We start from the raw sequence: 56,582 nt of genomic DNA, 5'->3' as shown, positions 1-56,582 counted from the left end.
GCGAGTCGAGACGCTCGACCTGCGCTACTGCGGCATCGGCAACGAAGGCGCGGCAGCCCTGGCCACCTTCGGGAACTTCGGCAACGTCCGGCGGCTGCACTTCCAGTACAACCGGCTCACCGGCGAGGGCGTGCGCGCGCTGGCACGTCTCGAGCGGCTCCAGGAGCTCGACCTCCGGCACAACCGGATCGGCGCGGACGGCGCACACGCCCTGATCGAGGCGCCGTTCGCCGGTTCCCTCAAGCGTCTCCTGCTCTACCGCCAGGACGTCTCCGACGCCGGTGCGAAGAAGCTGGCGTCCGCCCCTCAGCTCCCGACCGCCCTGCGCAGCTTTTGGAGGAGCGTGTGAGTAGCGAACTCCGCGACCGCTTCTTTGCCCTGTCGACCGGCTCGGCCTCCGAGGAGGAGGTGGCCCGCTACCGCGCCGAGGTCGACGCGACCGACACCGAGGCCGCCGCCGTGATCGACGGGCTGGCGGTCTCCTGGCACCCGACGACACGTTTCAAGGCGGTGCGTTTCGTCGACGCAGAGCGCATCGACGAGGTGGCGCGTGGGCTGTTCGCCCGGCCCAGCGAGGACGCGCCGCACCTGGCTGCCGTGTTCGTGGACCCGCGCGAGATGTCGTTCCGTACCTTCGAGAACATCGTGCCGCTGGACCGGCTCTTCGCGGACATGCCTCTGGAGCTGACGCTCGCCGAGCCCGTGGAGCTCACGAAGGACGCGTACGCGGCACAGCTGCAGCTGCCGGACGCCGGCCGCGCCCGCCTCAAGAGCCTGGACGAGCTGAACCTCTACATCCCGCCGCTCAACGCCGGCTCCCGTGGCGGCGAACGCTTCATCTTCCACTCGGCGCTGCTGGCCGATGCGCTCACCAAGGCAGTGTCCAAGGCCCTGCCCAAGGCGGTGCTCGACGGTTTCTCGCACGTCAACCCGGTGTTTCGCTGCAACCGCTTCGAGCCCGGCGACGCCAACTTCCACCTGCACCGGGACACGCCCTACTACGATGCCGCCCGCGGACACGTTTCCCGTTACACGGTGCTGCTCTACCTCACCGGCGGCTCGGGCGAGCCCGCACTCGACCTCACCGGGGGCACTGCCCTCACCGACATCGAGGCTTTCACCTGCGTCATCTTCGACCAGCGGTACGAACACGAGGGCGCGCCCTACCGCGACGGCCGCAAGGTGTTCCTGCGCACCGAACTCATCTTCCACCAAGCCGAGTCCACGATTGCACACGACCCGGGGATCGGAGCGCTGTTCAGCAAGGCCTGCTACCTGACCGGTGAGAGCGTCTTCGCCCCGGAGCTCGCCGAGCACGCCGACACCTACTACAACCAGGTCGCCGCCGCGCACTGGAACGGCCTGTCCGCCGGTGGTGCCGCGAGCGAGCCGTTCGTCCACAAGCGGTTCCGCGGGGTGGACTTCGTCGCGAACGGCTACGACTTCTGGTTCGCCAAGGGCGAGGGGCTCTCGCTCACCGAGTGCGCGGCGATCACTCTGCTCGACTACTTCAACTGCAAGCTCGGCGAGACGGCATTCCGCGACGTATGCGAGCCGTCCGTGATCGAGGCCGAAGGAACGGACTGGATCCCCCACTTCCTCGCCGAGCAGCGCGGCGAGGGCAGCGAGCGCGCAGCGGACGTCGTCGCGGCCTTCGACAAGTCCCTGTTCTTCCCCGAGTCGGAGGAGACGAACAGCGCCTGCTGCCCGTTCCACTCCTGGGGTGAGTTCGACGCCACGCGCTTCGACGAGATCGTCGAGCTCAACGAGGCCGCACAGACCTTCGCCAAGGCGCACATCATGCCGGCGCCCATCCTCATGCTCGGTCAGGACGTGGTCCTCGACCCGGAGAAATTCGTGGTCCAGGGCAACCAGATCCACATTCTCAGCAATGAATCGCTCGCCCCGGTGAACTTCGCGGCCTGCTGGAACGCCGGTGGCACGCCCTCGAATTACATCGACGTGGCCGCCACCGTCGGGGCAGCACACTTCCTCGTCCCGCCGATAGTCTTCTCCGAGACGGACGACTGCTACCACCTGCAGTTCGACTTCTTCCGCAACACCTGGATGGTGAAGCACGAGCAGTTGCCGGTGCCCATCCCCAGGATCCGCGACGCCCACGAATTGGACTTCGACCCTGACGGCTGGGACACACGCGTTGAAGCGGCCGTGGCCTATCCCTGGATGGATGCGGTCGAAACCTTGGTGATCGAGATGCCCTCCGGGAAGCGTAAGGCTGCCCCCTGGTGGGCTGACGAAAGCCTCCTCGCCGATGAGCTCTTCAGCTACCTCGCGGACATCGCGGAGGATTACGAAGGATACGACGACGAGGACGAAGAGCTCGACGACGAAGAGCTCGACGACGAGGAGCTCGACGACGGCGAAGAGCTCGACCAGGCGGAAGGTGAGGGCGGCACCTGAGCACCACCGCAGGGTCGCGTGGGGCGTGGGGCGAGGCAGTGGGGTTTACTCAGAGCCTGTTGCCGACAACCCCCGCCTGCGCCCCGACGCCCGGCGAAAAGCTCGAATGTGTCCTTCGCGCCCCCGCCCGCGGCAAGGGCGGGCGGGGGCGTGAAGGGCGGCAGGAATCAGGACTGCGTCTCGGCGCTGCAGACCCAGTCGCCGTAGCGGACGCCGTCCTTCGAGCGGACGATGCAGACCCGGACCGGGTCGTTCTCGTTCAGATCGTAGTCGCAGAACGAGTAGCCGTCGGTCGTGTCGCTCTTGGTGGTCGTGTCGTAGCAGCCGGTCCGGTGATCCACCCAGCTCCACGCGTCGATGTTGACCTTCTGCCAGCGCTGGATCTTGGCCTGCACGGAGTAGCCGTCCGCGGACAGGTCCTTCACCCACAGCTCGTCGCCGTAGGTCTTGAAGGTCGCCGTGCCCCAGGTCCGGGAGATGGTCACATTGCTTCCGCTTGCGGAGGCCGAGCCCGCCATGCCCCCGACGATGATGACGCTCGCCGCGAGAGCCATACCGGCCTTTGCTACCGTGCTGCGCTTCATCAAACGTTCCCCCTGCAGGTGTCGGATCGTTACGAGTGCTAGATCAAAGCGTCGTCCCGGATCACCTGTCAACTACTTTGTGGACATAATGTGTTGAGGTGTGCACATGGCGGCTGCGGGCCTGCGCGAGGCCTACGGCCGGGGCATCGCCCTGGTCGGTCACGACATGATCCGCCGCCAGATCCTGTGCGAGCGCGATGTGTTCGGCGGCAACGTGCAGTTACGTCCGCCCCGGACGGCACCCCGTTGTGGGTCTCCGAAGTCGAGCCCGGTTCAACCCCCTGGCTGGCCCGTTCTTCCTAGGTCCTGGCGGACGAGCCGGCTAACGCGCCACGCGGTAGCGGAGGTAGACGACTCTCGAGCTGAAGGTGCGGGTCTCGACGAGTTCGAGATCCACCCGGCGCTCGCGCTGGGGAAAGAACGGAATGCCACCGCCAACCAGCACCGGATAGACCATGGCCCGGTACTCGTCGATCAGACCCGACGCGGCCGCCTCGGCGGCGAGAGTCGCGCCGCCGATCGCGATGTCGCCTTCCCCGGGCTCGGCTCGCAACCGCTCGATCTCCTCCGCCAGGCCGCCGGAGGCCAGGCGGGCATTGCCCTGCACCGCCGACAGCGTGGTCGAGAACACCACCTTCGGGAGCGGCTTCCATAGCGCTGCCCACTCGAGCATGGAATCGTCAAGCGATGGATCCTGGTCGGCGGTCTCCCAGTACAGCATCGTCTCGTACAGCCGTCGTCCCAACAGGTGGACGCCGACCTCTCGAATCTCGTCGATCCAGAAGCGAAAGACATCCTCGTCGGGCGCCGTCCAGTCGAAGTCGCCGTCCGGCCCGACGATGTAGCCGTCAAGTGAGACGCTCATCGAATAGGTCACGCTGCGCATCAGAAGTCCTCCTCGGCAACGGGTTCGACAGTACGACCGCCGGACGCCGTAGGACTCATCGCGACTCGCGGGATCCCCTGGGCCGAGTCACCTCACGAGATCATTTCGTTGAGACAACCTCAGTGGCTCCCTGTGGGTAGGGTCCGGGCTGCCCGAGGTGCCGGCCCTGCCTCGCTCGCATCATTTTGCCGGCCTCATGGGTCCGGCGCGCCGTGCCTCGATTATGTGTTCGATGGCCGGTGGTGACAGGATGCGAGCATGGCGATGGAACGTGATGTCTCCTCGGGGCTCGGCGCCGGTGGTCCTGAGCCTTGGTCGGGCGACGCTGGGATCCCCGGTGACCTGTCGGTGGCGAAGGAGTTGGTGTACGGCCCGAGTGGGTTCGCCTGTTCCCGACCGGTGCCTGAACCGGAGGGTGCCGAGTACGGGGCATGCGAGTTCACGCTGGATGGCTTGTCGGTGAGGTTCCGCGTGGCCAAGACGACCCCGACGAAGGTCGGCCAGTTCGTCACGGTGTGGAAGCGGTCCGCGAGCGGGCCGATCCAGCCGTTCGACGCTGAAGATCCCGTTGATCTGTTCGTCATCAGCACTCGCGAAGGCCGGCAGTTCGGTCAGTTCGTGTTTCCGCGGGATGTGCTGAGTGAACGGGACATCGTTTCGCGGAACGGCTCCGGCGGGAAACGGGCATTCCGCGTCTACCCGCCGTGGGTGACGACCACCAACCGCCAAGCCCGCAACACGCAGACGTGGCAGTCGAACCACTTCCTGCGTCTGTCTGAGACCGAGCCCATCGACACTGCCCGGGCCCGCGCGCTCTATCACGCCTGTGGCCGCCGGTGACATCGCATTCCCAGTCAGCAACCCCACCGTTCTGCTGCCGTACGAGGGCGCGGGACACAGCGTCTGCGGCCGCAGTGACTGCACACGCGACGCCGTGGACGACTACGGTCAGCGGCCGCAGCCCGGTTGAGCGAAACTCTCTCGGCCGTCGGGGGCTGGCGTCGTGCCAGGTCCCGCGGACGGCTGGGAGCCGGACGAGGACTGGCTCAGGGGCCGCCCTCACAGCCCTGCCAGTCCGCGATTGGCCTGGATGCACCGCTGGGCCCACCGGGCACGCCGGCGATTGACGAGCAGATCGCCGAGGCAGGCGATCACCAGCAGAGCCGCGCAGCCGACGACGGCCCATGCCTCTCGCTCCTGGACCAGGATCAGGATTCCCGCCAGTATCAGGGCGGCGGCCGCGCCGAGCAGGGACCAGCTCACGTCGCGCCCGGGCCTGCCGACGTCGAGCAGTGCGCTCAGGCGTTCCGCACGCTGCACGGCGAGGGCCGACAAGCGGGGCTCGGCCACAGCACGGCCGCGCACCGTGGCACGGAAGAGTTCCCATCGGTCCCGCCACGCCAGCCCCGCAGCTGTTCCGAGCCACTCGTCCCATCGGCTCTCCACCCAGTACTGGGCCAGGCGCTGCCGGACGAAGAAGGCCACGACCAGGGCCGCCACCACGGCGAAGAGCACCTCCGGATATATCGACAGTGACCCCTTCCAGGCGGCTGTCATCGCTCCGGAAACGAGCACGAACGCGAAGAAGCGGAGCACGACCGCTCTGGACAGTGCAGACATGGGGTCTCCAGACATCGGTACGAGGCTGTGAGACCCAGGGTGTTCGGCCTGATCAGGAGGGGTAAGTCCCGAAAAATCGTTACTTGACAAGAGGGTGAACAGCGGCTGCCGTCCCGCTGTGGGTCAGGGAGTGTCGCCCTGCCAGTCCCAGCGGCGGGGATCGCCTGCGCGGGGGCCGTAGAGCGCACGACCTCCGGCGCCGAACGACCCGATCTCCGTACTGAGCGCGGCTCCTGCGCGCAGCTGCTCCTCGGACCAGCCGGTCACGTCGAGCAGGAGGCCGTCCAGCGGTCCTGCGACCAGCTCGCGGTAGAGGTGACCTGGCCGTGGCCCCGGGTCGGGGTCGTCGTGGTCGCTGCCGTAGACCCTTCCGCGCATCAGTTCGTCCATGCCGGCCAGCGTCGCATCCGGCACTGACATCGGCGCCGATGTCAGTGCCGGTGTGGCGGCACGGTCAGGGGCGACGCGCCGTCGCCGCCGGTGGCAGACCGGCCCGCCGCGGCAGCATCGTGACGCCGAGGATGAAAGCCAGCGTCAGGAAGATGCCCGCACCGACGAAACCGGCGACGGTGGCCGAGCCGGTGAAGACGCCCGCGTCATTCGCTGCGCGGTCATTGCTGGTCAGCGCGATCGCTCCGACTACCGCGAGGCCGAAGGCTCCGCCGGTCTGCCGCAGCATCTGGCGGAGCACGGAGGCGTCGGCTCTCGCCCCGTCGGGAACGGAGTTCATGATCTCGGCACTGAGCGCGGGGATGGGCATGCCCATCCCCAGGCCCGCGGCGACCATTCCGGGGATCTGCCAGGAAGGACTGTCCGACGCGAGGGCTGCCGTCCATGCGGCCACTCCGGCGGTGGCGCAGGCCAGCCCGAGCAGCGCCGGGACCCGGACCGAGCCGAAGTGGTCCCGCAGCCTGCCGGACAGGTAGGTCCCGACGGCCAGCGGGACGACCAGCGCGAGCAGTGCGGCGCCGGAGTCGAACACCGAGAGGTGCTCGACCTGTTGCAGGTGGACGGCGCCGTGCACCAGCAGGCTGAGCTGTGCCGCTTGCACCAGGAACGTCAGTGTCACGGCGACCGCGAAGGCCCGGATCCTCATGAGCCGCAGGTCAAGGACCGGTCGCCGGGACCCCAGGGTGATCCAGCCCGACAGGGCCAGCAGGAGGAGCCCCGTACCGATGAAGGTGAGCGTCCTTCCGTCCCGCAGCCCCCAGGCACCGCTTTGGAAGAGGCCGAAGACGAAGACCATCAGGGCGAGGACGATGAGCACGGGCTGAACAAAGGTGAGGTCGCCCTCCCGGGTGCGCCGCATCTGCAACCGAGTCTGTCTCAGTATCCAGAGGATCCCCGCGGATACCGGCACGTTGACCAGAAAGATGGAGCGCCATCCGAAGACATGGGTCAGCAGGGCGCCCACAACCGGGCCCAGTACCAGGAAGATCTGGGCGTACGCCGCGTAGGCGGCCAGGGCCCTTCCCCGCTCGTGTTCCGCGTGGGCCTCCGTGATGACGGCCGTGGCCACGGACAGCATCAGCGCAGCGCCCGCGCCCTTCACGGCCCTTGCCGCGAGCATGAACGGTTCCGCTGCCCCGCCCGGCGGAGTGAGACCGCAGCACGCGGACGCGACGGCGAAGAGCACGACCCCGCATTGGACGGTGCGGAGCGAACCGAACCGGCGGGCGATCATTCCGACGACGGCCGCCAGTGATGACAACGACAGGACGTAGACGAGCACCACGAGGTACATGGCTGCGGCATCGAGTCCCAGATCCCGCGCCATGGGAGTCAGGGCGACGGCGACGACGGTCTGGTCGAACAGGACCATTCCACCGGCGCATCCCATCGCCGCGAGCAGATATCGCTTGCGGGACCGAGCCTGGCACTCCATGGCGAGCGCATCCATCGTGCCCTCCTGAGCCACCGCCGACGGCCCCGGCACCTCCGGCGGGCGCCCACCCGTCAGGTCGCGGTTCACGCCGCGGGTCGGCGGGCTGATCAGCCTACGCCGGAGGCCTCCCCACAGCCGGTAGCCGGGAGCGGCACGTCATCCGCCCTGGAGCAGACAGGCCTTGCCCGTACGATGCCGCCCCTGACGGGCCTTCAGGACCCGGTGTCCGCCACGCGCGACCGCCCCCAGGCGGTTCAAGGCCCGTATCCGGGAAGCCCTGGCGAGCCGGCGCGGCGCGTGGGAGGCCGACGACGTGAAGTCGGGGCAGGGCACGACCGCCGTCGCTCGACACTACGCCGCGTACCTCGACGGCGCGCCGGCCGCGCACCTGCGGGTCTGTCTCTGCCGGCTCGACGAGCGTCGCCCGCCGGCGCTGACGGACCGGGGAGACGGCTGGGCCGATCAGGAACTGGGTGGGCGAGGCCGATATCGTCGGCGCGCCGCGACGCGGGCCTGTCAGGCGTCCGCGGGGCGGGCCGTGAAGACGCGGTCCAGTAGGTCGTACAGGGTGGCCCGGTCCTCGTCGTCGAGTATGGACAGGCCTGCCAGTGTGGTGTGCATGTCGGCGCGGATGGCGTCGATGGCGTACTCGCCCTCGGGCGTGATGACGACGTTCTTGACGCGGCGATCGCCGGGGCTGGGCTCGCGGCGGACCAGACCGCGCTTTTCCAGGCGGTCGACGATGCCCGTCATGTTGGAGGCGTCGCAGGCCTGCGTCTCGGCGAGCGCGCGCATCGCGGCGGGGCCGTGGCGCAGCATGCTGAGCGTCCTGCCCTGGCTGGCCGTGAGCTTCTTGCGGGCGGCCGCGGCCGTGAAGTCGACGTAGTAGGCACCGAGCGACACCGAGAGCAGCTCCATGAGCTGGTCCGTGCCGACGCGCGGAGGTCCAGGCATGTGATCCACCTTACGTCCATAAGCTTGACGATCTCAAATGTTAACGTCTACCGTGAAAGTCATTGCTTTACATTCTCAAGCTTCCATGTTCTTAAGTAGTTAGGAAAGGGTTTCCGTGTCTCAGGCACAGCACAGGGCATCCGCACGGCCCGCCGGACAGACCGTCACTGCGTCCTCCACTTCCCGCGCGGCCGAGATCCTGTCCCGGCCTGTCGCGCTGAACGGCCTGACCGTCCCGAATCGCATCGTGATGGCGCCGATGACGCGCATGTTCTCCCCGGGCGGCGTCCCCGGTGAGGACGTGCGGTCGTACTACGCCCGTCGCGCTGCCGCGGGTGTGGGCCTGATCGTCACCGAGGGAACCTATGTCGGCCACGAGTCGGCCGGGGCGAGCGACCGTGTGCCGCGGTTCCACGGTGAGGAGCAGCTGGCGGGGTGGGCGAAGGTCGCCGAGGCCGTTCACGCGGCGGGCGGCAAGATCGTGCCGCAGCTGTGGCACATCGGCATGGTGCGCAAGCAGGGTGATGCGCCCTACGCCGAGGCCCCCGCCGTCGGCCCCTCCGGTATCCGCGTCGACGGTACCGAGGGCACCGGCAAGGCGATGACCCGGAGCGACCTGGACGACGTCATCGGAGCTTTCGCCGCGGCTGCCGCTGCTGCCGAGCGCATCGGCTTCGACGGCGTCGAACTGCACGGAGCCCACGGCTACCTCCTCGACCAGTTCCTGTGGGCGCAGACGAACCGCCGTACCGACGTCTACGGCGGCGACCCCGTGGCCCGTACGAAGTTCGCGGCCGAGATCGTGGCCGCGGTCCGCGAGACCGTCTCGCCCGACTTCCCGGTGATCTTCCGCTACTCGCAGTGGAAGCAGGAAGCCTACGACGCGAGGCTTGCCGAGACACCGGAGGAGCTGGAGGCGATCCTGAGCCCGCTCGCCGCGGCCGGCGTCGACGCCTTCCATGCCTCAACCCGCCGCTACTGGCTCCCGGAGTTCGAAGGCTCGGACCTGAACCTCGCGGGCTGGACCAAGAAGCTCACCGGCAGGCCCACCATCACCGTCGGCTCGGTCGGCCTCGACGGCGACTTCATCCGCGCGTTCGCGGGCGAGGGCGCCCATGTCGGCAGCATCGACAATCTCCTCGATCGCCTGGAGCGCGACGAGTTCGACATGGTCGCCGTCGGCCGTGCGCTGCTCCAGGACCCGGAGTGGGCGGCCAAGGTCCTGGGGGACCGGTTCGAGGAGCTGAAGCCGTACGAGGCGGCGGCGCTGAAGACGCTGAGCTAAGGGTGGGCTACCCGTTGGCCCCGTCTGCTCGCCGCCGCCGCGGGCTGCTGGTGCGGCGGGCGGGAGCGGCGTCGCGGCACCGGCTGGGATGGAGTCCGCGTGACTACTATCGTCCACCGGCTACGTCTCGGTGACGGACCAGCGGCCCCGTATGGCGAAGGGCACCGGTTCTCACCGGTGCCCTTCTGCCGTTGCACCGCGCCCGTTGGCGGGGCGCGGTGTGGCGGTCGCCGAGGGCCGGGGCGGCCCGCTAGGCGGTCCTCGCCCCTTGTTGCGTGCCCTTGGTCGCGGGAAACTCGCCGCGACGAGCAACCCCGGGCGTGCGGCAGCCGTCTTGATCCACAGCAAGGCGGTTCGCCGCACCCGTCGAAGGTGACGGGCGGCTCCTCGGTTCCCCAAGCGTCAGGCCCAGAGCGCCAGGCGACTATACGCTTCGTGTATACATGAAGTGTATAGTTGTGGCCGGCCGGTGCCCTGACCGCGCACGAAAGGCACCCATGCACAGCAAGGCATTCGCGCCCGAATACCAAGGCGCCCTCACCGATCTGTCGGTGAACTCCTCCCTGACCGACGTACTCGCCGAAGGAACCCAGCACTTGAGGGCGGCCGAGGCCGCCGGCTCGCAGCGGGAGGTGGCGCGCTCCGGTCTCGCCGTGGCCGAGGCGCACCGCAGGCTGGGCAACGTCAAGGAAGCGGATCAGGCGTGGAAGGCCAGCTACCGGGCCGCCCGCTCGGCCGGCGACATGGGGGCAATGGCCTGGGCACTGTGGAGCGGCGGCACGCTCGCCCGGCAGCGGGGTGCGCTGGCGCTCGCCTTCCGGCTGCTGGGGCTCGCCGCCGAGATGGGCAGGCGCGGCGGTGACGTCGTGGCCCGGGGCTACTCCCTCGCGGGCCTGGCGGAGACCGGACGCATCCAGGGCGACTACGAGGCGGTCGCCGTCCTGCACGAGCAACTGCTCGCCGAGGCGCGCAAACGCGGCGAAGCCCGCCACACCGTGTGGGCGCTGGAGGGCATCGCACAGATCCACCGCAACACCGGCTCGTACGACACGGCCCTCGTGATGTTCGAGGAAGCCGCCGAGATAGCCGGGAAGGCCGACGACCGGCGTGGCCGGGCATGGGCCCTGCGCGGCATGGCCGACATCGTTTCCCTGCGGGACGACCCGGAGCGCGCCCTTGCCCTGCTTTCCGAGGCCGAACTCACCTGCCGCGAGATGAAGTTGTCCAGCGCCCTCGCCTACAACCACAAGATGCGCGCCAATGTGCTCTTCCGGGCCCGTCGCTACGACGAAGCCCGTGAGGTCTACGAGGGAGCGCTCGCGGAGTTCCGCGCCATGAGCGAGCCGCGGGGCGAGGCACTGGCCCGGCTCGGGCTGGTCAAGGCGCTCGCCCATCTCGGCCGGGACCACGCCGAGACCGCGGCGGACTTGGACGAGTTGCGCCGGACTCTCGACCGGATCGGTCTGCGTCACGCCCGGGACATGGTCGACAAGGCGCATGCCGAACTCGGAGTAGTGCCGCTTGCCACCCCGGCCGGCGAGGACGGCGGCCACCGATGACGTCACCCGTAACAGCCCGGACCACCGCTTCGCAGATCCTCGGCCGCTGTCGCGACCTCGTGCGGCCGTCCCTCGCAGAAGCCGTCCAGCGTCTTCATCCGTGGCCGGCCGAGATGGCCGCCTACTCGCTCGGCTGGAGCGACGTGACCGGCACGCCCACCCCCGGCTCGCAGGGCAAGGGGGTACGTCAGGCGCTCACCGTGCTCTGTGCCGAGGCTGCCGGCGCACCCGGGGAGAACGCCGTCGTCGGCGCGGTCGCCGTCGAGCTGATCCACACCTTCTCGCTCCTGCACGACGACATCATGGACGGCGACGAGACCCGGCGACAGCGCCCGACCGTCTGGACGGCGTACGGCACCGGCCCCGCGGTCCTGGCAGGAGACGCGCTCTTCGCCATGGCCGTGGAGACGCTGGCCAACTCCCGCAACGTACACAGCGCAACAGCCGTGCGACACCTGGCCGGGACGCTGAACGACCTGGTGCGCGGTCAGGCCGAAGACCTCCTCTTCGAATCCCGTCCCTGGACGGGGCCCGACGCCGTGCGGCCACACGAGTACAGGTCCATGGCAGACCACAAGACCGGCGCGCTGCTCGGCTGCGCCGCCGGCCTGGGCGCCGTGCTCGCCGGGGCCCCGGTCCCGACCGTGAATGCCCTCGCCCAGGCCGGACGGCATCTCGGTGTGGCCTTCCAGGCCGTGGACGACCTGCTCGGCATCTGGGGAGACCCACAGGTCACGGGCAAACCGGTGCACAACGATCTACGCCGGCTGAAGAAGACGTACCCGGTCCTCGCGGCCCTGGCCGCCGAAGGTCCGGCCGTACCGCGCCTCGTCGCGCTCCTCACCTCGGACGATCCCCTCGACGACACCGCCGTCCGGCGGGCCGCCGACCTCATCGAGGACGCGGGCGGGCGCTCCGCCACCCTGGCCGAGGCCCACCACCACCTGGACAGCGCCCGCGACTGCCTGACGAGCGTCCCGCTGGTGCCCACGGCGGTTGACGAGATCCTCACGCTCCTGCAGTTCCTCATCGACCGCAGAATGTGACGGCCCGCCACACGTATGCCCTGGCCGCGCCCGGACGCGGGCGTGGCCACAGCGTCGGACCCGCGATCCCGGCGCAATCGATGAAGACGTCGGCAGCCTGCAAGCCGGGCCGTGGTGTGCTCAATGGACCAGCGGTGGCGGCCCAGTTGCTGCGAGGCCCGGGGCCACCGCCACCGTTCCCGGGGTGACAACCGCCGGGGCAACGGACCTACGTTTTCTCAGTGCCAGGCACGCATGCCTCGCCACGGAGCAGCGGCGTCCGGCGCCTCCGCGGCTGGCACTGCCCTCGGCGTCTTCGCGACCGTCAGCGCGTACGGGGGCAACTGGCTCGCCCGGTGGTCAAGCGGCACTACTACGCGGCGGACGGCCGTTCGGCGACGGTACGCCGCCCGAGCCACCGGGTGCCCGGGCCGGCATCCAGGCTCGGGGCCCGTGACCGCTGTACGCGCGCCCGCTGGCCGGACGTCCCTCTGCAGCGGGCATGTCTGAGCAGCTCTGCGTCTGTGCGGCCTGTGTGGGGCCGTAGCCTCGGCTGAATCGGCATCGGAGCGCTCCGGTTCGCGACTCTTCGAAGCGCAACGGTCACGATCCGTGCTTGGATGGCGCGGGGCGTCCTGCCGTCGAGTGTTCTGGTGCGCACGCAGACACCGATGGACATCTGATCCCGGGCCCCGTCCGCAGCGTTCGGCGGCTGCCCCCGGCGACACACGCTCCGGCGCACTGCTCGTCCGGGAGCCCCGAAACGGTGCAACCCAGGCGCCGTGAGTCCGAGGTCGAGGCGGGCTTCGTCGACATGATGGGGCGTATTGTCCGCCTATGTGGGATATGTGGTGTAGGTGTGGTGGTCGACTGCCGGTAGCTGCGGCCCGGCACCGGCGGGGCGCACGTCAGCCGACTACTGAAGCGGGGTGATGGCATGCCTCAGCGCGGCGCATCGACGGCTGACCTCGGCTCCGGCCCGGACGCCCTCGATGCGGTGCTGGCCGAGGTCGTGCGAGGCAGCAGTGCCTCGGTGGGGCTCGCCTATGTCCTCCCGCCGGGGGAGCGAGTGCTGCGGCTTGCGGTGGTGTCGGGAGTGGTGCCCGGGATCGCCGCTCCGTGGGCGCGCATCGCGGTGGACGACCCCATCCCTGTGACGGACGCGATCCGGTACCGGCGGCTGGTGTGGCTGGCCAGCCAGGAGGAGGTGGCACGGCGCTACCCGAGGCTCGGGATGGTGCTGCCCTACGACTTCATGCTGGCCGCCGCCCCGTTCAGCAGCGGCACGCAGGTGTGGGGCGGGCTGGTGCTGCTGTGGCCCACCTGGCACCCACCCACCCTGAGCCCGCAGGAGCGCGAGGCGATCAGCGTGTGCTGCCGTAACGCCGGGCTGCTCCTGCAGCAAGCCGCCGACAGCGGCCATCCGCTGGCCGGTGAAGAGCCACGGGTACTGCTCCCACCACGCCCGCCCGATCCCGATCCGGACGAGGCCCGGGCCGCACTCGACTTCGCCCAGCGCCTCCCCGTCGGCTGCTGCGCCCTGGACATGGACGGCCGGATCGCCTTCATCAACACCACCGGGGCCGACCTGGTCGGCGCGGGAGCCGCAGTCCTGCGCGGCAACCGGCCCTGGGAAGTGCTGCTGTGGATGAACGACCCGCTCTTCGAGGACCGCTACCGGGCGGCTGTGATCAGCCGGCGACCCACGTCCTTCACGGCGTTGCGCCCGCCCGACCGTTGGCTGTCGTTCCACCTCTATCCGGACGACCACGGCATCAGTGTCCAGATCACTCCCCTGACCAGCGGCGCGCCCCAGGCCACCCCGGTGCCGGAGCCCCCGCCTTCTGCCGAACCGGGAGGGGCAAGTGCGCTGTACCACCTCATGCACCTGGCGGCGGCACTCACGAAAACCGCCGGCGTGGACGATGTGGTCGAAGCCGTGGCCGACCAGCTCGTTCCCGCCTTCGGCCCCCGCGGTCTGGCACTGATGACCGTGGAAGGAGGCCGCCTGCGGATCGTGGGACACCGCGGCTACACCACCGAGTTCATGAGCCGCTTCGACGGCACGCCCCTGACCGCCGACACCCCGAACGTGCACACCCTGACCACCGGTGTCGCGCGCTTCTTCGGCAGCTTTGACGACCTCAAACGCGCCTACCCCGCTGCCGTCCGCTACGACGGCAGGGACGCCTGGGCCTTCCTCCCCCTCATCGCTTCCGGCCGTCCCGTCGGCTCGCTCGTCCTCTCCTACGACCAGGCCCGTCCCTTCCCTCCCGCCGAACGGGCCGTTCTGACCTCCCTGGCCGGGCTCATCGCCCAGGCCCTGGACCGCGCCCGTCTCTACGACACCAAGCACCAGCTCGCCCGCACCCTGCAGACGGGCCTGCTGCCCCACTCTCTCCCTCGGATCCCCGGCCTGGACGTATCCGCCTGCTACCTCCCCGCCGGCCACGGAATGGAGATCGGCGGGGACTTCTACGACCTCATCCGATGCGACCCGACCAGCGCCGCGGCAGCGATCGGTGACGTCCAGGGCCACAACATCCAAGCCGCCGCACTCATGGGACAGGTCCGAACCGCCGTCCACACCCACGCGACCGCCGGCACACCTCCCTCGGACGTCCTCGCCCGAACCAACCGCCTCCTCACCGACCTTGAGCCCGGTCTGTTCACCAGCTGCCTCTACGCCCACCTCGACCTCGCCCGGAACCGAGCCTCCGTGGCAACCGCCGGCCATCCCGCACCGCTGGTCCTGCACCCCGACGGCCGCACCGAAGTCGTCGAGCTGTCACCTGGGATCCTGCTCGGCATCGACCCTGACGCGCACTACCCCACCACCGACATCCCTCTGCCGCCCGGCGCCGTGCTCGCCCTGTACACCGACGGACTCGTCGAAACCCCCGGCACCGACATCGACGATGCCGTCGCCGCCCTCGCCGACTGCCTCACGCAGGCCCGGGACCAGACCGTCGGCGAACTCGCCGACACTCTCCTCCAGCACGCCACGAAGGCCACCCCGCGCACCGACGACATTGCCCTCCTCGTCATCCGCCGCGTTCCCCGCTGACCCGTGGGACCCGCATCGACAGGGGCGCGGTCTGCCGCTGGTGGACGCGTACGCGCGGACCAACCTGAACTGCGGCAAGTGGCCCCGTTGTTCGGGGTGTCGAAGTCGGCGACCGGGAGACGCAGGTCACATTCGCGCATGTCACAGGGGGTCGGGCTACACCGTCTCAGGGGGTGTAGCCACTGACGACCACGGAGGAGTGCACCATGGACGCGCGACTGAACTACTTCACCGGCCCGACCGCCCCCAAGGCCTTCAAGCACTTGATGGCGGCGGGCAAGGCGCTCAAGGAATTGCCGGTGCCGGCCGCGACGCAGGAGCTGGTGGCGCTCCGCGTGAGTCAGATCAACGGCTGCGCCGTCTGCATCGACATGCACACCAAGGAGGCCGCCGCTGCCGGTGAGACGTCGGTGCGGCTGAACCTGGTGGCGGCGTGGCGGGAGGCCACGGTCTTCACCGCGGCCGAGCGTGCCGCGCTGGAACTGGCGGAGGAGGGGACCCGGGTCGCGGATGCGGCCGGTGGGGTCGGCGACGAGGTGTGGGCGTACGCCGCCAAGCACTACGACGAGGAGCAGCTCACCGGCCTGGTGGTCCTGGTCTCCTTCATGAACATGGTGAACCGGCTGAACATCATCACCCAGCAGCCGGCCGGCGACTACGAGCCCGGGCAGTTCCACTGAACGGCATCAGCAACGGGCTCGGGGTCCGGCTGCGGGCTTCGGGCCCCCGGCCTCGGGGGCGCTGCTCTGCCTGCCCCGGTGGTCCGGATGATCATCAGGAGATGCCTGCGCGGGCGAGTGCGGCCGGGTGGGATGGCTTCAGGGGGAGGGAAGTCGGCGTGAGCAAGGTCGAGGAGTTCCAGGAGCTGCGGCCGCTGCTGTTTTCGATCGCCTATCGGATTCTGGGCAGTGTGGGTGAGGCCGAGGACGCGGTGCAGGAGACGTGGCTGCGCTTTGACACCTCGGCGACCCGGCCCGTGTCGACCAAGGCCTTTCTGTCGACCGCGGTGACGCGGATCTCCATCGATGTGCTGCGCTCCGCGCGGGTGCGGCGGGAGGAGTACGTGGGCCCGTGGTTTCCCGAGCCGCTGCTCGCCGACCCCTATGAGGATCCGGCCCGGTCGGTGGAGCTGGCCGACTCGGTGTCGATGGCGGCGCTGCTGTTGCTGGAGCGGCTCAGCCCGCTGGAGCGGGCGGTGTTCGTGCTGCGGGAGGTGTTCGCCTTCGGGTTCGACGAGGTCGCCGCGGCGGTGGGACGTTCGCCAGTTCGCCTGTCCGGCGAGGTCGAGGTTGTGCAGGCGGGCGATGCCGCGCATCGCGTGGTGCACGCCGTCGCCGCGGAGGCGGCAGTCGCGCAAGACCTCCCAGGTCTTCCCGCGGTGGCGCGGCCATGGTTGCAAGCCCGGGGAAAGCGCTGAACGCGCCTCGCCGCACCGCGCGGCGAGGCGGGCTGTCGCCCACCGCGTCCGCCCCCGTACAGTCCGTGATGCCCGCGCTCCGTCAGTGACGACGCACAGCAGCCGAACAGGAGCAGACCCGTGGCCACCCACGCCAGCCCCGGCCCCCTCCCGAACCCCGCCCAAGCCGGTCGCCCGGTCCCCGATCTGGATCCCGCTCTCGTCGAGCAGTGGCAGGCCCGGGGAGGCGAGCTGGTCGACCTCCTCGCCCAGGCGCGCGAGCGGCTCGGCGGTGTCGCCGCGTTCCGCCTCGGTCCGCGCCCGACCGTCCTGGTCACCGAGCCCCAGGCCGTCCAGCACGTGCTCGCCCTGCATCCGGACCGGTACGTCAAGCGCTCGCACCGTGCCAGGCTGCTGATCGGCGACGGAGTCCTTGCCGCGACGGGCGAGGCGTGGCAGCGGCAACGGCGGTTGCTGCAGTCCCAGTTCACCGGCAGGGGGATGCGCCGCTACGAACACCGGATCGCCGCGGCCGCGCGGACCACCGCGGCCCGCTGGGCCGGGTACGCCCGCACCGGGCAGATTCTCGACGTCGGCGAGGAGATGCGCCGCTACGCACTGGACACCATCTGGCGGTCCCTGACCGGACACCCCCTCGACGCGGACACCGAGCGCGAACTGGGTGCCGTGAGCGCCGTGGTCGCCGCACTTCCGACCCTGCCCACCGACAGTGCCGCCGCGCAGGAGGCCGTCGCAGCCGAGCTGGCCAGGATCGACACCGTCGCCCGTCATGCCATCGCAGCCGCGCGCCGCGGCGCCGCCGGACCCGACGGCCCGGGCCTGCTGCATGTCCTGCTCGAAGCGGCTGGGGCGCGCCCCGAGTACACCGACCAGCTGGTCCGCGATGAGTTGGTCACCTTGCTCGTCGCCGGCCACGAGACCACCGCCACCACTCTGACCTGGCTCTACCTGCTGCTGGACAGCAACCCCGCGGCCCGTGGGCAGGCTCTCGCCGCCGGCGGCGAGGGCTCACCGCAGCGGCGGCAGGCCATCCAGGCCCTCGTCCACGAAACCCTCCGCTTCTACCCCTCCGCCTGGATGCTGCCCCGCCACGCGGTGGAGGACGACGTCCTTGCCGGCTACGCCGTCGAGGCCGGCACCGACGTCCTGGTCTGCCCCTACCTCACGCACCGGGATCCCGGACTGTGGCCGGACCCCGAGCGTTTCGACCCGTGGCGCTTCACGACCTCGGGCCGACGCCCCACCCACCCGGGGAGCTATCTGCCGTTCGGCATCGGGCCCCGCGCCTGCCTGGGCCTGCAGTTCGCCCTCCGCGAGACGACCGTCCTCCTCGAACACCTGCTGCCGTCCCACACCCCGGTCTTCCAGTTCACGCCGGCCAAGGCCGCGTACAGCATCACCGTCCGCCCGGACGGCCCGACCTCCGCGACGCTCGACCCCGCCTGAGCAGCTGGCACGAAAACCTCTGCAAATGGATGATTGCGGACATAGGGGCCGTCGATCATAATCCGCGTGTCAGGTGCGGGCCCTGCCTTCGGCATCCAGCCGTCGGCACGATCGAACCTGCGAACCCCTCGCCGTCCCGGCTCGCTACGTTCGAGTCCCTCCTCCCGCATCGGGAAGTGGCTCCGGAGACCACGAAGGTGCAACCGCCCGCCCAACGCCGTGACCAAGGAAAAGAGCTGATCAGGGTGCTGAGCAGTGGTGGGTACTCAGCCGTGTTGAGGACTGCTTTCGCGGGCGCGCTGCTCGTCGTCGGCTTCGCAGTCGCCTCGTGTGGCGGCGACGGCGACAAGGCTGCGGCGAACGGCAAGGTCACGGTCGTCTACGAGGACAACGCGATCAAGCCGAAGGACCGGCACGCCGTAGCGGTGATCCGGAAGTCCCGCGTGCTCGAACAGGTCGCCGACTGGGTGAACAAGTCGGTCACCCTTCCCCATGACCTGGTCGTGAAAGTCACCGACAAGGTCCCACCGGGGGTTACGGATGCGGTCGCCCAGCCCGACGGCAGGACGGTCTTTGTGCCCCCGTCGTTCCTGACCCAGATCGAAGGGGTCCTCAGCAACGTGGTCAAGACCGTCAAGCGTCCCGCCCTGTTCCCCGAGGCCAGGTTCAACGCCGACGACCTGACCGCGCTGTCGACCCAGTTCATCTTCGGGCACGAGATGGGCCATGCTCTGCAGCGTCAGCTTCTGCTTGCGAACCTCGGCCTCGAGGAGGACGCCGCCGACGGGTTCGCGTCGTTCTACACCGTCAACGAGGTGGGACCGGGGCCGTCGTTGGCAGCCGCAATCCTGTTCGACGAGCTTGCCCGCGAGGAGGGCAAGCTGACGCTGGAGGGGCTCTCGAGCGATCATCCCGTCACCCAGCAACGGGTCTTCAACTTCCTTTGCTACCTCGAGGGGAGCGACCCGAAGAGGTTCCACGGGCCCCTGGTCGATGCGGGTTACCTGCCCAGAACCCGCGCTCCGTTGTGTCCGCAGGCGTGGGCGATGCTGGACTACGGCTGGTGGACCCAACTCGAGCCACATTTCAGCGGGGCATTCAAGGACCAGGGCGACAAGGCGCAGGAGAACGCACGCGACCAGCTGATCGCGGAGATGAAGGACTTCGCGGAGAAGCTCGACGAGATCCGCAGCGGGCAATGAGCATGCAGAGCCATCGGCCCGCCTCTCCGGCAGCCGCCGGCGAGCACCGGAAAGAGCGCCGGAAAGGAGTACGGCACGGCCCCTGTGACGTGAGCCGGTCTGGTGGGACGATAGCCGGACAGACCGATCGGAGGTCGGTTCCACCTCTTCTGGGGCACCTATGAACATCTCGCTCCCGTTCAGGCTCTTCGCTGCAGCGGCTGTGGCCTGCCTGATGCTCACTGCCTGCACCGGTTCTGGAGAGTCTCCGAAGGCATCGGGGTCGCCGTCCGCCGCGCCAGGAGCGCCTGCGCCGTCGCAGTCGAGCACAACGCTCCGGCCGCCGCTACCGTCGGCGACCGCCACGGCGGCCACGCCTGCCCCGACCACGCCCGCCCCCCACGGCACACCACCGCTCGGCTCCTGGAGCCTGCAGCCGGTGTGGCCGTTCACCACGCTCGCCCAAGCACAGGCGTGGGAGCGGGCCTACCGCTCCAGCGGCCACCAGCCGTGGCATCTTGACCCGGATCAGACGGCACTGTCCTTCACTCGTGGCTACCTGGGCTTCAAGGAGATCGACCGGGTCTCCTCGCACACGGTCAGCGGCCGGCACGCCCGTATCGGCGTCGCGCCGACGGGGCCCGAAGGCGGCACCGCAGCGGTGATTCACCTCGTGCGGTACGGCACCGGCCCGGGTGCCCCGTGGGAGGTCGTGGGCACCGACGACACGACGTTCTCCCTGACCGCGCCCGCGTACGGGTCGCTCGTGCGCTCCCCGGTGGAGACCGGCGGGCGGATCTCCGGAGTGGACGAGAGTATCCGCGTCCAGGTGCGCCAGCCGTCGTCCGCGGCGCCGTTGGGCACCTCCCCGTGCTGCACTCCAGCGGGCGGCAACGGTCAGCCCTGGAACGTGTCGGTGTCCTTCTCCGGTGCCCGCGACCCGGTGCTCACGGTTGTCGCATCCACCGGCGGGCACGTCGCCGAAGTTGAACGCTTCACCATCACCGCGGTACGGACCCGCTGACCGCCCCTGAAAAGCCGTCGCTTTCCGGTGCCGGACACAGTCTTCCCTGGTGGAACGGTGTGCTGAAGCGGCCGCCGCGATCCAGGCCGCGGTGCGGTAAGGGGCGAGTGCGTCGAAGATGTCAGGCTGCCGAGCTCGCCGCGGTTCGGGAGACCGGCTTGATGTGGGCGAAGGCGCTCCGGGCGTTCCAGGTGGGGAAGGCTCGTACGAGCCACGCGGGACCATGGAGTTGGATGCGGCGGTCGCGGGTGGCTTCGACCCAGGTGAGCCAGCCGGCATGCCATTTCACGAAGGCTTCCGCTTCCGCCGTGATGTAGAGGTCCTCGTCAAGACCGGGGTACGTCTTGCAGATCTCGGTGTCTCCGTGCTCGATCAGCAGCCAGTACCGCTCGTGGCGCCGGGGACCGGTGAAGTCGAAGCGGATGACGACGCGTCGGTCCGGGAGCCGGTCTCGGCGCAGCGCGTTGCACATCGACCACAGAGCCACAAAGGGATCGAGGTGCTCGGGGGCGATCTCGAGCCAGCGGGCACCCCACTCGCCGAGCGATCCGCAGACCTTGAAGAGGTCGTGACCCGCGGGCGTGAGCCGGTAGTGGCGCCCGTGCCCGTGGGGCTTGGGTGCCGACTCGACTATGGCGAGCCGTTCGAGCTGCTTGAGCCGTTGCGAGAGCAGGGTGCGGGATAGCCCTGGCGCGCCCTCCAGGATCTCGCTGAAGCTTCCGCAGCCCAGGTACAGGTTGCGGATGATCAGTGGCGTCCAGCGCTCGGCGAAGATCTCGGCGCCACGGGCAATGGGGCAGTACTGGCCGTACGTCCGCACGACACCAGTGTCGCGCGCCTGACCTCGGCTGTGAAGTCCAGATTGTTGACTTCACGGCCGCGGTCCACGGTGGTGCGATGGGACCGTCGAGAGCGGAGGACCGAGGACGCCACCGGCCGGCGATCGAGTCGGCCACCTGAGCGAGGAGGCAACCGCGATGGAGATCGACGGGTTCCGGGGCCGGCTGATCACCGCTGACCACGCCGACTACGACAGTGCCCGAGCCGTGTGGAACGGCGCCGTCGACCGGCGCCCTGGGCTGATCGCCCGATGCAGCGGGACCGCCGACGTGGGCGCGGCCGTGCGCTTCGCCCGCGACCACGACCTGGAGATCGCCGTACGGGGCGGGGGCCACAACGTGGCCGGCACCGCGGTGTGCGACGACGGGATCGTCATCGACCTGTCGGCGATGCGGGCCGTGCGGGTCGACCCCGACGGCCGCACCGCCCGGGTGCAGGGTGGTGCACTCTGGGGCGACGTCGACCACGAGACGCAGGCCCACGGTCTGGCCACCACAGGCGGCATCGTGGGCCACACCGGTGTCGCCGGACTCACCCTCGGCGGTGGCATCGGCTTCCTCATGCGCAAACACGGGCTCGCCGTCGACAACCTCCTGGCCGCCGAGGTGGTCACCGCCGAGGGCAGCATCATCCGCGCGTCCGCCGACGAACACCCCGATCTGTTCTGGGCGCTGCGCGGCGGCGGCGGCAACTTCGGTGTCGTCAGCTCCTTCCGGTTCGCTCTGCATCCGATCGGCCCGACCGTGATGGCCGGACCCGTCTTCTGGGCTGCCGACGACACCATCGACGTGCTGCGCTGCTACCGGGACTTCGCCGCCGAAGCTCCCGACGAACTCGGCAGTGTCGTCAGACTCGGCACCGTCCCCCCACTGCCCGTCATCCGCGAGGACCTGCACTGGCGGCCGGCCATCGCCGTCGCCTGCTGCTACGCCGGCGCCGTCGAAGACGGCGAGCGTGCCGTGCGGGCCCTGCGCCGGCTCGGGGCGCCGCTCGTGGACCTGATCGCACCCACGCCGTACGTCGCCCACCAGTGCGCCCTCGACGACACCGTCCTCCACGGGTGGCACTACTACTGGAAGTCCACGAACCTCGCCGGTCTCTCCGACGATGCCATCGCCGTCATCGCCGATCACGCCTACACTGCCCGCTCGCCCCGGTCGTACGCGGCGATGTTCCACATGGGCGGCGCCGTCGCCCGCGTCCCCCACGACGCCACCGCCTACGCCGGTCGCGACGTGGCCCACAACATCATCATCGACGGCGTATGGCTCCCTGACCAGTCCGGTGAGCACGCCGCTACCGAGACCGCTTGGGCGCGGCAGTTCCTCCGAGCTCTCCAACCGCACCGTGCCGGCGTCTACGTCAACTTCCTTGATTCCGACGACGACACCAGCCGCGTTCGAGAGGCCTACGGCGATCGCAACTACCGGCGACTCGCGGAGGTCAAGGCCAAGTACGACCCCGACAACGCCTTCCACCACAACAAGAACATCCGCCCCGGTTGAGGGCGCCCTCGATCCCGCCCTCGGCGTCCACACCACGGAGACCGGCGCCGAGCGCGCGGACAAGCGGAGTTGGACGTGAGCGGCGATGATCAGCCCAGTCCAGCGGTCACCGGCCTCCGGGGCGCGGGCACCTGGCGTAAGAGCAACACATATTCGCGCTAGTGTGCGTGCGTGAGCCTTTACGTCGTTGTGGGATTCGGGCCCGCCGGAGCGGCCACTGCTCGGCTGCTGGCCGAGAAGGGGCACTCGGTCCGGGTCGTCACCAAGTCAGGCCGCAGCCCCGAGCCCGGCATCGAGCACGTCGCGTTGGACGCGACGGACAGCCGGCGCCTGATCGAAGCGTCGCAGGGCGCGGCCGCGATCTACAGCTGTGCCGCACCGCCCTACCACCGCTGGGCGAGTGAATGGCCACCGCTGGCCGCGTCGGTCTGCGCGGCGGCCGAGGCGACCGGGGCCGTCCTGGTCATGCTGGGCAACCTCTACGGCTACGGTCCGGTGGATGGCCCCCTCACCGAGAAGCTGCCGCTCGTGGCGACCGGCCCCAAGGGGAAGGTGCGCGCCGCCGTTTGGGAGCAGGCGCAGAACCTGCATGAGCAGGGTCGTATCAAAGCGGTCGAGCTGCGGGCCTCGGACTTCTTCGGGCCCGGGGTGACCGATGGCGGCCACCTGGCCGCGCGGGTCGTGCCACGACTGCTGCGCGGCAAGCCGGTCTCCACGCTCGGGGATCCGGACGCCCCGCACAGCTGGAGCTATCTCCCTGATGTGGCCAGGGCCCTGGTCGAGGTCGCGGGGGAGGAGCGGGCCTGGGGACGGGCCTGGCACGTTCCGACGGAGCCCGCGCTGTCCACCCGGGAGATGGTCGACCGCCTCGCCGCTCAGTCGGAAACGGGGCCGGTCGCGGTGCGCAGGCTCTCCCCGGCCGTGCTGGGTGTCCTGTCGGTCTTCTCGCCCCTGATCCGTGAACTGAAGGAGATCCGTTATCAGTTCGACCGCCCGTTCGTAGCTGATTCAAGCGCCTACGAAGCTGAATTCGCGGTACGAGCCACCCCCGTCGATGAGCAGGTCAAGGCAACGGTGGACTGGTGGCGTGAGCGACTGGCCACCACGGGATGACATCTGCGACGACGAGGGATTCCATGGTGGGTTCAGCGGGAGCACGGCCATGAGGACGTCGCGATCGCGGGGATGGCACGGCGGGCGGCCGCCAGGTCCGCACGCACCTGCTCCAGCTGCCCGATGTCCCCTCGGATCGTGCCGTCCGGCAGCCCGGCCGGGGCCTGCTCCACCTCGAAGCCGGCCAGTACATCGCTCTCGAACCGCTGGGCGGCCGGGAATCGGCCCCCGCCGGGGCGGCTGTACGACCCCGTCCACCTGAAGCAGTCCGGGCCTGCATGGCTGCGGCAGAGTGACGGGAAACTGCGCGGGCATCACCGGTTTTCGGCGGTGTGGACATAGAGGACTGGAACTGACCTGTATGCGAGGCAGGCTGTTCCCATGACGACATTCCGTGGCCTCGCAACCATCCGCTACCACGCCGACGACCTGGCCTCCGCCCGCGCCTGGTATACCGAAGTCCTGGGCGTGGAGCCGTACTTCGAACGCGATGAGTACATCGAGTTCCGGATCGGCGACCACCTGCAGGAGTTCGGTATCTCGCGAACCCCCTCCGCTCCGGCCGGCGTGGTTGCGTACTGGCACGTGGACTGCGTCGACACGGAGATCGCGCGGCTGCTGAAGCTCGGCGCGAAGGAGCACGAACCGCTGCGGAACTACGGCGACTTCCGGGCCGGAGCCGTGCTCGACCCGTTCGGCAACATCCTCGGTGTGATGCACAACCCGCACTACCTGGAGGTATTGAGTGAACGCGGCTGAACCGACTCCGGCTGGTGGTGACGCCCGCGTTCGGGTGCAGGCACCGAAGGTTGGGTCAACGACAGCACCGGCATGCGGCACGCTGCCCGCTCGGTGCACGCCCAAGGAGCGGCCGTGAGCCGAGCCTGTGGCTGCCGCAGATCAGCCCCACTGCGCTGCGCCGGGCCGCGCCAAGGACCCCGACTTCCCAGCCGTCGCAGGCAAGCGGGGTACCGAACTGCAGATGAACCGTCGGCCGACGCACGGGTTCTCGGTGGTCTCATTCAGAGCGCGGTGACCGGAAGCCGGTGAGGAGCAGGGCGATGTCGTCGGCCCGGTAGGAGGATCCGCGGGCGTTGTGCAGGAGCCGGTCGGCGAGTTCGTCCAGGGAGTCCGCGCGGGCGTGGGCGAGGGTCGTCCGCAGTCGGTCGATCCCCACGTCGATGTCGGTTCCACGTTCCTCGACCAAGCCGTCTGTGTAGAGGGCGAGGACGGACCCGGGCGGGAGGGCGATCCGGGTTGGGGGATAGGTGCTTGCGCGCTCCACGCCGAGGACCGGGCCGACGTCCAGGTCAAGGGTGTGGGTCGTGCCGTCGGGGCGCCGGAGCAGGGGTGGGGGGTGGCCGGCGGTGACGGCGTGGGCGTGGTGGCTGTGGTGTTCGAGGTGGATGTAGCAGCAGCTGGCCAGCAGCCCGGGGTCGAGGTCGAGGAGGGTTCGGTTGACGCCCGCCATCACATCGCCCGGCGTATGGCTCACGGCCGCAAAGGCCCGTACGGCACTGCGCAGCTGGGCCATGGTGGCCGCGGCGGCGATGCTGTGCCCCTGCACGTCCCCGATGACGAGACACACTCCCCGGTCGGTGGGGATGACGTCGTACCAGTCGCCGCCGATGTCCATTCCGCTGGTGCCGGGCAGATAGCGGGCGACGGTCTGAATGCCCGGGACTGCCGGCAGCCGGTGCGGCAGGAGTGCCTGCTGCAAGCCGCGTGCGACGGCGTACTCCGAGTCATAGAGTCGCGCTCGTTCCAGCGCCTGAGCGATCAGCCCGGCGAGTGCGGTGAGAACGCTGCGGTCCTTCTCCGTGAACCGATGGACCTCGTCGAAGCCGAGTACGCAGGTGCCGACGGGGCGGCTGGAGGCGATCAGCGGCAGGTACGCCCAGGAACTCACCTTGCCGGTGGGGATGCCCGGATAGCCCCGGGAAAGATCCTGCTGCGACTCGATGAAGAGCGGAGCGCCGGAGGTCAGGGTCTCCGTACCGGGGAGGCGGGCGTGCAGCGATACGCCCTCCAGCCAGTCGAGGAAGTCTTCGTGGTGGCCGGTGTGAAAGAGCCGGTGCATCGCTCTGTCGCGGACGACGTAGATCGCCAGCTGCTGGCCTCCGAAGGCCGGCAGCAGCTGCTCGGCGACGACTTCGCAGACTTGCCGTGTGGTAACTGCCTCGGTCAGTGCGCTGCCCAGCTGCAGGACGCGGTACACGACGCCCATGCGAGCCGTTCTGGGCGCGATTGATGTCCCGGCCGGGGAGGGGGACGGCGTGGAGTCCGGGGGTGGCTGAACGATGGGCACCACCCGGCCGGTCACTCCGTCCGCCTCCGGATGGAGGGAGAAGGAGAGCCACTGCTCGGGCGGGCGGCGGGCCAGGAAGGAGGCCGGCATCTGCGAGATCATTGCGGACCGGTGCCGGTACTCGATGTCGGGATCGGACAGCCACGGCACGTCCCACAGGAACCGGCCCAGCAACTCCTCACGGGGAACGTCCAGCAGTTGCAGGGCGCTGTGGTTGGCGTACGTGACGCGCCCGTCAGGCGCGAGGGAGAACAAACCGTCCCGCAGCCGTTCGACCGCGGCGAGGGCCGCGTGGCCGGCTCGGGCGTCCACGACCGCGCCGACCAGGTGGACGGGCGCCCTGGCATCGTCGGCCTCCGGTACGCGGCGCCCCCACAACTCGACCGTGCGGTACCCCTCGCCGCCGCCCGTGAGGTCCCGTACGCGCAGGCGCCGCGCGGTGACCCTGCCCACGCCGGCCGCCTCCCGACCGGCGGCCCGGAACGAGGCGAGATCGCCGGGATGCAGGCAGGAAGCGAGCGTTTCGGCTCGTCCGTCGAAAGCACGGGGGTCGACACCGAGGATCGCACAGAGCTCGTCGTCCGCGGTGACCGTGCCCGAGACGAGGTTCCAGTCGAACAGGCCCACCCGCACGGGCTCTGCCGACGGAGCCGGGATCTCGACGGGAACCGTCTGCGGGTCGCATTCCACAGGATCGCCGGTACGGGCGCGGAGATCGGCGAGGGACTCGCCCAGCCGGCCGGCGATGCTCCGCACGCGGCGGCGCTGGGACCTGGAAAGCCCTTCGCTGCCGGGCGGGGCCGCCCAGACGATCGCCAGCGCCCCGAAGGCCTCCCCGCCTGCGCCCACCGGCACGGAGCAGGAGCCGAAGGCGTACGGCAGGGCCACCGCGAGCTGGGGGAACCGGCGCATCGTCTCCTCGGCGTCGGCCAAGTGCACGGTGCGCCCCGAGCCGTACGCCACGGCGACCGGGAGGGGGCTGCTCATCGGGATGAGACGCCACCCACCGAGCAGCGAGGGTGGCACCCCGTACGTCGCGGCGAGCACGATCGACCGGCGGTCGCGGGAACGGAGAAAGACACTGCCCGCGTACGCGCCGGTTGCCTCGACCGCTTCGACGACTGCCGCGCCGAGCAGATCCTCACGCCCCGCCGTCCCGCCGACGATCATCCTGCGCATATTTCCAGTCTGCGCAGGTCAGCCCACCGGCGCCCAACGAGACACACCGCTCGCAGATGGGCGCGTCCGGTCACCGTCGCCACGATGCGGCTTTGGCCCGGAGCCGGGGATCCCGCGCATCGCCCCGGACCCCCCGGGCAGCTGTTCATCGGGACAGCGGCCCATGGCTGGGGGCGGTCTGTCCTGGCAGGAAGTTGAAGAGGGGACAACCGTCAGGGTCGAGCTCCCTGCGGCGACGTGTCCCTCGGCGTGATTGACGCAGGCGTGGTGTGCGCGTGCCGTCCGCGCCCGGCGTACCCGACCGGACCGGGCACAGGATGTCGGGTACGGCAGGCTGGGTCCTTCCTAACGTGAGTGATCGAAAGGGAAGGAGGCCGGGGTGCTGGAGCGGCTGAACCAGGCCATGGAGCACATCGAGTGCCATCTTGATCAGCGGATCGAGGTGTCCGACCTGGCGCGGATCGCGATGACGTCGGAGTACCACTTCCGGCGGCTGTTCTCCGCGCTGGCGGGGATTCCCCTGTCGGAGTACATACGGCGCAGGCGTCTGACGGTCGCGGGTGCCGAGGTGCTGGCCGGTGAGCGGACGCTGCTGGAGGTCGCGGTGCGCTACGGCTACACCTCGGGGGAGGCGTTCGCACGTGCGTTCCGCGCGATGCACGGCGTCGGTCCCGGCGAGGCCAGGCGGGCCGGTGCGAGTCTGCAGTCCCAGCCACGGATGTCCTTCCGTCTCATCGTCGAAGGGGGCAGCAGCATCCGGTACAGGATCGTGGAGAAGGAGGAATTCCGTGTGGTCGGCAGGAAAGCACGCGTCCCCCTCGTGCACGAGGGGGTGAACCCGGCCATCGCCGCCTTCATCCGGGGCATCGGCCAGGAGGCACTGCAGCGCATTCAGAGCCTGTCCGATCAGGAGCCGGAGGGGATCGTCTCGGTGAGTGACAATCTGGACGACAGCCGCGCCGAGGGAACCGAACTGGACTACTACCACGGCGTGGTGACCAACGCCTCCGTTCCCGAGGGCATGGACGCGCTCACCGTCCCGGCCGGGACGTGGGCCGTCTTCGAGAACTCCGGGCCGTTTCCGCAGGCGCTCCAGTACCTGTGGCGGGACGTGTTCACGCAGTGGTTCCCGTCCAATCCGTACCGGAGCCGGCCGGGCCCCGAGATCCTGCGGACCCGGCTGTCGCAGGACGCGGCAGAGGCGGACGCGGAGCTGTGGATCCCCGTGGAGCGGACTGCGGTCTGAGCGGCAGCGCGCGGCGGCCCTGGGCCTCCGCGCGCTGGAGACGGGCCCCACCAGCATCGCGATCGCTCGGTCGGCGCGCTGTGGCTGACCGCGCGCAGGAGATCACAGCCGCCGCCCGGGAACTGCTCGACGCTGAAGGGCCGGACGCGTTGTCGATGCGGCGCATCGCCGAGCGTGTCGGCATCCGGGCGCCGTCCCTGTACAAACACTTTCCTGACAAGGCCGCTGTCGAGGCCGCGCTCCAGGCGCAGGGCATGGCCCAGCTGGCGCAGGAACTGGAGGCCGCCGAAGCCGAGATCGGCGACGAACCGCCCCTGCCTGCGCTCGCCCGCGCGCTCGCCGTCGCTGCCTGCGTGGCCTCGCGGCACGGCACACTGCTGCGGAGTTGGGAGGTCGTCATCGGCTGGGCCCTCGCCGCCACGATCACCGGGTCCGGCACCGGCTACCTGCTCCTGTCCACGGCTCTGACCCCGATGGCGTTCATATCCCTGCCCCTACTGCTGATCTGGATCGCTGCGCTCGGCGCAGCCCTCGGCCGCCGGTCCTGAGCCCGGGGGCTCCAGAACCAGACCGCTGGGCATCGACGCCTCGTCAACGAGAAAGGCAACCGCTGGGGGACGTCCCAGCACCGCCGCAGCTTGAGCGGCCTACGACTGTCGGCCGCGCAGCCGGGAGCCGATCCGGCGGTCAGCTGACGTGGGCGGCGATGGTTCGCGCACACACCAGGGACTCGGCATGCGTCGTGTCGACCTCCAGGTCATAGAACACCCCTCGGTGAACAACATCCGCCTGTGATGCGGCCATCCCCTGGATACGATTTCCTCGTGCGACTTCACGGCCTGCGGCGACCGCACTCTCACACCTGACGCCGACCCACAACACGGCCAGTTCGCCCAGAGCCTTCTGCCACCGTTGCTGGGACGCCGCTCCGCCGAGGAAGACGTCATCGATGATGACCCTGGCGCCTGCACGGGCCATCGCCACGACCCCCTCCATCCAGGCCGCCTCCAGCGCCCTGAACTCCGCCCCGACGCTCACCCCGCCATCCGCCGCGAACACGATCCCCTCGTCCGACGCCTGCATCTTCGCGGGCATGGCGTCGACGAACGAGTCGCACCCGAACGCCAGCCACGGATCCGGCAGTACGGCCTGCAGACACCGCACGATCCCGGACTTCCCCGAGCTGGAACCACCGTTGAGAACGATCATTTGAGTCGTCACCGCGCCACAGTAAGGCGCTTACCACACGGCACGAAACGAATATCCCCACACACTGCTCTGAGGCCATGACCCGGTGAGTGCTCCGGTCCCCTACCGAAGAGCGGGGGGCGTTCGCGACACCCGCAGTTCTCTCTTTCCGAGAGAGACGTCAAGGCCTGCGTTCAGCGATACGCGCTCAGCGCCACCGAGGGCAGGGCGGTTGGCCAGTGGGGTGCCGCTCGGCTGTGACCTGTGTCCGAAGCGCCATCGGGCAGCCGCACACCGGACCCGGGACCGGCGGGGTGTCCCGACGGTCCCGGGAAGGGGAGTTCCTCGCTCAGTGGTAGCTCACCACGGCACGGATCAGATAGTGGTCCGAGATACCGGTGGCGGTGGTCGAGCAGGAGTAGTCGGCGCTCTGCGGGCCGAAGATGTAGTCGAGCTTCAGGCTGGACGACGCGCTCACATGGGCATTGGGTCGGCCTTGGGAGAGAGCTGGTCGGGAAGCTCGAACGCGCTGGTGATCAAGGGGTTCATGTCATCAGCTCCGATCCGAGGTCGCGCCGGCGAAGTCCGGCAGCGCGCACACCCGCACCTCGGCGCCGAGAGCCCGCAACCGCAGCGCGAGTCCCATCACCTGCCCGACGTCACCGCACGATCCATAAACCGACAACAAAACACGCACTTCGTGAATCTCTCATTTACAAGATCGTCCACCGCCACCTGTTCGGGGCGATAGCCGATGTGCTCGGCGACGCCGTCACCCCCGAGGTCGCCGCGGCCTGGGACGAGGTGTACTGGCTGATGGCCAACGCGCTGATAGCCATCGAGGCCCGCCTCTACCAGGAGGCCGGTACCACCGAGGGCGGCATCTGGCACCGCATGGAGGTCATCGAACGGCGCCAGGAGGCCGCCGGCGCCGTCTCCTTCCTGCTGCGGCGCGCGGACGGCCGGCCCACAGGGCCGTTCCGCCCGGGCCAGTACGTCAGCGTTCAGGCCGAACTGCCCGATGGCGCCCGGCAGATCCGCCAGTACAGCCTGTCCAGCGCACCCGGCCACCCCTACTGGCGCATCACCGTCAAGCACGTCCACGACGCCGAGCGGCCGGACGGCGAGGTCTCCTCCTGGCTCCACACGCACACGCGGACGGGTGACGTGCTCACCGTGTCCGCCCCCTTCGGTGACCTGGTGCTGCCGGAGGGCGACGCCCCGCTGCTGCTGGCCTCGGCCGGTATCGGCTGCACGCCCATGCTGGCCATGCTGGACCACCTCGCCTCCACAGGCTCCGCCCGTTCGGTGACCGTGGTCCACGCCGACCGCACCCCCGTCGACCATGCGCACCGGGAGGAGCAGCGCAGCCTCGTCCGGGCGCTGCCGGAGGCCCGGCTGCACCTTCGGTACGAGGGGCCCGGCGACCAGGCGCCGGCGGCGTCGACCGGCCGGGCCGATGTCGGCAGTCTGGACCTCCCCCTGGGGCTTACCGCCTACTTGTGCGGCCCGCTGCCGTTCATGCGGGCAATCCGGGGCGACCTGCTGCGCCGCGGCGTGCCCGCGGAAGCGATCCACTACGAGGTCTTCGGCCCTGACCTCTGGCTCGGGCGGGAGTAGGGTTCGCACATGAAGAGTTGGCACCAGGAGCGGGCATCTCCTTGGTGCAGTGGAGCAGGACTTCGGCGTGGGTGTGCCGCGGCAGCGTAGCTCGGCGCCGTGGCCGGGCGGCCCCAGCGCCTCCGTCGAGCACATCGAGCTCTACGTACGCATCGTGGTCACCTTGGAGTGTCACCTGCGCCGGATGTTCCTGCTGGAGCGTCGTCAGGGGTCGGTCGTATGACCGACTGCGCTCTGAAGCTCGTTGCGCATCCGCCCTGATCTGGCCGAACTGGCCGTATTTCCCTCGGACTTCGATGTGACCCAGGCGTATCACGTCGAGGCGGTGCACCTGTCCGGCTGCCCAGGTCGTGCGAGCACATCTCCGCCGAGCCGGATGAGGAGGACCTGACTGCCGCAGCACGTGCGGCGGGCGACGAAGTGCGGGGTGGGTTCGCCCCCGACCTGGATGCGCAGCGAGCGACGTTGATCAGCGGTCGGTCCTGGTCACCGTCCTCAATCTGCGCGACCCATCGCCGGGCAACGAGCGCATGACGCGGCCAGACCGTTCCTGGAGCGGATCGCCGCGCGGGAGCGGGCGCTGACAGGCGGCGAGGCCGCGCAGACCCGGGCCCGCATCGACGAACTGGCCGCACGCCTGCATGAACTCGACGAGGAGATCGACCACCTGCGGATCATCCGAAGACCCCCCTCAGCCTCGCCCACGAGTTCGTCCCCGAACCGGAACCGCAGCCCAGCGCTCCGGGCCGCCTGTGGTTTGCGAGGATCCTGCCGTCGGGGGTCACCGTCCACGTGGAGTTGTCGCCACCGTCGAGTGGATACTGGATGACCGGCGTCCCGCTGCTCGTCGCCGCGTCCCACGTTCAGGGCCAGGCCGGTTGCCATGGTGACGATCTCGTAGGTCCCGTCGGCATTTGCGACGTTCCTGAGCCGTGGGGCCGGCTTCAGGCGGGGAGGTAGTGGAGGAAACATCGTCGGAAGGTGTGGGCGTGTGCGCGATGGGCTGTCGGTGATCGGGGCCGGTTGGGGCGGGCTTGGACTGCGACGTCGACGGCCTCACCGACGACGAGTACTTCTGGTCGCCGGTGCCGGACGCCTGGAGCGTGCGGCCGCGCGGCAGCTTGACGGCGCCCGTGCAGGTCGGTGCCGGGGGCTTCACGGATGACCTTTCGGGGGCGATGACGGCCAGGCATGTACCGGCCGCAGCGGCGAGATCGCGTTCACTCCGCGCTGGTCCGTCTGGCGGGTCCCGCGGTGTCCGCTGCGGCCGGTCATGCATCCCTGACAGAGGGCCGGTCAGGAGATGCGGATGGTCACTCGTTCACCGTCGATGCGGACGAGGTCGACGCTGAGGTGGCCGACCGTCGATGTGCCCCGACCGGCCCGGCTGTCGCTGAGCTGCTCGCCGTTGTTGCCGAATGCCTCGTCGGTGACTGTGTTGTCGGCGACGCTGACCACCGTGGACGTGTCGGCCCGGCGGTGCCGTCGGGCTCATTGGTGTCCCCGTTCATCAATCCACCTCGCATCGGAGCGGGCGCAGAGGGCTGAGTCGGCCCGTCCGTCGGTGTGGCCGTCGGTTCCGGTCCGGGCGCGGGGTCCTTCGCAACGGCGGCGACGGTTTTGGCTGCGTCGGCGAGGCCGCTGCCGCAACCCCCCTCGCACACGCCGGGCACGGCGCGTGCGTTGCCCTTGATGGCCGTTTCGATCGCCGCAGGCGTGAGCGAGGCGTCGGCGCCGATCATCAGAGCGGCGAGACCGGCAATGTGCGGGGCAGCCATGCTGGTGCCCTGGTAGAAGGCGTGGCTTTCGGCGGCGGGCCCGTCAGTGCCGGAGTTCACCGTGGAGAGGATGCCGTCGGCGGCTTTCTCCGATGTCTCACCGCCGGGAGCCGAGATGTCCACCCTGTCACCGAAGTTGGAGTACTCGGCACGGTCGCCACCTCGGTCGGTGGCCGCGACGGTGACGATGTTGTCGCAGACGGGCGGGTTGAACCCGGCAATGTCCTTGTCGGCGTTGCCGGCGGACACGACGATGGTGGAGCCGCGCTGGACCGCGCCGTCGATGGCGTCCTGCACGACCGGGTTGCAGGGGCCCTCGGAACCGAGGCTCATGTTGATGACCTTGGCCGGGGTCTTGTTGTCGACTACGCCGGCGACCTGTCCGCCGGACGCCCAGGTGATGGCGTCGGCGATGTCGGAGTCAAGGCCGCCGCAGCGGCCCAGCACCCGCACCGGCTGCACCTTTGCGCCAGGTGCGACACCGACGATGCCCTTGCCGTCGTCGGCGGCGGCCACGATGCCCGCGACGTGGGTGCCGTGCCAGGACGAGTCGTGCTTCGGCAGGGGCTTGCCGGACTCGTCGCGGCACTCGCCGTCCTTGGCAGCGTCACCAGGGTCGGAGGCGTCGTCGTCGCGGCCGTCGCCGTCCTTCGCGTTGGGCGTGTCGGCGACGAAGTCGTACCCGGGGACGGTGTTGGCGACCAGGTCCGAGTGCTCGGCGACGCCCGTGTCGAGGACGGCGACCGTCACTCCTTGGCCAGTGGACGTACGCAGGGCGTCGGGGACGTTCATGCCCGCGGCCGCCTCGGAGAGGTTCCACTGCTCGGAGACCCGGTCGCCGGCAGCGGACGTGCCAGAGCCGTCACCACCGGCGGACGATTCGCGGGGCGGAATCTCCACTCGGCCGTCCGGGACCACGTAGGCCACGTCCGGGTCGGCCTTGAACTTCTCCATCAGCGCCGCGACATCCTTGGTGGGCTGCACTCCACCCAGGTCGATGAGTACGGCGCCAGTGCCCAGACGGCGCTCGTAGGACAGCTTTTCCTCGGCCTGTGCTGCCTTGGCCTTGGTGTCCTCTCGTAACGCATTGTCCGAACCGGCCTCGGGCGACTTCGGCTTGTAGCCGACTATCAGTCCGTCGGTGCGTTCGGCTGCCGTCGGTACGGCCTCCGCCCGCGTGGGAGCGCCGGGGGCGGGGGATTCCTCACCCGCCATGGCGGTGGCCACCGCGCCGACGCCGATGAGCGTGGTACCCAGTGCGGATGCGACAAGTATTCGTCCACGCCGGGCTTTTCGGTGTTCGTTCTTCACTGTGATTCCCTTCGACCGGACCGGATCCTGGTGTGCCGAAGCGGCACCGCGTGCATGTGGGGTGTCCGGACCGTTGCTGACATCGGGCCGCCCGGTGTCGTCGCGCCGGAGGAGGTCGTGACGAGACGGGCGGGTGTGCCCCGCGCCTGGATCACAGGGCGGGGGACACATCGCGAGACGCGCCGGCCAGGTCCCGCACGCGCGATGGCGACTCGCTCCCGTCGGCACCGCGCCAGGCTCGGGACGGCGCGCCAGGACGATGCGACGAACCTAGGCTCGACGCACAGCAGTTGCCTATCCGTGCCCGGTGAATCACGGGTACGCAATCAACCTGCGCTGTCACCCTGGCCTCGCGGCCTGCCGGGTCGGCTACTCGGTCTACTTCACCGGCCTCGACGACATGGTCCGCCACCTCAAGGCCGTTGAGGACCAGGGACGGTTGATGAGCAAGCTCACCAGCTACCTCCGTCCCGGTGTCCTCGTGGTCGACGAGGTGGGCTACCAGCCGCTGGAACGGGCCGAGGCGAACCTGGTCTTCCAGGTCATCTCCAGGCGTTACGAGAAGGGCTCCATCATCCTGACCTCGAACAAGACCTTCGGCGAAGCGCACATGCTCCGGCGAACGCGTGCGAGGTGGGGCCGAAAGTCAACGGGTTCAAGATGGAGATCCCGTGCTGCTGACGACTGCGGCGGCTATCAGCGCTACCAGGTTGTCGGTCCCGCAGTCGGATTCCTTGGCGGCGACTTCGGCACCGCAGTCTGCGCAGACGAGGTGGGGGCCGTCCTGGCCGTGAAGTCCGCAGCAGCCGGCGCGACGCCGGGGGCCGGGATGCAGAGCGGTGCCTGGCACGTCGTCAGGATGCAGGACGAACAGCGTGGCGTCGAAGTTGATCGTCGGATGCGGGACGGGGCCGCCACCAAGGGGGCTTTGGACATCCCGTTGCGATGGGGCACCCAGACCGCAGCCCGTGCCCCAGGGCTGCCGGCTATCAGGCGGTCCCGGCAGCCTGGCGTCCAACTTGCTGGAGACGCCGCCGTGTACCGGGCTGGGCACTCTCAAACGAACGCCGACACGGGTGACACGACCCGGGCACCCATCGACCAGCCAGCTCATGACAGCTCGGACCGGCTCAGCTGTGCCTGCCCGCAGTGGGGCGAGGCGCTTGCGGACGACCTGACGGCTGCCCTGGTAGCCGCGCTCGTGGATCTCGTGAAACAGGCGGGTGCCGCTGACTCGCCCCTGGGCCTCGATGAAGCCTGCGTTGAGGTATGGCTTGAGCGGCTCCAGTACACCCTTGGGACGGAGATCGCGTGCGGAGGCGAGAAGCTGGTCGAGGTCCGTGTCGCGGAAGCGGCGCACGGTCTTGCGATCCAGGTTCAGACGGCGCGCGATGGCGGAGATGGGCCGTCCTTCGTCCAGGAAGTGGTGGATATCCGCGTACCAGTCGCGGGTGCGGACCGATCTTCGTCGACGGCGGGACCGGTGGCGGCAGCTCGATCGTGATCGGCTGGTGACGGAGCGTGCACTGCTTCGGTGTTTGCGCAGGCAGTCGCGATCCTGAGGGCTGGTCTTCCCCACCGTGAGGACAGCTGTGCAGCATTGGCCCGGGTGGCGGAGACGAGGGCGGCCGGGTGGTCGCCACCGCCCTCCCACCAGGGCCGTCAAAGCCAAGCGCAGGGCCACCGCGCCCCATCTCGCCCCGCGACTTGTGCGTGTGCGCTCCTGCGCGGGCGAGGTGCCCCGACACCGCCCCGCCGTTCGGCGCCGCGGCCGGGAACACTGAGCCGCGCCCGAACGCTGATCCGGTCATGACCTCACACTCACCACAGACAAGGCCCGAAAGCCAGGGCGGCGGCCACCGCATTACCGTCGCGCGGGGTACCGAGCATGTCCGCGTCGTACGGGACGGCCGGGTGCTCGCCGAAAGCCGACAGCCCCTGGTCCTGCGCGAGACCGGCTGCCCTGTCCGGTACTACCTGGCGCCTGCCGACGTACGGACCGACCTGCTCATCCCGTCCGCCGCAACCTCCCACTGTCCGTTCAAGGGCGATGCCTCCTACTGGTCGGTCCCCGGTGCGGACGACATTGTCTGGTCCTACCTGGATCCGAAACCCGAAGTGGCCGCCATTGCCGGTCACTACTGCTTCTACGACACGGAGGTGGTGAAGTAGGGGGAGGGCCCACGGCTTTGGGGCGCGTCCGCCGCAGAGTTCTTCGACGCGGTCGGCTCGCTAGGAGGGGGCGCGGGCCGCCCCAAGGTCGCGCGCACCCTGGTGCATGCGGGAATGGTCAGTAGGGCTACGCGCCGCCCTCGCGCTCGGCCCGGCCACTGGCCCCGTTCATGTACCCGAGCGGGTGGCGGCGAGCCCATGCGGCGAGCACGGGTGGAGATCGACTTCCAGCTGCTGCAGCCGCAACGCCTGTGCCCGATGAACTTCCGCCCCGGTCCGCGTGGGTCAGGTTTGCTGACCGGCAGGAACGGCGGCAGCCGTCCCACTCGGCATGGGTGAGATCGCCCCGCCACATGCCCACATCAACGACCTGGACACACGACGGTCACCTGAGCGGACGGTCAGGTCTGTCCTGGAGCGCAGTACCAGTCTGACTGCAACCGTAACCGGCAAAGGTCACCCGAATGGAGCAACAGCGGCTGCGACGATATGCGGCTTGATCATGATGAGCCCGGCGCCGGCTGCCATCGGATACCCCGCCGATGTGGGTGTCATTGGCCCGGCACGGGCAACATCGACGACGGGCGCCGGAGCGGCGCGCGCCGGTCCCTGCGTAGCGAGCGGGCCCGGGAGGCGGAAGGTGCACGCGGGCAGTGGGCTGTGGTCGAGGGATCCTCGCGACGGACGTCGAAGCCTCACTGTGGTGTCATCGCACCGGGAAGCCGAAGACGTACCCCTGCTGCCGCAGCCACGGCAGAACCTGCCGCAGGGCATCGACCGTCTGGCCGCGGTCGCCGCCTGCGTCGTGGAACAGGATTGTCGGACCGTTGGAGAGCTCGTTCTTCACGGTCTTCACCATCGCGGCCGCTCCCGGCTGCTTGAAGTCCTTGGAGTCCACGTTCCAGCCCAGCGGCCGCATGCCCCGCGAGGCGGCGAGCTGACGGCTGTAGGGTGTGAACGCGCCTCCCGGAGCACGGTAGTAGAGCGGTTCGACACCGCCCGAGGCCTCGGTGATCATCCGCTCCGCGTCCAGAATCTCCTTGGACTGGTAGGCACGTGACGCGGTGTCCATCGTCGTGTCGTGGGAGACGGAGTGGTCGCACAGCCGGTGACCGTCCGAGACCACGGCCTTGACCAGGTCGGGATGGGCCTGGGCCTGCGTACCGACCATGCAGAAGGTCGCCTTGACGCCGTTCTCCCGGAGCACGGCGAGGACCTGAGGCGTCCACGCCGGGTCCGGACCGTCGTCGATCGTGATGTTGACGCCCTTGGGGCCCTTGTCGGAGGCATGGGCGATGTCCATGCTGACAACGGGGGCAGGGAGCTTGGGATCAGGCACGGAGGTCTGGCCCGCGATCGGCTTCGGTTTCGGCGGGGCGGCCGGCCCGGCCCCGGCGGGGACGGCCTGAGTGGTCCACGCCGCGGCCAGGGCGGTGACCCCCGCCACGACGACGGCCGCCGCCAGCACACGGCCGTTGGTCCCTCGGCTTCGACTCTGCCCCATGTCCGCCCCCGCTCTTCTCTACGTCTGCACGCGTGTCGCACTCGGGAGGACGGGGTGGCGACAGCAATGGATCCGGCTGTTACCGATCTAGCACAATTCCGCGGGCTGTTCGGGCGGGGCAGCCGTACTCGCGGACATCGCTCAGGGCGAACTGACGTTGCCGAAGCCAGCCCGAGCGTCACATGCAACGTGCGAGGGAACGGACAGAGCAGGGGCATGGGTACGAACGAGCTGGCCGCTCGTCATGCTCCGGCCGCCCTCAACGAGTACGGCTGCCGCCGAGCATGTGTGCGCGACCTCGCCGACCCGCCTCCTCGGCGGACGGCTGGGCTTCGCCGAGAACTTCAACCTCGTCAAGGTGACCAGGTGTCCGAGTGCGGTGCGCGACGGCACCGAGGCTGGTCAGTCCTTCACCCGCGCCGACGCCTCGGCGCAGAGGTACGGACGCGCGAGCAGCAGGCCGGTGCCGGTCATGGCGATGCCGAAGTAGACCGGCGCGAGGTGGATGAAGTCCGTGTAGTGGATCGCACCGTGCACCACGACAGCCGGCAGGAAGCCGGCGGCCGCCGCTGCGGCCAGGCTCCAGAACACCCAGGCCTCACCCCGTCGCCAGCCCCACGCGCTGAGCAGAATGATCGCCACTGCGGCGGCCATCAGGGCGCCGCCGAACCCCGCGCGGTCGTGTGCGACGAAGGGCACGAGCCGGGGATTCACGGCTGCCAGCGTCTGCGTGGTGGTGTCCAGGAAGGCCAGGTCGGTCGGCACGAAGACGCCGGTCAGACCGATCACCGAGATCACCGCTCCGCCGGCGAACAGCCCCGCTCCCGTGACGATCAGCATCAGTTGGCCGACCAGCGCCCGCCGGCGCTCCGGCTCCGGCCCCTCGGGCGCAAGGCGCCACCGCGGGGCGTGCGGCGACCGACGGACCGCGGCTACGAACATCGGGAACAGCACGATGGCGGTGGCGGTGTGCAGGGGTTCGACGAAGCCGGTGGCCAGGAAGTAGAACAAGGTGGGGAAGCCGATCGCCCCCGAGAGCAGATACACCTCGCGGGCCCATGGCCAGCCGCGTCTGATCCCGCCCACGGCGAGGCCGGTGTAGAGGGCGCCGATCGCCACCATCGTGCCGGCCATCGTGATCCGGTCGTGCTGGAGGAAGTGCACGAGGTGGTGGTTGGCGGCATGCAGTTCGTGCAGCGTCATACCCAGGTAGTCGCGGTCGTACCAGAGCAGCACAGGCCCGAGCGTGATCGCCGCGGCGCCGAGTCCGGCGCCCGTCATGCCGAGCCCGACGAGCAGCGCCCACCACCAGGAGGGCCAGCCGCGGGGATCGCGGCCGACGTTCCGTAGCACCGGAGCGGGCGCGGTGGGCGTGGCCGCCTCGGTGACCCGTGCGAACCAGCCGGGTCCGGCCGCGACGAGCACCCCGGGCCGGGCGAGCACGACGGCGCCCGGCTCTTCGAGCGCGGCAGCCGCGGCGGTGACCGACGGGTCGGACACATGGACCACATGCGGGTCGTCATCGCTGGTGAAGCCGTCGACATGGGGCTTGAGGGCGGTCTCGGCCTCCGGGTCGCAGGTGCGGACAACCAGCGGGATCGAGCGGCCGGCAGCGGCCTCGCGGACGGTCTCCACGTCGGCCGCCGAGACAGGTGCCACCTCGACGACACCGGCCCCGAGCGGGGGCATGGCGCGTACCGCCTCGCGGGCGAGCGAGGGCGGGACGGATATGCCGAGGCGGACGTTCACGGGCACGCCGGCGATCTCGCCGGCGAGCCGCTCCGGTGGATGGCGGTGGCCGAAGCCACGGGCTATCAACCGCGCGCCGGCAGGACGGGAGCCGATCGAGGCCAGCAGCCGCAGTGCGGTGCGGTGCGAACGGCGCCGGCCGAGGGCGGCAGCGGCCAAGCCGCGCAGCGGGTGATACGTCCAGTCCGGCATCAGTGGCTCTCGCTCTCCGTCGCGGTCAACGGGTCACCGGGCGCGGTCCAGCCGAGTACCGGCGTCATGGAACGCAGCGTTGCCCGCGTCGGCGTCAGCCGGGCGGCCGTGTCGCGCAGCAGCACCGCGGCCGGCGACGACAACTGGCCGACTGCGCCGAGCCGGGCGGAGCGGCGCGTGATGGCCTGGGTCCGCGGGCGGCGCAGCAGGTCGTACGAGCGGAGCGCCGCGGCCACGTCCGGGGTCCCGTCGAGGCAGTGGGCGAGGGTGACCGCGTCCTCCAGCGCCTGGCACGCGCCCTGGCCCAGATTGGGGGTCATGGCATGGGCCGCGTCGCCCAGCAGCGCGACCCGGCCACGGACGAAGGAGGGCAGCGGCGGAAGGTCGTACAGGTCGTGGCGGAGCACCGCGTCCGCGGGGACGGCGGCCAGCAGGGCGGGGATGGGATCCGGCCAGGACCCGAACCGGCGCAGCAGTTCGGCGTACTCGGACGAGCCGGAGGCCGCTCCCGCCGGCAGCGACGCGGTCGCGAAGCAGTACATCCGCCCGCCCGGCAGCGCCGTGTAGCCGAGCCTCGCCCCCCGGCCCCAGGTCACTGCGCCCTCGGAGGGCGGCTCGGCGAGGGGTTCGGTGACCATGCGCCAGGCGGTGTAACCGGCGTAGCGGGGACCGGCCGAGTCGGGCCACAGGGCGCGGCGGACCGCACTGCGCAGCCCATCGGCACCGACTACGAGGTCGGGCCGCGACTGGCCCCTACGGTGATCGACGACCAGGCCGTGGCCGTCGTCGCGGACCGCGGACATCTCGCTGCCCGGCCGCAGGCTGTCCGCGGGCAGCGCCTCGGTGAGCGCCCGCAACAGGTCCGCGCGGTGCAGGACCACCAGGGGTTGGCCGAAGCGGCGCGCCAGCTCCGCGTTGTCCGTACGGGACAGCCAGCGGCCCTGGCGGTCGCGTACGCCGCCTGTGGCCTCGACGGCGCCGAGTGCCCGGACGGAGCCGGCCATGCCGAGCGCCTCGAGCGCGTGCAGCGCGTTCGGCCACAGGGAGATGCCGGCGCCGATCTCAGTGAACTCCAGGGCCCGTTCCAGCACCTCGACGCGCCAGCCCCGGCGGTGCAGGGCGATGGCCGCCGCGAGGCCGCCGATCCCGCCGCCGACGATGGTCGCGGCGCGCTGAGGCATGGGTCCTCGCTCTGGGTTCGGGGGCGCCGCTCCGAAGCGGCATGGGGGCGCCGCTCCGGTCAAGCGGCCGTCGATCCGGTGCCGCTCCCGTCGAACGGCATGCGACGCGGCGTAGGTCCGGCTGAGCGGCGCCTCATAGCAACATGTCAACAGGCGCCTGTCAACGTGCCGAGGGGCGGACCGCCGGCCAAGGCAAACCTGAAAGAGACCATATGGTGATCTTGCTGCAAACGCCGGTCGCTCCCGAGCGAGCCTGTGAATCTCGCGAGTGATTCCCGGCTCAGCCCCAGGCCTCGCCCAACTGCCTTCCAAGCCACGACAGTTGCTGTGACGCCGTGTCACGCCGCGTTCACAAGGCTTTGCCTGGGGCCTCCGCCAACTCGCCGGCGGACATCCAGGAGTGGGTGCACGTCGACCCGTTCTTGACCCAGTGGGCGTACCCCGCCCGATCACGCGCGGCGAGGAGCAGGCAACTGCAAGATCATCGCGCAGGTCCACTCCCCGAACAACGACCAACTTCAGTGGTGCGTCGTCAGGTTGGAACAGGAGCTTGCCGAGAAACGCGGCAAGCTTGCGGAACGGACGGAGGAGCTCGACTTCAGTCGGCGAGTTGAGCGTTGTGGTTGACGAGCGAGCCGATCTCGCCCCCCCCTACGCGCAAACTCTCGCCGCCCGAATCGACCGAGACGCGGCAGCGCAACCCACTCGGGGTCATGGCGCATGAGCAGACAGGGCTCACATGTCGGGGTGTCGTCAAGGCTCCGCGTCAGGACCGGGCGAGGACACAGAACTCGTGGCCCTCCAGGTCGGCGAGGACCGTCCACGGCACTTTGCCCTGATCGGCCTCCGCGCGCCGGGGGCCGGACAGGTCTCCGGCGGCGTGAAGCCGGGCCAGCAAGGCGCCCCCTTGCCGGTGCGCGCGGACTTCCTCCGGAGGGCTCACCAGCACCGGCTTGAGCGGGCGGCCCGGGACGGCGGTCAGCAGCAGGGCCAGGTGCTCGGCGCTCGAGGCACGCAGCTGCGGTGCGCGGCCCGCTCCGAGCGCCGGCACCGCGTGGCGCAGGGCGAGGGGGGCGTCGACGTCCCGTTGATCACACGGCGGTGACACTGCCACCGTCCGCCCTGCCCATGGCTCTCCGCGAGAAGCGGGACACCAGGACGGTGACCGGAACCTGCAGGGTGACCACCAGCACCGGGTTGGCCACGAAGATGGCTGCCGATCACACCGGGGATGCGTGCAACTGTGTCACCAGGACGAGAGGGAGCGCGATTTCGGGGACGTTGAGGCAGAAGGCGTAGGCCACGTTCGCTCGTGCCCTCCAGCCGAGGAGATGCCACCGGCTGAGAGCCACCGCCCGCGCTTCCGTGAGACCACCTGGCGGGACAGACCCTTCGCGGCACGAGGTGACCCGAAACTGGCTGCACTACGCAGGTCCGCGAGATGATCGCGTCATGACTGAGATCGTTCTGATGTCCGACCCGAAGGTCGCAGCCGTGCCTGCTGAGGAGTGCGGTGAACGGCTCGTGGATGTGCGACGAGACAGCCCCCTGCTGGTTGACGCGGAAGTGGCAGGACTCCGTCGGCGCCTTCGCCCACCTACGGGAAGGGGTGCTCGAGCGACTCCTCAAAGCCCAGGCGCAGCTGCCTCGAGGTATGCGGCTGCTGCTCGTCGAGGGGTATCGACCGCCGTCCCTTCAACGTCGCTACTTCGACGAATACGCAACCCAACTGCGGACCGATCACCCGGAATGGTCCGCGGAGCAGATCCGTTCGGCAGTCAGCCGTTACGTGTCTCCCCCGAGATCGCACCGCACAGCGCCGGCGCAGCCGTTGACCTGACGCTCGCAGATGCCGACGGCCGTGAACTCGACATGGGCACCCGCATGAATGCGACTCCTGAGGAGAGCGCGGGCGCCTGTTACATGCGGGCAGACAACATCAGCCGCGAGGCTCGCTCCCATCGGGACATCATGGGTACAGCGCTCACCGCTGTCGGCCTGGTCAACTATCCCACAGAGTGGAGGCACTGGTCATACGGAGATCGCTACTGGGCCTTGGTGACAGGAGTGGAAGCCGCCCACTACGGCCCCAAGGAACTTGACTCGCCGTAGGCTTCATGGAGACACCCGCACCAGTGAGATCGGCCGCCCCTACCGCCTTTCTGTGGGTCGCTTTTTCGGTGAGATACGCGATTTCGTCCATCAGCGCGCCGATGTGTGTCCTGTCGCACCAAACCTTGAGCGAATCTCACCGAAGACTGACGGATCACAGTCCGTCTCACCGATTCCTAATGCCGTTTGTCAAGCCGCGAGAGCGATGGGCTGCCTGAAGCTCAATCAGCCGATTCCCGGTTGTCGGAGTAGATCACCAGTGTCTGCTCTGGCTGTTCGGCCAGGTGGAAGGCGGTGTAAGCGAAATCGATCACTCCACCTCCCGGGCGCCGTAGCCGTTTCCGTCCGCCGTGCCGGGCCTGCACGTCGTACTGCGGCCACCAGGCACGCACTTCAGGGCTGCCCGCGTTCAGCTCGTCGATCAGCCGGGTGTACCGGGGGTCGCCCGGGTGGCGTCCTGCCAGTGTCCTCAGCCGGGCGAGCAGGCCGCGTGCCTCGAGTTCCCAGTCGACCAGAACGGCCCGGGCGGCAGGTTCGAGGAACACCCAGCGGGCGAAGTTCGCCGGCCGGTCCGCTGCCGCGGTGAGGTGCGGGAACAGCTCGTCGGCCGCCTGGTTGTAGCTGAGCACGTCGTAGTTGCCGCCGATGATGTATGCCGGATGCGGCTGGAGGAGGAGCGGGACGGCTGCCACCTCGGCGGCGAGTGGCTCGGGTTCTTCGGTTTCGACCGCAGCCTGGTGACCGGCGAGCTGAAAGAGGTGACCGCGCTCGTACCGGTCGAGTTGCAGCGCCGAGGCGAGGGCGTCGAGCACCTGGTCCGAGGCGCGGATGTCCCGGCCCTGCTCGAGGTACGTGTACCAGGTGGCGCTGATCCCGGCGAGCAGCGCTAGTTCTTCCCGGCGCAGGCCCGGGGTCCGTCGTCGGCCGGTGTGTGGCAGTCCGACCTGGTCAGGTGTGATCCGCTCTCTGCGGCTGCGAAGGAAAGCGCCCAGCTCACGGCGCTGATTCGGCTGCGTCTGCATCGTGGATGGCACCTCTGGTTCCAGAATAAACACGTTCTGGATACCAGGCTAAACGCCTCGCACACTGGATCCCTGGTGGGAGGTGCAGCTCTCACCGATGACCTCTGTAGGTCACCTGCTACCGGTAATTCGGAAGGAAGAGGCGGACATCGTGTCGGGAATCGACGGCAAAGTCGTGGCGGTCACGGGAGCCAGCAGCGGCATCGGCGAGGCGGCCGCGCTGCTGCTGGCCGAGCGAGGCGCGCGGCTCGTCCTGGGTGCGCGCCGGTCCGAGCGCCTCGCGGAGCTGGTGGCGCGGATCGAGAAGTCGGGTGGCGTGGCCGTGCAGACCCGCACGGACGTGACGCGACGGGACGACCTCCACAGCTTGGTCGCACTGGCCGGCGAGCGATTCGGCCGGCTCGATGTGCTGGTCAGCAACGCGGGGGCCGGCGCGATCTCGCCTCTGGACGATCTGCGGGTCGACGAGTGGGACCAGATGGTCGACGTCAACGTCAAGGGTGTGCTGCACGGAATCGGCGCAGCGTTGCCGGTCTTCCGGGCTCAGGGCGTGGGCCACTTCATCACCATCGCCTCCACGGCCGCATTTCGCATCGTGCCGACCATGGCGGTTTACGCCGGTACGAAGTTCGCGGTCCGCGCCATCTGCGAAGGCTTGCGCCAGGAGGCCGGTGATTCGCTGCGGGTGACCACCGTCTCTCCCGGCGCAGTAGGGACCGACTTCGCCGAGGCATCAACGAATCCGCAGGTCCGAGCACAGATCACCGAGATGCGGGACCGGATCGCAATCCCGCCGGACGCGATCGCCCAAGCCATCGCGTTCGCCATCGAGCAGCCTGCAACCGTCGACGTGAACGAGATCGTCGTCCGGCCGACCGCCCAGAACTGACCCCGCTCAAGTTCGAGGCGCATCTCCGACCAGGACCTTGAACCACAAGCCGAGCTCGTAGCACCGCCCGTCGCGCAACAGAGCCCAGAGGACGTTGACACGGCGGCGAGCGAGAGTGAGGACGGCCTGGGCGTGGCGCTTGCCCTCAGCTCGCTTGCGATCGTAGAACCGGCGGGATTCCTCGCACCTTCTGATGCCGAACAGCGCGGAGGTGTAGAAGATCCGCTGGAGGCGACGGTTGTGGCGCTGAGGGCGCCACAGGATTCCACCGATCTTGCCGGAGTCCGTGGGACCGGCGCGACGCCGCCGAAGCATCCCGTGCCCGTTCCCGGCGAAGACGGCGATGCCCCTGGCCCTACTGTGTGGCAGACCAGTCGGCGCTGATCCGGTCGGGTACCAAGAAGTCGCTTTCGCAGTCCGGGCATCTCGCGCCTCCGAAGACGTAGGTCAGCGCGTTGGCGACCTCGTGCTGACCGTCAGCGATCGCGATGTCGTGGAGGCGGCGCCCGATGCCGTCCAGGTTCGGCCCCCGCATTGCTCGTGCCGAACTACGGCGATGTGCCGGGCAGCCGTGGTGCAGCCCGGCTTGATGCGACAGCTGAGGCCGAACCTGCGCTCGAAGTGCCGGCCATTGCATCGCGATTCGGCGTCAATGGATCGAGGAGAGGATGGGTAATGGCACGTCCGGGTTGTCTAAGCTGCCGAGGATGACTGAGTTCCGACAACTGAAACCGGGGGACTGAGGTGGACGGGGGGATGCCGCGCCCGCATGACGCTGGGGACTCTGCGCAGTTCGTGGTAGTGATGCGGCAATTACGGCAGTGGGCGCATCTCAGCTATCGCGAGTTGGAACGCCGGGCGGGGGCGGCTGGCGACGTTCTGCCGCGTGCCACGCTCGCCGGCGTATTGAACCGGCAGGAGCTGCCGCGCGAGGAGTTGCTGGCTGCATTCGTCCGCGCTTGTGGCGGTGACGAGCCCACGGTCGAGGCCTGGGTGGGAGTCCGCAAGCGCCTGGCTGTTGAGCTCGAGCATGACGCCTTCGACGTCGTGTCAGCCGAAGATGCGGCGCCAGTGGGATCGCCTGCCGCGCAGCGCCTGGATCCAGGCCCGGAGTCGCGAAGCAGCCTGGACGAAGGTCCACGGAAGGGTGCCGCGTTCCACAGCGAAACCGCTGACGCGGACGCCGCTGGTGTGGCGGACGAAGCGGAGAATCCTGCTGTTCCTGAAAAAGGGCAGAAGGCCGCGGTGCCCCCACCCGCGGTTGAGACACCGCAGGTGCCTGTGCCGGCGACAGGCGCCAGCGAGGGTGCCCTGTCCACGAGCCTGGTGCAGCGGAATCCCTCTGCTGCACCGCAGACAGCGCAGCCCGTACCTGCGGGTCCGCAGGGGGCTCAGCGTCGTCTTCGGCGGCCGAGCCTGGTGATCGCGGCCAGTGCCGTGGTCGTGCTCCTCACGGCAGCTGCCACAGGGATTCTGTTTCCCCGCGACGACTCTGGCGGGCCGCAAGTGCCCCGGACGGGCGCTCCGACAGCCACTGTTTCTCCGTCGAGGGAGTCCAGTCGTCCCTCGGGCGGTGCCACGTCCAGCACTGCCGTCACCAAGCCCGTCAAGGACGGGCCTGCGCCGAGCGGGACGGTGGACGCCCCATCGGTGACCCCGTCCAAGAAGCCGGCCCATCCCAGGAAGCCGGAGCCAGCGCGGACCCCGCGGCAGCCGGGTCCGACCGTGTACGAACCACCGCCCACTTACGAACCACCGCCGTCGACCAGCACGCCGCCTGTGTCGGGTGGTGGCGACCCTTTCCCGGAGGAGACGTGCTGGGACGTCACCAACGATTGCGTTTGACTGCTCCCCTCCCTGAGGGGAGTGGATTCCCGTTTTGAGGGCTGAGCGGGGATTTCCGCCTCACGCCGCCTTGCGGGACGGCGTCCCGCCTGGTCTTCCACGAGCAGTGCCGGTCGGGTTCAGACCTGCCCGGATGAGCGTTTCGCGTGCGGAGTTCTTGTCCCGTGGACACAGACGACTCCGCACGCGGTGCGGGTGTAGGTGCGCTCACCCAGCGGCTGTGCGTGCTTGGCTCTCGCCCCGCAGCCAGGTGATGCCTACCGTCCCCCATGGGGTGCGCAGGTGGTGGCGCTGAGCTCATCGAGCCAGCAGGTGAGTAGCAGCAAGGGCGATGAGGAGGGGCGTTGCGACTGCGGAGACATAGGAAGCCCACCAGGCTCCAGCCCTCGCGATGGCGACGAACCAGTCCGGGGCTTCGAGCGAGTCGTATCCGCTCGTGAAACGTTCGTACCGTCCGGAAGACGTTCCCGGCAGAAGGATGACCGTTGTGGCGAAACAGATCAGCACCACGGCGCACGAGGTGTACAGGAGCCACAGTTTCCAAACCCTGTTCACGAACTTGGAGCGCAGAGGAACTGCGGCGGTTTCCTGGCCGGTTGAGGAGCGCCCTACTGGGAGGAGATGTGTGTCGGTCACGCATCCCAGGTGACCGGGAGGCTCTTCACCCCGTAGATGTCCGCGGTCTCCGGGCGCAGGCCGACTTCTTCGGCCGGTACGGCCAGGCGCAGCGTGGGGAAGCGGTTGAGCAGCGCGGAGAGGGCGATCCGCATCTCGATGCGGGCCAGTTGCTGGCCCAGGCACAGGTGGGTGCCGTGGCCGAAGGCCAGGTGCCCACCGTCCTGCCGGTGGAGGTCGAGCACGTGGGGATCGGTGAAGCGCTCAGGGTCACGATTGGCGGTGTTGTACGACAGGACGACCGTCGTGCCGGCCTCGATGGTCTGGCCGCCCACCTCGGCGTCGACCAGCGCCGTCCTCATGAACGTCTTGGCGACGCTCAGATACCGAAGCAGCTCTTCCACGGCCTGGTCGGTGAGCGCGGGGTCGGCGCGCAGTGCAGCCAGCTGTGCCGGGTTCTGCAGCAGCGCGAAGGTGCCGAGGGACAGCATGTTCGCGGTGGTGTCGAACCCGGCCGCCAGCAGGATCAGGCTGATCCCCTGCAGCTCCTCATCGGTCAGGTCACTGTCGGTGAGTTCGCTGAGCACGTCGTCGGTGGGGTTCGCGCGCTTGGCGGCCACCAGCTGTGCGAGGTAGTTCTGGGTCGCGGTATAGGCCGCTGTCAGGTCCTCGTCGCTCGTCTCCCCGTTCATGAACTTGTCGATCTGTTCCTGGAATGAGTCCCGGTCCCGATACGGCACCCCGAGCAATTCACAGATGACGATGGTGGGGATGGGCTTGGCGAACGCGGTCACCAGGTCCGCCGGCGGCCCGGTCTTCTCCATGGCGTCCAGGCAGTCGGTGGTGATCTGCTCGATGCGTTCGGTGAGCAGTCGCATCCGCCGCGCGGTGAACTTGCCCACCAGTGGTTTCCGGTAGCGCCCGTGCTGTGGTTCGTCCATGAGGAGGAACTCGCCGGGCGGCGCCGGTGGGATCTCGAAGTCGACCACGTTCAGGAGCTCTTTGCGCGAGCTGAACCGCGAGTCGGCCAGGATCGACCTGACCAGGTCGTATCCAGTGATTAGCCAGCCGGGCTTTCCGCCGGGGTGGGTGCAGCGGCTGATGGGGCCGTGTCGGCGGGCGTCGATCAGCTCTGCCGGCGGGTCGAAGGGGCAACCGGGCTGACGCTCCGTTGGCAGCGTCGTGACGGTGTGGACGGATTCGCTCATGGCCATTCCTCATCTCGCGACATCACGTGTTTGACGTATGCCGAAAGCTACGTTGCATTTGGAGTACCGTCAATTACTCGAAGAGTGTAAGTGCTGGTGGATGGCGGTAAATTGATGCAATGACGCTGGGGTCGAATGCAATGCCGCGTTGCAATGAATGGAGGCGAAGGCAATACTGGTGGCATGCCAGGAGGACGGTTGACCCAGCAGGACCGCGAGCGCATCGCGGCCGGACTCGCCGACGGGTTCTCCTACGCCGAGATCGCCAGGCGGCTCGACCGGCCGACCTCGACGATCAGCCGGGAGGTCGCACGCAACGGCGGCCCCGGCGGCTACCGGCCCCATCAGGCGCAGCGGGCGACGGCCCAGCGGGCGCAGCGCGGCACACCGGCACCCCCACGTGCAGCTGGAGTGCCGGGCGGCCCGATGGAAGAGGAGATCGTCGAGCTGGCGGTCAGGTCGGGGATGCCGAGAATGACAGCGCGCGTGCACGTCGACCTGTTGCTGTCCGAGGACAGCAGGCGCACCGCAGCCGAGCTGGGAAGATGACCCGGTGCAGTTCCACTGGCCGTTCAGGCCGGGTGGCGCCAATCGATGGTCGCTCGCCGAGGCCCAGCAGAACTCCGCGCCCATGGTGCCTGCGACCAGCGGGGCCGGCGGTTCGTTCGGCCCCCGTCGGATGACGAACTTGTCGACCCGGCATGGCGCCCGATCGACCCGGCCACCGACTTGTTCGAAGATTTCGAGGGCGAAGATCGCCGCCCTTGGCCTGATGACGGGGCAGTCCTGTGCTGGTGGCTCCCTTCCTTCTGGGGAGAACCCGAGGAGTCGGCATGCGATCCGAACCGCGAGGTGGTGATCGACGTCGGGTCGGTCGGCAGCGAGCGTGATCTCCATGAGGTCCTCAAGCGGGAGTTCGGCTTCCCGTCGTTCTACGGCATGAACTGGGACGCATTCTGGGATGCGATCACCGGCCTCGTCGAGATGCCCAAGCAACTGCGCTTCGTCCACTGGGCCGAGTGGGAACTCAGAGAACCGCCGGCTGCGACCACGTCCGCGACTTGCTGAAAAGTTACGACGAGAGGGCCCAGGACTTCAGCGTCGTCTATGACCAGTAGTGAAGTCAGGACCAGACACCTCACCGGCCATATGCGCGGCCGCGCGAAGCCAGAGCGGCAACCAAGGTCAACTTGACCCGTCGGTGTCGGAGTACACCCAGGCGTGCTCAGGCAGGTACACGGCTACGTACCCAGCCTCCGCAGGCAACATAGGGGCTGCGCCAACGTGTTGACGCACCCTGCTCGCTCCAGGAGCAAGACGGCCGCGCTGTGGCCGACCCGTGTTCATGCTACCGGCCACACGGGGCAATCGCTTCCGCTTCACCAGCCATGCTCCGCGCAGCCCTGACTCAGCAACAGGAGAGAGGATGGCACGTGACAGTCCAGGTCGAGTGACGTGCTGCAGCTGCTGTGCCAACATGAGTGGCCATGATCAAGACGCAGACGGTTGCCGAGGAGCCAGCGTGAGACGCAGCATCGGATTGGCGGTCCCCCTGGCGCTGCTGACCGCGTGCGGAGGTTACACGCAAGACATCTGCACCCTGATCGACACGCCCGCCGGGATCCGGGTCGCTGTACACCCGGAACTGGCGAACAGCGTGGCCGACGCGACCCTCACAGCCTGCTGGGACGGCACATGCCGGAAGCGCACGCTGCAGCTGGACACCTGGCCGGAAGAACCGGCGACTCCAGGAAACCCCGTAATGACCACGGAATCCGCTACCGCCACAGAATCCCCGGCAGCGAGGGCCTCGCAAAACCCCGAGCCTTCTCTCCCCTGGCCTGGCTTCGTGATCATACGTGACCTCCCATCAAGTAAGCCGATACAGGTCACGCTGGTATTCAAGAACCAGCGGGGCGCCACTGTGCTCGACCGGCAGATCAGTGCCACCACCCCGCAGCCCACCTATTCCAACGGCCGCAACTGCTCGCCGGACGGCTCCCAGGTGCGCCTGACGGTCACCAGAGAGGGCACACTGATCCCACGCTGACCGTCCGCGCCGCAACGGAAGTGGGCAGGCGAGGCGTTCGGGGGCGTCTCCAGGACGTGGGAGCCGCCGTCCTGGGCGGGGCCGGCTATCGGATGGCCCCAGCACTCCGGCGTCCAGCCTGCTGGGTACGTTTCCGTGTACCGAGCTGGGTACTTTCACGCGAACGCCGACACCCGTCGGCCGCATGAGGTGTCTTTCTCCGCGATGGTCGGATGAGGAGGCGTGGTGAGAAGGCTCGGCGCGGCCCGCTCGCCTTGTCGTTCCTCCTTTGCTCCCTCACCCGCTTCCCCGCCTCTCGCCGCCGGCCGTCCCCGTGCGCCGGCAGGCCCTGTCTGCCCCTTGGCCCTGCTCGGCCGGGCACGCGGCGAGCGGCGCGGCGCGAACGGACACGTTCGCGGCGCTTCCTGCCACAGTGAGCTTCTTCGAGTTGGCCACCGATTGAGTGACGGGCCGTGAAGCGCAACGAGTGAGGCCCTCGGGCAGTTGATCGAGATGTCTGACGTCTCAACCACGCTGCTCCGGGGGCCTCGTTGGTCGTCTATCCTGCCGCACTCGACCTGCCCCATGCCCTCGTGGAGTGGGTCACCATGCTCATCGTCACCCGCGAAGGTGACCGCCGCTGCAAGCTCCGTCCGTCCCAGCGGGCGATGGTGGGGCTGGTGTACCTGCGTGAACACATCACCCTGGCGAAGATCGCCGCCGGGTTCGGGATCAGCGAGTCCACCGCCCACACCTACACCACCGCGGTCGTCAACCTGCTCGCCGAACGTGCTCCGGGCCTGCTGAAGACGCTGCGCGAGCAAGAACCCGACTTCGTCCTGCTGGACGGCACGCTCGCCGAGTGCGACCGGGTCGGCGACGGACGGGCCGACTACTCCCACAAGCACCGTCGGCACGGGGTGAACGTGCAGGTGGTCACCGATCCGGGCGGCCGGCTGCTGTGGCTCTCACCTGCACTGCCGGGCCGCACCCACGACCTGACCGCAGCCCGCACCCACCGAATCATCCGGATCTGCGAGCGCCAGGGCGCCCCCATCCTGGCCGATCTCGCCTACCAGGGCGGCGGTCCCTGGCTGACCACGGGCGTCAAGCGCAGGCCCCTGCAGGAACTCGCCCCCACCGAGAAGACCGTCAACCGGGCCCTGGCCGCGGCACGGGCACCCGTCGAGCGCGGCGTCGCCCGCCTGAAGTCCTGGCGGATCTTCCGCAGGTCCCGCATCAGCCCCAACCGCATGACGTCAATCGCCAAGGCCATCCTCACGCTGGAGCGGCAACGGTGAGGAGACTCAGTGGGCGGGGCGGGGCAGTGCAGCAAGGGCTGTCCGGGCGATATCGGTCAGCGTCTCCTCGCTCGCTCCGGCCTTGCCCACCGCTTCAATGCCGCGCAGCACGGCGAGCACCAGCACAGCCAGCTTTCCCGGATCCGCGTCCGCGGCAATGTCGCCGTTGCGCTGACAGGCTGCGATGTCGCCCTCCAGTAGCGCCTGCAGCGCCTCGATGGCCGCGCGAGCCCGCTTGGCCACCGTCTCGTCGTGTTCGGCCAGCTCGGCGGCGCCCTTGGCCAACAGACATCCCCGGCGGGCGGTGTCTGCGGCAGTCGCCGCCGCCACCGCGTACACGTGGGCGGACAGCCGCGCGTAGGCGTCCGTGTCGCTGCCGCGCAGCTGCCGGCTCGCAGCGTCGACGACGGAGGTGCAGTAGTCGTCGAACACGCGGTGGAACAGTTGCTGCTTTCCGCCGAACGCGCCGTACAGGCTGCCTTTGCCGAGCCCCGTTGCCTCGGCGATGTCTTCCATGCGCGTGGCGGCGTACCCACCCGACCAGAACCGCTCCCGGGCAGTGTCCAGTACCTGCTGCTCGTCGAACTTCCTAGGTCGCGCCATGGGGACAGCTTACCGGTTCTTGACTGGTTCGTCCATAACGGCTAGTGTTATGGACGAACCAGTCAAGAATGAGGAGTGGGAGCGCGATGACCGAAGTACTCGCAGGGAAGGTCGCGGTGGTCACCGGAGCCAGCAGCGGCATTGGGCTTGCCATCGCCAGGCGGTTCGCCGCGGAGGGGGCACGGGTGTTCCTGGCCGGTCGCCGTCAGGAGCCGCTCGACGCGGCCGTCGCTGAGATCGGGCCGGCGGCCACCGGTGTGAGGACCGATGTTTCGGTACAGACGGACCTCGATGACCTCTACGCGGTCGTGCGCGAGGAGGCGGGCCGCATCGACGTGCTTGTCGCCAACGCTGGCAGCGGCGTCCCTCAGCCTCTCGGTGAGATCACAGAGGAAGCCATCGACGCCACCTTCGGTACGAACGTGAAGGGCACGATCTTCACCGTGCAGAAGGCGCTGCCCCTGCTGTCGGACGGCGCCTCGATCGTGGTGACAGGGTCGACCAATGCGCTCTCCCCCGGAACGAGCCTGGCAACTTACGGCGCATCGAAGGCAGCAGTACGCAACCTGGTGCGCAGCTGGGCGCTCGGCGCGCAGGAACGGAAGTTCCGGGTGAACGTGCTGACCCCGGGCCCGACCGAGACCCCGGGCCTGGTTGGCGCCGTAGGCCCGGACCACCAGCTTGCCTCGGAGGTGCCGCTCGGCAGGATCGGCCGCCCGGACGAGATCGCCGCCGTGGCGACGTTCCTGGCCTCGGACGCCTCCAGCTTCGTCAACGGCGCCGACTGGTTCGTCGACGGAGGCCACGCGCAGGTCTGACCGCGCCCCTCAACCAGCGCGAGAGCGCACCACAACACACCACGTACCAGGAGGAAAAGTGAACGCCACCAGCGATATTCAGAAGCGTCGCGAAGAGATTGCTGTCAACTACTTCCGCATGGTGGACGCCGGCAACCCTGCGGTCATCGACCTCTTCACGGAAGATGCTCACATGTTCTACCCGAAGTTCGGCATCGCGCGCGGGAAGGCGCAGATCGCAGCGTTCGCTCAGGGGGTCGGCCGGGGAATCGCGTCGCTCGAGCACTTGATCGAGGGCTTCACCGTGTTGTCGTCCGAGAACTACGTGATCGTCGAGGGCGCGGAAAGGGGAACAACGACGTCAGGCGTGGACTTCCCTGACGGCGTTTCCTCCTTCGGGCTGTTCGCCAATGTGTTCGAGTTCGAGGGTGAACTCATCAAGAGGCTCCACATCTACGTGGACCCGGACTTCGCCAGCACGCACGCCGAAGGTGTGGCTTGGGGTAAGTCGGTGCAGGACAGCATCGCCAGCCTGTAGTCGACAGCCTGCACCGTGGTGCGCGCCACTGGGACGGGGCCGCGTGGCGACGAGGTCGCAGTGCTCAACCTTGTCGCCTCGGCTCCCGCCTCGGGTCCTGGCAGCTCTTCCGTGACGCCCGCTGCAGCCCGAACCGCATGACGTCAATCGCCAAGCCATACTCACCCTGGAGCGGCACCGCTGAAGAAGCTCAGTGATTGAAGCCCCGCTGTCCCCCCTCGGCGGGGCTGTTACGTGCCCGCGCGTCCGCGCCCTGGTGCTGCCCGGAGGACGAGATCTGCCCCCCGGACGCAGCCGCCCGGCTGCATCCCATATACGCCGCTCAGGCAGGCGGGTAATTCAGCCAGAGAACCGCTCTGCCCCGCCAACCACCTCGAAGAGGTCCTGGACCTCCATGACTGACGGACACAGGCACCCTGAGCAGCATATGGCTCTGCCGCGGTGACCAACCGGCACTCCAAGGCCCCGATTGCTCACGCTGAGCCGTCGCAACGAGTGCGCACCAAGCCCGGATTCCTGCGCAGTGCTCACCAAGTCGTGGATCATGCAACTGGCCGGACACGGCAATACCTGCCCGACACGCTGCTGTGCCTGCTCGCGTTCCCCCCCCGGGGCGCGGTTCTCCAAGATCCGGTACGAGGCCCAAGCCGCGTGAACCCCTGACACCTGACGAAGGCAGAGAGAATGACCACCCAGATCCGCCACGTCGACGACGAACTCATCCAGGCGGCGGCGCACGTAGCTCGCGTTCGCTGCCGGGGCGACAACCACACCATGGCAGCCGCCGGCCGCGCCCAGGACGGCCGGATCGTCACGGCGGTGAACGCCTACCACTTCACCGGAGGACCCTGCGCCGAGCTGGTCCTCATCGGTGCCGCAGCCGCCCAGGGCATTTACGAGCTGGACACGATCGTCGCCGTGGGCGACCGCGACCGGGGAGTTGTCCCCCCGTGCGGCCGGTGCCGTCAGGTCCTCCTCGACTACTTTCCCGCCCTCAAGGTCATCGTCGGCGAAGACGACCGCGTCCGAACCGTCCTTATCACCGACTTGCTCCCCGAAGGCTACGTCTGGGCCGACCACCGGCTCGACGTCTAGTCGAGGGCCCGTCCCTCCGATCGGATGACGGCAGGGCACCCCACTTGATAGGCAAGTCGCCGCTTGCCTATGGTGTGGGTCATGGCGGAGGATGTCTTCAAGGCGCTGGCCGACCCCACCCGTCGGCGCATCCTTGATGAACTGGTGGAACGGGACGGCCAGACCCTGTTCGAGATTTGCACGCGGCTGGTGACAAAGCACGGCCTGGGGCTGTCTCGCCAGGCGATCAGCCAGCACCTGGCTGTACTCGAATCCGCGGGTCTGGTCCTTTCGCGGCGCCAGGGCCGCTACAAGTTCCACGATCTGAACACCGAACCCCTTGAGCGCATCGTGACCCGATGGCTCAGGCCCGAGGCACCGGAGAGCACCCCATGAAGATCCACCTGTCCAGCGTCTTCGTCGACGACCAGGACAAGGCCCTGCGTTTTTACACCGACGTGCTGGGCTTCGTGAAGAAGCATGACGTCCCGCTGGGCGAGGACCGGTGGCTGACCGTTGTCTCGCCGGAAGATCCCGACGGGACCGAACTGCTGCTTGAACCCTCCGGCCATCCCGCGGTGCAGCCGTACAAGACGGCGCTGGTCCAGGACGGCATCCCTGCCACCTCCTTCGCTGTGGACGACGTACATGCGGAGTTCAACCGGCTGCGCGACCTCGGGGTGCACTTCACCCAGGAGCCGCTGGAGATGGGCCCGGTCACCACTGCGGTTCTGGACGACACCTGCGGCAACCTGATCCAGATCGTGCACAGCAAGTAAGACGCCGGCCCGGACGCCCGCTGCCGTCTACCTATGATCTTGCGCAGTGCTCCGCTCCTCAGGGCGGGGGAGAAGCGCACCTCAAGGCTGCTCTGATCTGCGCTGGCGCGCGGGTTGGCAGTGTTGCCCTCAGCTCACGGGGCGATGCTGGATTTCGATGTACTGGCGTACGTCGGCGCGCATCGCTGTCTGGTCGTGCATCCGGCCCGGCCGCGCCGCCCGGCACCACAGGGTGCGTCCTCGACCGTCACTGATGGTGGTGGTCTTGATCGTGTTCTGCTTGCCCTTGCCGGAGACGTAGGCGGCCCGTCCGGGACGTCCGGCCTTCGGCCGACGGACCTGGGTTCCGGTGCCGTCGATGCACACTGTGACGTTCTCGGCCACGGCGTAGGAGAACACGTCGCCAGGGTGCGCAGGTGCAGGCCGGTCGACGACCTAGGGCGTGTTGCGAAAGTCCCGCCTGGCCCACGACGCCTGGCACGCCCGCTCGCTGCGTTGTCGGACTCATCCGAGTACGTCCAGTACGAGGA

Annotated in this window: 48 protein-coding genes and 10 pseudogenes (1 of these 58 running past the window's edge); 35 read left to right on the top strand and 23 right to left on the bottom strand. The window is 69.1% G+C overall.

Translation table 11 applies throughout. The annotated features are described in order from the left end of the window. Together ACZ6ZQ_RS27560 and ACZ6ZQ_RS27555 are read left to right on the top strand one after the other, a co-directional pair. A protein-coding gene (locus ACZ6ZQ_RS27560; RefSeq protein ID WP_469771192.1) for a hypothetical protein crosses the window boundary here: on the top strand, positions 1-349 show its 3' portion. The gene continues 563 nt to the left of window position 1, outside the view; the window shows 349 of its 912 coding nt (coding positions 564-912); its start codon lies off the left edge, out of view; its stop codon occupies positions 347-349. Continuing rightward, positions 346-2,421 carry a hypothetical protein gene (locus tag ACZ6ZQ_RS27555; RefSeq protein WP_469771191.1) on the top strand — a complete coding sequence of 692 codons (2,076 nt, stop codon included), beginning with the start codon at positions 346-348 and terminating at the stop codon, positions 2,419-2,421. The genes ACZ6ZQ_RS27560 and ACZ6ZQ_RS27555 overlap by 4 nt, the downstream gene beginning before the upstream one ends. Positions 2,422-2,588: 167 nt before the next feature. Here the strand turns inward: ACZ6ZQ_RS27555 and ACZ6ZQ_RS27550 are convergent, their stop codons facing one another. Both ACZ6ZQ_RS27550 and ACZ6ZQ_RS27545 read right to left on the bottom strand, forming a co-directional pair. Next, positions 2,589-3,005, bottom strand: coding sequence for a hypothetical protein (locus ACZ6ZQ_RS27550; RefSeq protein WP_469771190.1), 417 nt, complete (start codon positions 3,003-3,005; stop codon positions 2,589-2,591). A 322-nt stretch (positions 3,006-3,327) separates the two neighbouring features. Further along, on the bottom strand, positions 3,328-3,891 hold the full coding sequence (locus ACZ6ZQ_RS27545) for a dihydrofolate reductase family protein (RefSeq protein ID WP_469771189.1): 564 nt from the start codon (positions 3,889-3,891) through the stop codon (positions 3,328-3,330). A 264-nt stretch (positions 3,892-4,155) separates the two neighbouring features. Between ACZ6ZQ_RS27545 and ACZ6ZQ_RS27540 the strand changes: the two genes are divergently transcribed. Beyond that, the gene (locus ACZ6ZQ_RS27540; protein WP_469771254.1) at positions 4,156-4,731 is read left to right on the top strand and encodes a MepB family protein; all 576 of its coding nucleotides are present in this window, start codon (positions 4,156-4,158) and stop codon (positions 4,729-4,731) included. Between the two features lie 219 nt (positions 4,732-4,950). Here ACZ6ZQ_RS27540 and ACZ6ZQ_RS27535 read toward each other — a convergent pair whose 3' ends face one another. The 4 genes from ACZ6ZQ_RS27535 to ACZ6ZQ_RS27520 all read right to left on the bottom strand — a co-directional run bounded on the left by ACZ6ZQ_RS27535 (position 4,951) and on the right by ACZ6ZQ_RS27520 (position 8,350). Further along, entirely contained in the window at positions 4,951-5,511 is a 561-nt protein-coding gene (locus ACZ6ZQ_RS27535) for a hypothetical protein (protein ID WP_469771188.1), read from the bottom strand. A 123-nt stretch (positions 5,512-5,634) separates the two neighbouring features. Further along, on the bottom strand, positions 5,635-5,901 hold the full coding sequence (locus tag ACZ6ZQ_RS27530; RefSeq protein WP_469771253.1) for a hypothetical protein: 267 nt from the start codon (positions 5,899-5,901) through the stop codon (positions 5,635-5,637). Between the two features lie 64 nt (positions 5,902-5,965). Further along, positions 5,966-7,411 carry an MFS transporter gene (locus ACZ6ZQ_RS27525; RefSeq protein ID WP_469771187.1) on the bottom strand — a complete coding sequence of 482 codons (1,446 nt, stop codon included), beginning with the start codon at positions 7,409-7,411 and terminating at the stop codon, positions 5,966-5,968. Positions 7,412-7,912: 501 nt separating this feature from the next. Then, complete coding sequence (locus tag ACZ6ZQ_RS27520) at positions 7,913-8,350, bottom strand: MarR family winged helix-turn-helix transcriptional regulator (protein ID WP_469771186.1); 438 nt, start codon at positions 8,348-8,350, stop codon at positions 7,913-7,915. A 115-nt stretch (positions 8,351-8,465) separates the two neighbouring features. Between ACZ6ZQ_RS27520 and ACZ6ZQ_RS27515 the strand changes: the two genes are divergently transcribed. The 6 genes and pseudogenes from ACZ6ZQ_RS27515 to ACZ6ZQ_RS27490 form a co-directional block, all read left to right on the top strand. Further along, positions 8,466-9,635, top strand: coding sequence for an NADH:flavin oxidoreductase (locus tag ACZ6ZQ_RS27515; RefSeq protein ID WP_469771185.1), 1,170 nt, complete (start codon positions 8,466-8,468; stop codon positions 9,633-9,635). 497 nt (positions 9,636-10,132) lie between these two features. After that, positions 10,133-11,194, top strand: coding sequence for a tetratricopeptide repeat protein (locus ACZ6ZQ_RS27510; RefSeq protein ID WP_469771184.1), 1,062 nt, complete (start codon positions 10,133-10,135; stop codon positions 11,192-11,194). Continuing rightward, complete coding sequence (locus ACZ6ZQ_RS27505) at positions 11,191-12,240, top strand: polyprenyl synthetase family protein (RefSeq protein ID WP_469771183.1); 1,050 nt, start codon at positions 11,191-11,193, stop codon at positions 12,238-12,240. The genes ACZ6ZQ_RS27510 and ACZ6ZQ_RS27505 overlap by 4 nt, the downstream gene beginning before the upstream one ends. 916 nt (positions 12,241-13,156) lie before the next feature. Beyond that, a complete protein-coding gene (locus ACZ6ZQ_RS27500; RefSeq protein WP_469771182.1) occupies positions 13,157-15,286 on the top strand; it encodes a SpoIIE family protein phosphatase in 2,130 nt (709 codons plus the stop codon). A gap of 206 nt (positions 15,287-15,492) precedes the next feature. After that, positions 15,493-15,966 (top strand): carboxymuconolactone decarboxylase family protein, encoded by a 474-nt coding sequence (locus ACZ6ZQ_RS27495; protein WP_469771181.1) that lies wholly within the window; start codon positions 15,493-15,495, stop codon positions 15,964-15,966. Positions 15,967-16,124: 158 nt separating this feature from the next. Beyond that, positions 16,125-16,547: pseudogene (locus ACZ6ZQ_RS27490) on the top strand (sigma factor); the annotation flags it as partial. 12 nt (positions 16,548-16,559) lie between these two features. Here the strand turns inward: ACZ6ZQ_RS27490 and ACZ6ZQ_RS27485 are convergent. Further along, positions 16,560-16,664 (bottom strand): annotated as a pseudogene (locus ACZ6ZQ_RS27485) (IS5/IS1182 family transposase); the annotation flags it as partial. A 159-nt stretch (positions 16,665-16,823) separates the two neighbouring features. Between ACZ6ZQ_RS27485 and ACZ6ZQ_RS27480 the strand changes: the two are divergent. The 3 genes from ACZ6ZQ_RS27480 (at position 16,824) to ACZ6ZQ_RS27470 (ending at position 20,354) form a co-directional block, all read left to right on the top strand. Continuing rightward, entirely contained in the window at positions 16,824-18,149 is a 1,326-nt protein-coding gene (locus ACZ6ZQ_RS27480) for a cytochrome P450 (RefSeq protein ID WP_469771180.1), read from the top strand. Positions 18,150-18,421: 272 nt separating this feature from the next. Beyond that, complete coding sequence (locus ACZ6ZQ_RS27475) at positions 18,422-19,351, top strand: DUF4344 domain-containing metallopeptidase (protein ID WP_469771179.1); 930 nt, start codon at positions 18,422-18,424, stop codon at positions 19,349-19,351. Positions 19,352-19,769: 418 nt separating this feature from the next. Beyond that, positions 19,770-20,354 carry a hypothetical protein gene (locus ACZ6ZQ_RS27470; RefSeq protein ID WP_469771178.1) on the top strand — a complete coding sequence of 195 codons (585 nt, stop codon included), beginning with the start codon at positions 19,770-19,772 and terminating at the stop codon, positions 20,352-20,354. Between the two features lie 121 nt (positions 20,355-20,475). On the opposite strand, the gene ACZ6ZQ_RS27465 is transcribed toward ACZ6ZQ_RS27470, so the two are convergent. Then, complete coding sequence (locus tag ACZ6ZQ_RS27465; protein ID WP_469771177.1) at positions 20,476-21,174, bottom strand: winged helix-turn-helix transcriptional regulator; 699 nt, start codon at positions 21,172-21,174, stop codon at positions 20,476-20,478. 157 nt (positions 21,175-21,331) lie between these two features. On the opposite strand from ACZ6ZQ_RS27465, the gene ACZ6ZQ_RS27460 reads away from it, so the two are divergent. The 3 genes from ACZ6ZQ_RS27460 (at position 21,332) to ACZ6ZQ_RS27450 (ending at position 24,571) form a co-directional block, all read left to right on the top strand. Continuing rightward, entirely contained in the window at positions 21,332-22,699 is a 1,368-nt protein-coding gene (locus ACZ6ZQ_RS27460; RefSeq protein WP_469771176.1) for an FAD-binding oxidoreductase, read from the top strand. 171 nt (positions 22,700-22,870) lie between these two features. Further along, entirely contained in the window at positions 22,871-23,812 is a 942-nt protein-coding gene (locus ACZ6ZQ_RS27455) for an NAD-dependent epimerase/dehydratase family protein (protein WP_469771175.1), read from the top strand. Positions 23,813-24,193: 381 nt separating this feature from the next. After that, positions 24,194-24,571 (top strand): VOC family protein, encoded by a 378-nt coding sequence (locus ACZ6ZQ_RS27450; protein WP_469771174.1) that lies wholly within the window; start codon positions 24,194-24,196, stop codon positions 24,569-24,571. Positions 24,572-24,830: 259 nt separating this feature from the next. Here the strand turns inward: ACZ6ZQ_RS27450 and ACZ6ZQ_RS27445 are convergent, their stop codons facing one another. Beyond that, a complete protein-coding gene (locus tag ACZ6ZQ_RS27445) occupies positions 24,831-27,299 on the bottom strand; it encodes a SpoIIE family protein phosphatase (protein ID WP_469771173.1) in 2,469 nt (822 codons plus the stop codon). A gap of 379 nt (positions 27,300-27,678) precedes the next feature. On the opposite strand from ACZ6ZQ_RS27445, the gene ACZ6ZQ_RS27440 reads away from it, so the two are divergent. Further along, entirely contained in the window at positions 27,679-28,545 is an 867-nt protein-coding gene (locus tag ACZ6ZQ_RS27440; protein ID WP_469771172.1) for an AraC family transcriptional regulator, read from the top strand. Between the two features lie 80 nt (positions 28,546-28,625). Then, on the top strand, positions 28,626-29,093 hold the full coding sequence (locus ACZ6ZQ_RS27435; RefSeq protein WP_469771171.1) for a helix-turn-helix domain-containing protein: 468 nt from the start codon (positions 28,626-28,628) through the stop codon (positions 29,091-29,093). A gap of 139 nt (positions 29,094-29,232) precedes the next feature. Here ACZ6ZQ_RS27435 and cpt read toward each other — a convergent pair whose 3' ends face one another. Together cpt and ACZ6ZQ_RS27425 are read right to left on the bottom strand one after the other, a co-directional pair. Further along, positions 29,233-29,766, bottom strand: a complete 534-nt coding sequence (gene cpt / locus ACZ6ZQ_RS27430; protein WP_469771170.1) for a chloramphenicol phosphotransferase CPT — start codon at positions 29,764-29,766, stop codon at positions 29,233-29,235. Between the two features lie 316 nt (positions 29,767-30,082). After that, entirely contained in the window at positions 30,083-30,211 is a 129-nt protein-coding gene (locus tag ACZ6ZQ_RS27425) for a hypothetical protein (protein ID WP_469771259.1), read from the bottom strand. Between the two features lie 236 nt (positions 30,212-30,447). Between ACZ6ZQ_RS27425 and ACZ6ZQ_RS27420 the strand changes: the two are divergent. Further along, positions 30,448-31,353: pseudogene (locus ACZ6ZQ_RS27420) on the top strand (NO-inducible flavohemoprotein); the annotation flags it as partial. Between the two features lie 49 nt (positions 31,354-31,402). Continuing rightward, a complete protein-coding gene (locus tag ACZ6ZQ_RS27415; protein ID WP_469771169.1) occupies positions 31,403-31,576 on the top strand; it encodes a hypothetical protein in 174 nt (57 codons plus the stop codon). Between the two features lie 1,090 nt (positions 31,577-32,666). Here the strand turns inward: ACZ6ZQ_RS27415 and ACZ6ZQ_RS27410 are convergent. Beyond that, the gene (locus ACZ6ZQ_RS27410) at positions 32,667-34,442 is read right to left on the bottom strand and encodes a S8 family peptidase (protein WP_469771168.1); all 1,776 of its coding nucleotides are present in this window, start codon (positions 34,440-34,442) and stop codon (positions 32,667-32,669) included. A gap of 349 nt (positions 34,443-34,791) precedes the next feature. On the opposite strand from ACZ6ZQ_RS27410, the pseudogene ACZ6ZQ_RS27405 reads away from it, so the two are divergent. Continuing rightward, a pseudogene (locus ACZ6ZQ_RS27405) lies at positions 34,792-35,046 on the top strand (ATP-binding protein); the annotation flags it as partial. A gap of 1,205 nt (positions 35,047-36,251) precedes the next feature. Continuing rightward, complete coding sequence (locus ACZ6ZQ_RS27400) at positions 36,252-36,614, top strand: DUF427 domain-containing protein (RefSeq protein WP_469771167.1); 363 nt, start codon at positions 36,252-36,254, stop codon at positions 36,612-36,614. Between the two features lie 706 nt (positions 36,615-37,320). On the opposite strand, the gene ACZ6ZQ_RS27395 is transcribed toward ACZ6ZQ_RS27400, so the two are convergent. From ACZ6ZQ_RS27395 to ACZ6ZQ_RS27375, 5 genes and pseudogenes are all read right to left on the bottom strand, one after another. Further along, a complete protein-coding gene (locus ACZ6ZQ_RS27395; protein WP_469771166.1) occupies positions 37,321-38,118 on the bottom strand; it encodes a polysaccharide deacetylase family protein in 798 nt (265 codons plus the stop codon). A gap of 402 nt (positions 38,119-38,520) precedes the next feature. Then, positions 38,521-40,059, bottom strand: a complete 1,539-nt coding sequence (locus tag ACZ6ZQ_RS27390) for a hypothetical protein (protein WP_469771165.1) — start codon at positions 40,057-40,059, stop codon at positions 38,521-38,523. Then, the gene (locus tag ACZ6ZQ_RS27385; protein ID WP_469771164.1) at positions 40,059-41,240 is read right to left on the bottom strand and encodes an FAD-dependent monooxygenase; all 1,182 of its coding nucleotides are present in this window, start codon (positions 41,238-41,240) and stop codon (positions 40,059-40,061) included. The genes ACZ6ZQ_RS27390 and ACZ6ZQ_RS27385 overlap by 1 nt, the downstream gene beginning before the upstream one ends. 766 nt (positions 41,241-42,006) lie before the next feature. Continuing rightward, positions 42,007-42,354, bottom strand: a complete 348-nt coding sequence (locus tag ACZ6ZQ_RS27380) for a BUD32 family EKC/KEOPS complex subunit (protein ID WP_469771163.1) — start codon at positions 42,352-42,354, stop codon at positions 42,007-42,009. A gap of 13 nt (positions 42,355-42,367) precedes the next feature. Then, a pseudogene (locus tag ACZ6ZQ_RS27375) lies at positions 42,368-42,550 on the bottom strand (MFS transporter); the annotation flags it as partial. 142 nt (positions 42,551-42,692) lie between these two features. Here ACZ6ZQ_RS27375 and ACZ6ZQ_RS27370 point away from each other — a divergent pair. Beyond that, positions 42,693-43,352, top strand: a pseudogene (locus tag ACZ6ZQ_RS27370) (M15 family metallopeptidase). A gap of 221 nt (positions 43,353-43,573) precedes the next feature. Here ACZ6ZQ_RS27370 and ACZ6ZQ_RS27365 read toward each other — a convergent pair. Next, positions 43,574-44,374 carry a helix-turn-helix transcriptional regulator gene (locus ACZ6ZQ_RS27365; RefSeq protein WP_469771162.1) on the bottom strand — a complete coding sequence of 267 codons (801 nt, stop codon included), beginning with the start codon at positions 44,372-44,374 and terminating at the stop codon, positions 43,574-43,576. A gap of 151 nt (positions 44,375-44,525) precedes the next feature. Between ACZ6ZQ_RS27365 and ACZ6ZQ_RS27360 the strand changes: the two genes are divergently transcribed. Beyond that, the gene (locus ACZ6ZQ_RS27360) at positions 44,526-45,263 is read left to right on the top strand and encodes an SDR family oxidoreductase (RefSeq protein ID WP_469771252.1); all 738 of its coding nucleotides are present in this window, start codon (positions 44,526-44,528) and stop codon (positions 45,261-45,263) included. A gap of 6 nt (positions 45,264-45,269) precedes the next feature. On the opposite strand, the pseudogene ACZ6ZQ_RS27355 reads toward ACZ6ZQ_RS27360, so the two are convergent. Further along, a pseudogene (locus ACZ6ZQ_RS27355) lies at positions 45,270-45,574 on the bottom strand (transposase); the annotation flags it as partial. Between the two features lie 445 nt (positions 45,575-46,019). On the opposite strand from ACZ6ZQ_RS27355, the gene ACZ6ZQ_RS27350 reads away from it, so the two are divergent. Next, positions 46,020-47,108: a helix-turn-helix domain-containing protein gene (locus tag ACZ6ZQ_RS27350; protein WP_469771161.1), complete on the top strand. Its 1,089-nt coding sequence runs from the start codon at positions 46,020-46,022 to the stop codon at positions 47,106-47,108. 60 nt (positions 47,109-47,168) lie between these two features. On the opposite strand, the pseudogene ACZ6ZQ_RS27345 reads toward ACZ6ZQ_RS27350, so the two are convergent. Together ACZ6ZQ_RS27345 and ACZ6ZQ_RS27340 are read right to left on the bottom strand one after the other, a co-directional pair. Then, positions 47,169-47,353: pseudogene (locus ACZ6ZQ_RS27345) on the bottom strand (RNA-guided endonuclease TnpB family protein); the annotation flags it as partial. 387 nt (positions 47,354-47,740) lie between these two features. After that, the gene (locus tag ACZ6ZQ_RS27340) at positions 47,741-48,931 is read right to left on the bottom strand and encodes a cytochrome P450 (protein WP_469771160.1); all 1,191 of its coding nucleotides are present in this window, start codon (positions 48,929-48,931) and stop codon (positions 47,741-47,743) included. 198 nt (positions 48,932-49,129) lie between these two features. Between ACZ6ZQ_RS27340 and ACZ6ZQ_RS27335 the strand changes: the two genes are divergently transcribed. The 5 genes from ACZ6ZQ_RS27335 (at position 49,130) to ACZ6ZQ_RS27315 (ending at position 52,261) form a co-directional block, all read left to right on the top strand. Continuing rightward, positions 49,130-49,480, top strand: coding sequence for a helix-turn-helix domain-containing protein (locus tag ACZ6ZQ_RS27335; protein WP_469771159.1), 351 nt, complete (start codon positions 49,130-49,132; stop codon positions 49,478-49,480). A gap of 4 nt (positions 49,481-49,484) precedes the next feature. Continuing rightward, on the top strand, positions 49,485-49,790 hold the full coding sequence (locus tag ACZ6ZQ_RS27330; RefSeq protein ID WP_469771158.1) for a hypothetical protein: 306 nt from the start codon (positions 49,485-49,487) through the stop codon (positions 49,788-49,790). Further along, the gene (locus ACZ6ZQ_RS27325; protein ID WP_469771157.1) at positions 49,784-49,999 is read left to right on the top strand and encodes a barstar family protein; all 216 of its coding nucleotides are present in this window, start codon (positions 49,784-49,786) and stop codon (positions 49,997-49,999) included. The genes ACZ6ZQ_RS27330 and ACZ6ZQ_RS27325 overlap by 7 nt, the downstream gene beginning before the upstream one ends. Before the next feature lie 454 nt (positions 50,000-50,453). Next, positions 50,454-50,981 (top strand): hypothetical protein, encoded by a 528-nt coding sequence (locus tag ACZ6ZQ_RS27320; protein WP_469771156.1) that lies wholly within the window; start codon positions 50,454-50,456, stop codon positions 50,979-50,981. Positions 50,982-51,511: 530 nt separating this feature from the next. Next, entirely contained in the window at positions 51,512-52,261 is a 750-nt protein-coding gene (locus ACZ6ZQ_RS27315) for a transposase (protein ID WP_469771155.1), read from the top strand. Between the two features lie 6 nt (positions 52,262-52,267). Here the strand turns inward: ACZ6ZQ_RS27315 and ACZ6ZQ_RS27310 are convergent, their stop codons facing one another. After that, entirely contained in the window at positions 52,268-52,864 is a 597-nt protein-coding gene (locus tag ACZ6ZQ_RS27310; RefSeq protein WP_469771154.1) for a TetR/AcrR family transcriptional regulator, read from the bottom strand. Between the two features lie 86 nt (positions 52,865-52,950). Here ACZ6ZQ_RS27310 and ACZ6ZQ_RS27305 point away from each other — a divergent pair, with 86 nt between their 5' ends. The 6 genes and pseudogenes from ACZ6ZQ_RS27305 (at position 52,951) to ACZ6ZQ_RS27280 (ending at position 56,052) form a co-directional block, all read left to right on the top strand. Beyond that, complete coding sequence (locus tag ACZ6ZQ_RS27305) at positions 52,951-53,682, top strand: SDR family NAD(P)-dependent oxidoreductase (RefSeq protein WP_469771153.1); 732 nt, start codon at positions 52,951-52,953, stop codon at positions 53,680-53,682. Positions 53,683-53,740: 58 nt separating this feature from the next. Further along, on the top strand, positions 53,741-54,199 hold the full coding sequence (locus ACZ6ZQ_RS27300) for a nuclear transport factor 2 family protein (protein WP_469771152.1): 459 nt from the start codon (positions 53,741-53,743) through the stop codon (positions 54,197-54,199). 83 nt (positions 54,200-54,282) lie between these two features. Then, positions 54,283-54,383, top strand: a pseudogene (locus ACZ6ZQ_RS27295) (IS5/IS1182 family transposase); the annotation flags it as partial. A gap of 500 nt (positions 54,384-54,883) precedes the next feature. Further along, the gene (locus tag ACZ6ZQ_RS27290; RefSeq protein ID WP_469771151.1) at positions 54,884-55,294 is read left to right on the top strand and encodes a cytidine deaminase family protein; all 411 of its coding nucleotides are present in this window, start codon (positions 54,884-54,886) and stop codon (positions 55,292-55,294) included. Positions 55,295-55,375: 81 nt separating this feature from the next. Next, a complete protein-coding gene (locus ACZ6ZQ_RS27285; protein ID WP_266485955.1) occupies positions 55,376-55,669 on the top strand; it encodes an ArsR/SmtB family transcription factor in 294 nt (97 codons plus the stop codon). Next, positions 55,666-56,052 carry a VOC family protein gene (locus tag ACZ6ZQ_RS27280; protein WP_469771251.1) on the top strand — a complete coding sequence of 129 codons (387 nt, stop codon included), beginning with the start codon at positions 55,666-55,668 and terminating at the stop codon, positions 56,050-56,052. The genes ACZ6ZQ_RS27285 and ACZ6ZQ_RS27280 overlap by 4 nt, the downstream gene beginning before the upstream one ends. A gap of 138 nt (positions 56,053-56,190) precedes the next feature. Here ACZ6ZQ_RS27280 and ACZ6ZQ_RS27275 read toward each other — a convergent pair. Next, positions 56,191-56,477: pseudogene (locus ACZ6ZQ_RS27275) on the bottom strand (transposase family protein); the annotation flags it as partial. Between the last annotated feature and the right edge of the window lie 105 nt (positions 56,478-56,582).

Source organism: Streptomyces sp. NPDC053673, from assembly GCF_055585225.1.
This window is presented reverse-complemented; position numbering and strand designations above follow the sequence as displayed.

What these genes read in the sequence shown, in the direction of transcription:
- ACZ6ZQ_RS27550 (WP_469771190.1), bottom strand. Translation starts at nt 3,005, where the DNA reads ATGAAGCGCAGCACGGTAGCAAAGGCCGGTATGGCTCTCGCGGCGAGC.
- ACZ6ZQ_RS27545 (WP_469771189.1), bottom strand. Translation starts at nt 3,891, where the DNA reads ATGCGCAGCGTGACCTATTCGATGAGCGTCTCACTTGACGGCTACATC.
- ACZ6ZQ_RS27540 (WP_469771254.1), top strand. Translation starts at nt 4,156, where the DNA reads ATGGAACGTGATGTCTCCTCGGGGCTCGGCGCCGGTGGTCCTGAGCCT.
- ACZ6ZQ_RS27535 (WP_469771188.1), bottom strand. Translation starts at nt 5,511, where the DNA reads ATGTCTGCACTGTCCAGAGCGGTCGTGCTCCGCTTCTTCGCGTTCGTG.
- ACZ6ZQ_RS27530 (WP_469771253.1), bottom strand. Translation starts at nt 5,901, where the DNA reads ATGGACGAACTGATGCGCGGAAGGGTCTACGGCAGCGACCACGACGAC.
- ACZ6ZQ_RS27525 (WP_469771187.1), bottom strand. Translation starts at nt 7,411, where the DNA reads ATGGATGCGCTCGCCATGGAGTGCCAGGCTCGGTCCCGCAAGCGATAT.
- ACZ6ZQ_RS27520 (WP_469771186.1), bottom strand. Translation starts at nt 8,350, where the DNA reads ATGCCTGGACCTCCGCGCGTCGGCACGGACCAGCTCATGGAGCTGCTC.
- ACZ6ZQ_RS27510 (WP_469771184.1), top strand. Translation starts at nt 10,133, where the DNA reads ATGCACAGCAAGGCATTCGCGCCCGAATACCAAGGCGCCCTCACCGAT.
- ACZ6ZQ_RS27505 (WP_469771183.1), top strand. Translation starts at nt 11,191, where the DNA reads ATGACGTCACCCGTAACAGCCCGGACCACCGCTTCGCAGATCCTCGGC.
- ACZ6ZQ_RS27500 (WP_469771182.1), top strand. Translation starts at nt 13,157, where the DNA reads ATGCCTCAGCGCGGCGCATCGACGGCTGACCTCGGCTCCGGCCCGGAC.
- ACZ6ZQ_RS27495 (WP_469771181.1), top strand. Translation starts at nt 15,493, where the DNA reads ATGGACGCGCGACTGAACTACTTCACCGGCCCGACCGCCCCCAAGGCC.
- ACZ6ZQ_RS27460 (WP_469771176.1), top strand. Translation starts at nt 21,332, where the DNA reads ATGGAGATCGACGGGTTCCGGGGCCGGCTGATCACCGCTGACCACGCC.
- ACZ6ZQ_RS27450 (WP_469771174.1), top strand. Translation starts at nt 24,194, where the DNA reads ATGACGACATTCCGTGGCCTCGCAACCATCCGCTACCACGCCGACGAC.
- ACZ6ZQ_RS27445 (WP_469771173.1), bottom strand. Translation starts at nt 27,299, where the DNA reads ATGCGCAGGATGATCGTCGGCGGGACGGCGGGGCGTGAGGATCTGCTC.
- ACZ6ZQ_RS27400 (WP_469771167.1), top strand. Translation starts at nt 36,252, where the DNA reads ATGACCTCACACTCACCACAGACAAGGCCCGAAAGCCAGGGCGGCGGC.
- ACZ6ZQ_RS27395 (WP_469771166.1), bottom strand. Translation starts at nt 38,118, where the DNA reads ATGGGGCAGAGTCGAAGCCGAGGGACCAACGGCCGTGTGCTGGCGGCG.
- ACZ6ZQ_RS27390 (WP_469771165.1), bottom strand. Translation starts at nt 40,059, where the DNA reads ATGCCGGACTGGACGTATCACCCGCTGCGCGGCTTGGCCGCTGCCGCC.
- ACZ6ZQ_RS27385 (WP_469771164.1), bottom strand. Translation starts at nt 41,240, where the DNA reads ATGCCTCAGCGCGCCGCGACCATCGTCGGCGGCGGGATCGGCGGCCTC.
- ACZ6ZQ_RS27365 (WP_469771162.1), bottom strand. Translation starts at nt 44,374, where the DNA reads ATGCAGACGCAGCCGAATCAGCGCCGTGAGCTGGGCGCTTTCCTTCGC.
- ACZ6ZQ_RS27350 (WP_469771161.1), top strand. Translation starts at nt 46,020, where the DNA reads ATGCCGCGCCCGCATGACGCTGGGGACTCTGCGCAGTTCGTGGTAGTG.
- ACZ6ZQ_RS27340 (WP_469771160.1), bottom strand. Translation starts at nt 48,931, where the DNA reads ATGAGCGAATCCGTCCACACCGTCACGACGCTGCCAACGGAGCGTCAG.
- ACZ6ZQ_RS27310 (WP_469771154.1), bottom strand. Translation starts at nt 52,864, where the DNA reads ATGGCGCGACCTAGGAAGTTCGACGAGCAGCAGGTACTGGACACTGCC.
- ACZ6ZQ_RS27305 (WP_469771153.1), top strand. Translation starts at nt 52,951, where the DNA reads ATGACCGAAGTACTCGCAGGGAAGGTCGCGGTGGTCACCGGAGCCAGC.
- ACZ6ZQ_RS27290 (WP_469771151.1), top strand. Translation starts at nt 54,884, where the DNA reads ATGACCACCCAGATCCGCCACGTCGACGACGAACTCATCCAGGCGGCG.
- ACZ6ZQ_RS27285 (WP_266485955.1), top strand. Translation starts at nt 55,376, where the DNA reads ATGGCGGAGGATGTCTTCAAGGCGCTGGCCGACCCCACCCGTCGGCGC.
- ACZ6ZQ_RS27280 (WP_469771251.1), top strand. Translation starts at nt 55,666, where the DNA reads ATGAAGATCCACCTGTCCAGCGTCTTCGTCGACGACCAGGACAAGGCC.